60 protein-coding genes (1 of these 60 cut by a window edge) are annotated in these 56,052 nt (G+C 60.1%); 47 read left to right on the top strand and 13 right to left on the bottom strand.

Features of this window, described 5'->3' with window-relative positions; all coding sequences use genetic code 11:
- The first annotated feature begins 65 nt into the window (after positions 1-65).
- The 33 genes from rpoC (at position 66) to rplQ (ending at position 22,558) form a co-directional block, all read left to right on the top strand.
- A complete protein-coding gene (gene rpoC, locus GQB00_RS21080) occupies positions 66-4,280 on the top strand; it encodes a DNA-directed RNA polymerase subunit beta' (RefSeq protein WP_111498317.1) in 4,215 nt (1,404 codons plus the stop codon).
- Between the two features lie 140 nt (positions 4,281-4,420).
- On the top strand, positions 4,421-4,795 hold the full coding sequence (gene rpsL / locus GQB00_RS21075; protein ID WP_004580739.1) for a 30S ribosomal protein S12: 375 nt from the start codon (positions 4,421-4,423) through the stop codon (positions 4,793-4,795).
- A 110-nt stretch (positions 4,796-4,905) separates the two neighbouring features.
- The gene (gene rpsG / locus GQB00_RS21070; protein WP_111498316.1) at positions 4,906-5,376 is read left to right on the top strand and encodes a 30S ribosomal protein S7; all 471 of its coding nucleotides are present in this window, start codon (positions 4,906-4,908) and stop codon (positions 5,374-5,376) included.
- A gap of 18 nt (positions 5,377-5,394) precedes the next feature.
- On the top strand, positions 5,395-7,500 hold the full coding sequence (fusA, locus tag GQB00_RS21065) for an elongation factor G (RefSeq protein ID WP_111498315.1): 2,106 nt from the start codon (positions 5,395-5,397) through the stop codon (positions 7,498-7,500).
- Between the two features lie 33 nt (positions 7,501-7,533).
- A complete protein-coding gene (gene tuf / locus GQB00_RS21060) occupies positions 7,534-8,730 on the top strand; it encodes an elongation factor Tu (RefSeq protein ID WP_111498314.1) in 1,197 nt (398 codons plus the stop codon).
- A gap of 189 nt (positions 8,731-8,919) precedes the next feature.
- Positions 8,920-9,231, top strand: a complete 312-nt coding sequence (rpsJ, locus tag GQB00_RS21055; protein ID WP_004580743.1) for a 30S ribosomal protein S10 — start codon at positions 8,920-8,922, stop codon at positions 9,229-9,231.
- 75 nt (positions 9,232-9,306) lie between these two features.
- Complete coding sequence (gene rplC, locus GQB00_RS21050) at positions 9,307-9,945, top strand: 50S ribosomal protein L3 (RefSeq protein WP_111498313.1); 639 nt, start codon at positions 9,307-9,309, stop codon at positions 9,943-9,945.
- 11 nt (positions 9,946-9,956) lie between these two features.
- The gene (gene rplD, locus GQB00_RS21045) at positions 9,957-10,562 is read left to right on the top strand and encodes a 50S ribosomal protein L4 (protein WP_111498312.1); all 606 of its coding nucleotides are present in this window, start codon (positions 9,957-9,959) and stop codon (positions 10,560-10,562) included.
- A complete protein-coding gene (rplW, locus tag GQB00_RS21040; protein ID WP_111498311.1) occupies positions 10,559-10,852 on the top strand; it encodes a 50S ribosomal protein L23 in 294 nt (97 codons plus the stop codon). The genes rplD and rplW overlap by 4 nt, the downstream gene beginning before the upstream one ends.
- 17 nt (positions 10,853-10,869) lie before the next feature.
- Complete coding sequence (rplB, locus tag GQB00_RS21035) at positions 10,870-11,697, top strand: 50S ribosomal protein L2 (protein ID WP_111498310.1); 828 nt, start codon at positions 10,870-10,872, stop codon at positions 11,695-11,697.
- Between the two features lie 23 nt (positions 11,698-11,720).
- A complete protein-coding gene (gene rpsS, locus GQB00_RS21030) occupies positions 11,721-11,996 on the top strand; it encodes a 30S ribosomal protein S19 (protein ID WP_111498309.1) in 276 nt (91 codons plus the stop codon).
- Positions 11,997-12,012: 16 nt separating this feature from the next.
- On the top strand, positions 12,013-12,345 hold the full coding sequence (gene rplV, locus GQB00_RS21025) for a 50S ribosomal protein L22 (protein ID WP_111498308.1): 333 nt from the start codon (positions 12,013-12,015) through the stop codon (positions 12,343-12,345).
- Positions 12,346-12,356: 11 nt separating this feature from the next.
- On the top strand, positions 12,357-13,040 hold the full coding sequence (rpsC, locus tag GQB00_RS21020; protein ID WP_111498307.1) for a 30S ribosomal protein S3: 684 nt from the start codon (positions 12,357-12,359) through the stop codon (positions 13,038-13,040).
- A 12-nt stretch (positions 13,041-13,052) separates the two neighbouring features.
- The gene (gene rplP / locus GQB00_RS21015; RefSeq protein WP_004580751.1) at positions 13,053-13,466 is read left to right on the top strand and encodes a 50S ribosomal protein L16; all 414 of its coding nucleotides are present in this window, start codon (positions 13,053-13,055) and stop codon (positions 13,464-13,466) included.
- Positions 13,466-13,654, top strand: coding sequence for a 50S ribosomal protein L29 (gene rpmC / locus GQB00_RS21010; RefSeq protein WP_165857702.1), 189 nt, complete (start codon positions 13,466-13,468; stop codon positions 13,652-13,654). The genes rplP and rpmC overlap by 1 nt, the downstream gene beginning before the upstream one ends.
- Before the next feature lies 1 nt (position 13,655).
- The gene (gene rpsQ, locus GQB00_RS21005; RefSeq protein WP_111498305.1) at positions 13,656-13,922 is read left to right on the top strand and encodes a 30S ribosomal protein S17; all 267 of its coding nucleotides are present in this window, start codon (positions 13,656-13,658) and stop codon (positions 13,920-13,922) included.
- 58 nt (positions 13,923-13,980) lie between these two features.
- Complete coding sequence (rplN, locus tag GQB00_RS21000) at positions 13,981-14,349, top strand: 50S ribosomal protein L14 (protein ID WP_111498304.1); 369 nt, start codon at positions 13,981-13,983, stop codon at positions 14,347-14,349.
- A 16-nt stretch (positions 14,350-14,365) separates the two neighbouring features.
- Positions 14,366-14,686 carry a 50S ribosomal protein L24 gene (gene rplX / locus GQB00_RS20995; RefSeq protein ID WP_111498303.1) on the top strand — a complete coding sequence of 107 codons (321 nt, stop codon included), beginning with the start codon at positions 14,366-14,368 and terminating at the stop codon, positions 14,684-14,686.
- Positions 14,687-14,701: 15 nt separating this feature from the next.
- Positions 14,702-15,241, top strand: a complete 540-nt coding sequence (rplE, locus tag GQB00_RS20990; RefSeq protein WP_111498302.1) for a 50S ribosomal protein L5 — start codon at positions 14,702-14,704, stop codon at positions 15,239-15,241.
- A 12-nt stretch (positions 15,242-15,253) separates the two neighbouring features.
- Complete coding sequence (gene rpsN, locus GQB00_RS20985) at positions 15,254-15,559, top strand: 30S ribosomal protein S14 (protein ID WP_111498301.1); 306 nt, start codon at positions 15,254-15,256, stop codon at positions 15,557-15,559.
- Positions 15,560-15,636: 77 nt separating this feature from the next.
- Complete coding sequence (gene rpsH / locus GQB00_RS20980; RefSeq protein ID WP_111498300.1) at positions 15,637-16,029, top strand: 30S ribosomal protein S8; 393 nt, start codon at positions 15,637-15,639, stop codon at positions 16,027-16,029.
- Between the two features lie 9 nt (positions 16,030-16,038).
- Entirely contained in the window at positions 16,039-16,572 is a 534-nt protein-coding gene (gene rplF, locus GQB00_RS20975; protein WP_111498299.1) for a 50S ribosomal protein L6, read from the top strand.
- A gap of 9 nt (positions 16,573-16,581) precedes the next feature.
- Complete coding sequence (gene rplR, locus GQB00_RS20970) at positions 16,582-16,929, top strand: 50S ribosomal protein L18 (RefSeq protein WP_111498298.1); 348 nt, start codon at positions 16,582-16,584, stop codon at positions 16,927-16,929.
- Positions 16,930-16,941: 12 nt separating this feature from the next.
- A complete protein-coding gene (gene rpsE / locus GQB00_RS20965) occupies positions 16,942-17,442 on the top strand; it encodes a 30S ribosomal protein S5 (RefSeq protein WP_111498297.1) in 501 nt (166 codons plus the stop codon).
- Between the two features lie 4 nt (positions 17,443-17,446).
- A complete protein-coding gene (gene rpmD / locus GQB00_RS20960; RefSeq protein WP_111498296.1) occupies positions 17,447-17,632 on the top strand; it encodes a 50S ribosomal protein L30 in 186 nt (61 codons plus the stop codon).
- A gap of 1 nt (position 17,633) precedes the next feature.
- Positions 17,634-18,068, top strand: a complete 435-nt coding sequence (rplO, locus tag GQB00_RS20955; protein WP_111498295.1) for a 50S ribosomal protein L15 — start codon at positions 17,634-17,636, stop codon at positions 18,066-18,068.
- Between the two features lie 17 nt (positions 18,069-18,085).
- Positions 18,086-19,405: a preprotein translocase subunit SecY gene (secY, locus tag GQB00_RS20950; protein WP_111498294.1), complete on the top strand. Its 1,320-nt coding sequence runs from the start codon at positions 18,086-18,088 to the stop codon at positions 19,403-19,405.
- Between the two features lie 36 nt (positions 19,406-19,441).
- Positions 19,442-19,555 (top strand): 50S ribosomal protein L36, encoded by a 114-nt coding sequence (rpmJ, locus tag GQB00_RS20945; RefSeq protein ID WP_111498293.1) that lies wholly within the window; start codon positions 19,442-19,444, stop codon positions 19,553-19,555.
- Between the two features lie 136 nt (positions 19,556-19,691).
- Positions 19,692-20,048, top strand: coding sequence for a 30S ribosomal protein S13 (gene rpsM, locus GQB00_RS20940; RefSeq protein ID WP_111498292.1), 357 nt, complete (start codon positions 19,692-19,694; stop codon positions 20,046-20,048).
- Between the two features lie 13 nt (positions 20,049-20,061).
- The gene (gene rpsK / locus GQB00_RS20935; protein ID WP_111498291.1) at positions 20,062-20,451 is read left to right on the top strand and encodes a 30S ribosomal protein S11; all 390 of its coding nucleotides are present in this window, start codon (positions 20,062-20,064) and stop codon (positions 20,449-20,451) included.
- Between the two features lie 18 nt (positions 20,452-20,469).
- A complete protein-coding gene (gene rpsD / locus GQB00_RS20930; protein ID WP_111498290.1) occupies positions 20,470-21,090 on the top strand; it encodes a 30S ribosomal protein S4 in 621 nt (206 codons plus the stop codon).
- A gap of 36 nt (positions 21,091-21,126) precedes the next feature.
- Positions 21,127-22,131 (top strand): DNA-directed RNA polymerase subunit alpha, encoded by a 1,005-nt coding sequence (locus tag GQB00_RS20925; protein ID WP_111498289.1) that lies wholly within the window; start codon positions 21,127-21,129, stop codon positions 22,129-22,131.
- Between the two features lie 37 nt (positions 22,132-22,168).
- On the top strand, positions 22,169-22,558 hold the full coding sequence (rplQ, locus tag GQB00_RS20920; protein WP_111498288.1) for a 50S ribosomal protein L17: 390 nt from the start codon (positions 22,169-22,171) through the stop codon (positions 22,556-22,558).
- A 209-nt stretch (positions 22,559-22,767) separates the two neighbouring features.
- Here the strand turns inward: rplQ and uvrA are convergent, their stop codons facing one another.
- The 3 genes from uvrA to pomA all read right to left on the bottom strand — a co-directional run bounded on the left by uvrA (position 22,768) and on the right by pomA (position 27,493).
- Positions 22,768-25,635 carry an excinuclease ABC subunit UvrA gene (gene uvrA / locus GQB00_RS20915; RefSeq protein WP_165857701.1) on the bottom strand — a complete coding sequence of 956 codons (2,868 nt, stop codon included), beginning with the start codon at positions 25,633-25,635 and terminating at the stop codon, positions 22,768-22,770.
- Between the two features lie 140 nt (positions 25,636-25,775).
- Positions 25,776-26,708, bottom strand: coding sequence for a flagellar motor protein MotB (locus GQB00_RS20910; RefSeq protein ID WP_165857700.1), 933 nt, complete (start codon positions 26,706-26,708; stop codon positions 25,776-25,778).
- 11 nt (positions 26,709-26,719) lie between these two features.
- The gene (gene pomA / locus GQB00_RS20905; RefSeq protein ID WP_165857699.1) at positions 26,720-27,493 is read right to left on the bottom strand and encodes a flagellar motor protein PomA; all 774 of its coding nucleotides are present in this window, start codon (positions 27,491-27,493) and stop codon (positions 26,720-26,722) included.
- Positions 27,494-27,801: 308 nt separating this feature from the next.
- On the opposite strand from pomA, the gene GQB00_RS20900 reads away from it, so the two are divergent.
- Positions 27,802-29,160, top strand: a complete 1,359-nt coding sequence (locus GQB00_RS20900) for an MFS transporter (protein WP_165857698.1) — start codon at positions 27,802-27,804, stop codon at positions 29,158-29,160.
- A gap of 71 nt (positions 29,161-29,231) precedes the next feature.
- Positions 29,232-29,780, top strand: coding sequence for a single-stranded DNA-binding protein (gene ssb / locus GQB00_RS20895; RefSeq protein WP_165857697.1), 549 nt, complete (start codon positions 29,232-29,234; stop codon positions 29,778-29,780).
- 92 nt (positions 29,781-29,872) lie between these two features.
- Here ssb and ntrC read toward each other — a convergent pair whose 3' ends face one another.
- The 4 genes from ntrC to glnA form a co-directional block, all read right to left on the bottom strand.
- Positions 29,873-31,306, bottom strand: coding sequence for a nitrogen regulation protein NR(I) (gene ntrC / locus GQB00_RS20890; RefSeq protein WP_111498282.1), 1,434 nt, complete (start codon positions 31,304-31,306; stop codon positions 29,873-29,875).
- Positions 31,303-32,373: a nitrogen regulation protein NR(II) gene (glnL, locus tag GQB00_RS20885; RefSeq protein WP_111498281.1), complete on the bottom strand. Its 1,071-nt coding sequence runs from the start codon at positions 32,371-32,373 to the stop codon at positions 31,303-31,305. The genes ntrC and glnL overlap by 4 nt, the downstream gene beginning before the upstream one ends.
- A gap of 422 nt (positions 32,374-32,795) precedes the next feature.
- Positions 32,796-33,344 (bottom strand): DUF4124 domain-containing protein, encoded by a 549-nt coding sequence (locus GQB00_RS20880; protein ID WP_165857696.1) that lies wholly within the window; start codon positions 33,342-33,344, stop codon positions 32,796-32,798.
- 208 nt (positions 33,345-33,552) lie between these two features.
- Positions 33,553-34,956, bottom strand: coding sequence for a glutamate--ammonia ligase (glnA, locus tag GQB00_RS20875; protein ID WP_111498279.1), 1,404 nt, complete (start codon positions 34,954-34,956; stop codon positions 33,553-33,555).
- Between the two features lie 520 nt (positions 34,957-35,476).
- Between glnA and typA the strand changes: the two genes are divergently transcribed.
- The 5 genes from typA (at position 35,477) to GQB00_RS20850 (ending at position 41,769) form a co-directional block, all read left to right on the top strand.
- A complete protein-coding gene (gene typA, locus GQB00_RS20870) occupies positions 35,477-37,288 on the top strand; it encodes a translational GTPase TypA (RefSeq protein WP_165857695.1) in 1,812 nt (603 codons plus the stop codon).
- A 171-nt stretch (positions 37,289-37,459) separates the two neighbouring features.
- Entirely contained in the window at positions 37,460-38,431 is a 972-nt protein-coding gene (gene pip, locus GQB00_RS20865; protein ID WP_165857694.1) for a prolyl aminopeptidase, read from the top strand.
- A 241-nt stretch (positions 38,432-38,672) separates the two neighbouring features.
- Positions 38,673-39,116: a D-aminoacyl-tRNA deacylase gene (gene dtd / locus GQB00_RS20860; protein WP_165857693.1), complete on the top strand. Its 444-nt coding sequence runs from the start codon at positions 38,673-38,675 to the stop codon at positions 39,114-39,116.
- Between the two features lie 636 nt (positions 39,117-39,752).
- Complete coding sequence (locus GQB00_RS20855) at positions 39,753-40,772, top strand: porin (RefSeq protein ID WP_111498275.1); 1,020 nt, start codon at positions 39,753-39,755, stop codon at positions 40,770-40,772.
- A 139-nt stretch (positions 40,773-40,911) separates the two neighbouring features.
- Entirely contained in the window at positions 40,912-41,769 is an 858-nt protein-coding gene (locus tag GQB00_RS20850; protein WP_165857692.1) for a CYTH domain-containing protein, read from the top strand.
- A gap of 22 nt (positions 41,770-41,791) precedes the next feature.
- Here the strand turns inward: GQB00_RS20850 and GQB00_RS20845 are convergent, their stop codons facing one another.
- Positions 41,792-42,958, bottom strand: coding sequence for an ion channel (locus tag GQB00_RS20845; protein ID WP_111498273.1), 1,167 nt, complete (start codon positions 42,956-42,958; stop codon positions 41,792-41,794).
- A 121-nt stretch (positions 42,959-43,079) separates the two neighbouring features.
- On the opposite strand from GQB00_RS20845, the gene glnE reads away from it, so the two are divergent.
- From glnE to GQB00_RS20830, 3 genes are all read left to right on the top strand, one after another.
- Entirely contained in the window at positions 43,080-45,992 is a 2,913-nt protein-coding gene (glnE, locus tag GQB00_RS20840; protein WP_165857691.1) for a bifunctional [glutamate--ammonia ligase]-adenylyl-L-tyrosine phosphorylase/[glutamate--ammonia-ligase] adenylyltransferase, read from the top strand.
- A 112-nt stretch (positions 45,993-46,104) separates the two neighbouring features.
- Entirely contained in the window at positions 46,105-47,031 is a 927-nt protein-coding gene (locus tag GQB00_RS20835) for a branched-chain amino acid transaminase (RefSeq protein WP_111498271.1), read from the top strand.
- 66 nt (positions 47,032-47,097) lie between these two features.
- Positions 47,098-47,502 carry a DUF6165 family protein gene (locus GQB00_RS20830; protein ID WP_111498270.1) on the top strand — a complete coding sequence of 135 codons (405 nt, stop codon included), beginning with the start codon at positions 47,098-47,100 and terminating at the stop codon, positions 47,500-47,502.
- A gap of 82 nt (positions 47,503-47,584) precedes the next feature.
- Here GQB00_RS20830 and GQB00_RS20825 read toward each other — a convergent pair whose 3' ends face one another.
- Positions 47,585-48,646 carry a glycosyltransferase family 9 protein gene (locus tag GQB00_RS20825; protein ID WP_165857690.1) on the bottom strand — a complete coding sequence of 354 codons (1,062 nt, stop codon included), beginning with the start codon at positions 48,644-48,646 and terminating at the stop codon, positions 47,585-47,587.
- A gap of 171 nt (positions 48,647-48,817) precedes the next feature.
- Between GQB00_RS20825 and GQB00_RS20820 the strand changes: the two genes are divergently transcribed.
- Genes GQB00_RS20820 through GQB00_RS21970 form a run of 3 tightly spaced genes read left to right on the top strand, consistent with a single transcriptional unit; the run spans position 48,818 to position 51,688 of the window.
- Entirely contained in the window at positions 48,818-49,573 is a 756-nt protein-coding gene (locus GQB00_RS20820; RefSeq protein ID WP_165857689.1) for a 3-deoxy-D-manno-octulosonic acid kinase, read from the top strand.
- 28 nt (positions 49,574-49,601) lie between these two features.
- Positions 49,602-50,285, top strand: a complete 684-nt coding sequence (locus GQB00_RS20815; protein ID WP_162628890.1) for a hypothetical protein — start codon at positions 49,602-49,604, stop codon at positions 50,283-50,285.
- A 50-nt stretch (positions 50,286-50,335) separates the two neighbouring features.
- Positions 50,336-51,688, top strand: coding sequence for an O-antigen ligase family protein (locus GQB00_RS21970; RefSeq protein WP_228160723.1), 1,353 nt, complete (start codon positions 50,336-50,338; stop codon positions 51,686-51,688).
- Here the strand turns inward: GQB00_RS21970 and GQB00_RS20805 are convergent.
- The 4 genes from GQB00_RS20805 to GQB00_RS20790 form a co-directional block, all read right to left on the bottom strand.
- Positions 51,685-52,482 carry a glycosyltransferase family 25 protein gene (locus GQB00_RS20805; RefSeq protein WP_165857687.1) on the bottom strand — a complete coding sequence of 266 codons (798 nt, stop codon included), beginning with the start codon at positions 52,480-52,482 and terminating at the stop codon, positions 51,685-51,687. The two genes, GQB00_RS21970 and GQB00_RS20805, sit on opposite strands and share 4 nt — an antisense overlap.
- Positions 52,483-52,525: 43 nt before the next feature.
- Positions 52,526-53,209, bottom strand: a complete 684-nt coding sequence (locus GQB00_RS20800) for a sulfotransferase family 2 domain-containing protein (protein ID WP_111498264.1) — start codon at positions 53,207-53,209, stop codon at positions 52,526-52,528.
- On the bottom strand, positions 53,206-54,135 hold the full coding sequence (locus GQB00_RS20795) for a glycosyltransferase family 2 protein (protein ID WP_111498263.1): 930 nt from the start codon (positions 54,133-54,135) through the stop codon (positions 53,206-53,208). Before GQB00_RS20795 ends, GQB00_RS20800 begins: the two co-directional genes overlap by 4 nt.
- A 148-nt stretch (positions 54,136-54,283) precedes the next feature.
- Positions 54,284-54,958 carry a hypothetical protein gene (locus tag GQB00_RS20790; RefSeq protein ID WP_165857686.1) on the bottom strand — a complete coding sequence of 225 codons (675 nt, stop codon included), beginning with the start codon at positions 54,956-54,958 and terminating at the stop codon, positions 54,284-54,286.
- Positions 54,959-55,401: 443 nt separating this feature from the next.
- Here GQB00_RS20790 and GQB00_RS20785 point away from each other — a divergent pair, with 443 nt between their 5' ends.
- Positions 55,402-56,052, top strand: the 5' portion of a protein-coding gene (locus tag GQB00_RS20785) for a stealth family protein (RefSeq protein ID WP_165857709.1). 327 nt of this gene lie beyond the right edge of the window; only the first 651 of its 978 coding nucleotides appear in the window; its start codon is at positions 55,402-55,404; its stop codon lies beyond the right edge, outside the window.

The following is a 56,052-nucleotide window of genomic DNA, read 5'->3' as shown; positions in this document are numbered from 1 at the left end:
TTGGCAGCGTGAGCGGGCACGGCAACGTGCCCGCCCGAGATTAACGCCATCCGGAGCTGTTACTGATGAAAGATTTGCTGAATCTTCTCAAGAGCCAGAACCAGAAGCAGGAGTTTGACGCCATCCGTATTGGTCTGGCGTCCCCTGATATGATTCGCTCGTGGTCCTTCGGCGAGGTCAAGAAGCCGGAGACCATCAACTACCGCACGTTCAAGCCCGAGCGTGACGGTCTTTTCTGCGCCAAGATCTTTGGTCCGATCAAGGACTACGAGTGTCTGTGCGGCAAGTACAAGCGCCTCAAGCACCGCGGCGTTATCTGTGAGAAGTGCGGTGTTGAAGTCGCGCTGGCCAACGTGCGTCGCGAGCGCATGGGGCACATCGAGCTGGCCAGCCCGGTCGCTCATATCTGGTTCCTCAAGTCGCTGCCGTCCCGCATCGGCCTGATGATGGATATGACCCTGCGCGACATCGAGCGGGTTCTGTACTTCGAGTCCTTTATTGTGATCGATCCGGGCATGACCACGCTGGAGCGCGGTCAACTGCTGAACGACGAGCAGTACTACGAAGCCCTGGAAGAGTTTGGTGACGAGTTCGACGCCCGCATGGGTGCCGAAGCGGTCAAGGCGCTGCTGGAAGACATTGATCTGCAGGCCGAGGTGGACCAGCTGCGCGAGGAAATTCCGCAGACCAACTCTGAAACCAAGATCAAGAAGCTGAGCAAGCGCCTCAAGCTGCTGGAAGCGTTCCTGTTCTCCGGAAACCGTCCGGGCGACATGATCATGACCGTGCTGCCGGTTCTGCCGCCGGATCTGCGTCCGTTGGTACCGCTGGACGGCGGCCGTTTCGCAACGTCCGACCTGAACGATCTGTATCGTCGCGTGATCAACCGGAACAACCGCCTCAAGCGTCTGCTGGAGCTCAACGCGCCGGACATCATCGTGCGTAACGAGAAGCGGATGCTGCAGGAAGCTGTGGATGCGCTGCTGGACAACGGTCGTCGCGGCCGTGCCATCACCGGCACCAACAAGCGCCCGCTGAAATCCCTGGCTGACATGATCAAGGGTAAGCAGGGTCGTTTCCGTCAGAACCTGCTGGGTAAGCGGGTCGACTACTCCGGCCGTTCCGTCATCGTGGTCGGTCCGTACCTGCGCCTGCACCAGTGCGGCCTGCCCAAGAAGATGGGCCTGGAGCTGTTCAAGCCGTTCATCTTTGCCAAGCTCGAGCACCGTGGACTGGCGACCACCATCAAGGCCGCCAAGAAGATGGTCGAGCGTGAGGAAGCCGTTGTCTGGGACATCCTGGACGAGGTCATCCGCGAGCACCCGATCCTGCTGAACCGGGCGCCGACCCTGCACCGTCTGGGCATCCAGGCATTTGAGCCGGTTCTGATCGAAGGTAAGGCCATCCAGCTGCACCCGCTGGTCTGTGCCGCCTACAACGCCGACTTCGACGGTGACCAGATGGCGGTCCACGTACCGCTGACCCTGGAAGCCCAGCTTGAAGCGCGCGCGCTGATGATGTCCACCAACAACGTGCTGTCTCCGGCGAACGGTGAGCCGATCATCGTACCGTCGCAGGACGTGGTACTGGGTCTGTACTACATGACCCGTGAGCGCAAGACCGCGTTGGGCGAAGGCCGCACGTTTGCTGACACCAAGGAAGTGCATCGCGCCTACGGTGCCGGCAAGGTCGATCTGCAGGCCAAGATCAAGGTCCGGGTCAAGGAAGTGGTGCGTGACGAGGACAGCGGTGAGCTGAACGAAAGCTACAACATCGTTGATACTACCGTCGGCCGAGCGCTGCTGTTTGACATCGTTCCGGATGGCATGCCGTTCGAAATCGTCAACAAGCCGATGGTCAAGAAGGCGATCTCCAACCTGATCAACGTGTGCTACCGCACCGTGGGTCTGAAGGAGTCCGTTATCTTCGCCGACCAACTGATGTATACCGGTTTCCACTACGCGACCGTGTCCGGTACGTCCATTGGTGTGAACGACTTCGAAATTCCGCCCGAGAAGTACGAGATGATCAGTGCGGCCGAGGACGAGGTTCTGGAGATTGAATCCCAGTATGCCTCTGGTCTGCTGACTCAGGGCGAGAAGTACAACAAGGTGATCGACATCTGGTCACGGGCCAACGACAAAGTGTCCAAGGCCATGATGGAGCGCCTGTCCCAGGAAGAGGTGTTCGACGCCGACGGCAACCTGGTCAAGGACGAAGGCGGCGAGCAGGTCTATCAGGAGTCGTTCAACTCCGTCTATATGATGGCGGACTCCGGTGCCCGGGGTTCCGCAGCCCAGATTCGTCAGCTGGCGGGTATGCGGGGTCTGATGGCCAAGCCGGATGGCTCGATCATCGAGACGCCGATCACGGCGAACTTCCGTGAGGGTCTGAACGTACTTCAGTACTTCATCTCGACCCACGGTGCTCGTAAAGGTCTGGCGGATACCGCCCTGAAGACGGCCAACTCCGGTTACCTGACCCGTCGTCTGGTCGACGTATCGCAGGATCTGGTTGTGACCGAGAACGACTGTGGTACGGCCGAAGGCCTGCTGATGACGCCGCACATCGAAGGTGGCGACGTTGTTGTCCCGCTGGGCGACCGTGTCCTGGGTCGAGTGACTGCGCGTGACGTGTTCACGCCGACCGACAAGGAAAACGCGGTAGTGTCCGCAGGCACCCTGCTGGACGAGAAGACCATCGAGATGGTCGAGAAGGCCGGTGTGGATGAGATCTGGGTGCGTTCCGCCATCACCTGTGACACCAAGCACGGCGTCTGCTCCATGTGCTACGGCCGTGATCTGGCCCGTGGTCACCAGGTGAACGTCGGTGAGGCTGTGGGTGTTATCGCGGCCCAGTCCATCGGTGAGCCGGGTACCCAGCTGACCATGCGGACCTTCCACATCGGGGGCGCGGCCAGCCGGGCGTCTGCCGTGGACAACATCCAGGTCAAGCACGGCGGCACGGTTCGTCTGCACAACCTGAAGTCCATCGAGAAGGCCGACGGCACCCTGGTGGTGGTTTCCCGTTCCTCCGCTCTGGCGATCGCCGACGAGCAGGGTCGTGAGCGTGAGTGGTACAAGCTGCCGTACGGCGCGATGCTGTCCGTCAAGCAGGGCGACTCGGTTGACGCCGGTGCGGTGGTTGCCAAGTGGGATCCGCACACCCACCCGATCATCGCCGAAGGCGATGGCACGGCGAAGTTCGTAGGTATGGACCAGGGCATCACCGTCCGCACCCAGACCGACGAAATGACCGGTCTGTCCACGGTTCAGGTGATCGACCCGAAAGAGCGTCCGGCAGCGGGTAAGGACATCCGTCCGATGATCCAACTGGTGGACGACAAGGGCGAGGAAATCGTGCTGCCCGGCGGTAGTCCGGCCCAGTACTTCCTGCCGGCCAACGCGCTGGTCACCCTGAGCAACGGCGGTAAGGTCGAGATCGGTGATGTGGTCGCGCGTATTCCGCAGGAAAGCTCCAAGACCCGGGATATCACCGGTGGTCTGCCGCGGGTTGCCGACCTGTTCGAGGCGCGTCGTCCGAAAGAGCCGTCCATTCTGGCGGAAATCTCCGGTACCGTCTCTTTCGGTAAAGAGACCAAAGGTAAGAAGCGCCTGGTGATCACGCCGAAAGACGGCGATCCGTATGAGGTGCTGATTCCCAAGTATCGCCAGCTCAACGTGTTCGAAGGCGAAACGGTTGAGAAGGGTGAGGTGATTGCCGACGGTCCGTCCAACCCGCACGACATTCTGCGTCTGCTGGGCGTGGTCGAGCTGGCCAAGTACATCACCAACGAGATTCAGGACGTCTATCGTCTGCAGGGCGTTGTGATCAACGACAAGCACATCGAGGTGATCGTTCGCCAGATGCTGCGCAAGGTCGAAATCACGGACCCGGGCGATACCACCTTTATCTCCGGCGATACCGTCGAGTACCACCAGGTGGTCGAGGAAAATGCCCGGGTCGATGCAGAGGACAAGGAACCGGCGCGGTTCGAACGTCTGCTGCTGGGTATTACCAAAGCCTCGCTGGCAACGGACTCCTTCATCTCGGCGGCGTCGTTCCAGGAAACAACGCGTGTTCTGACCGAAGGCGCGGTGACAGGCAAGCGCGATTACCTGCGCGGCCTGAAGGAAAACGTTGTTGTAGGTCGCCTGATCCCGGCGGGTACCGGGTTGGCCTATCACAACGAACGCCGCCGCAAGCGTGACGCGACCGAAGGCCAGGGTGTTACGGCTGAAGATGTCGTCGAAGCGCTGAGCGCGGAGCTCAACCGCTAGGCCCGGTAAATACGGACTGGCAGTTGGTTAAAAAGGAAGCAGTCTTCTTGACTGCCCGGGGGCGCAGGCTTACACTTGCGTCCCTTAAATTTGCCCCTCGAGGGCAATGTCAATGATCCAGTATTTTGGAGTTTGCTTACATGGCAACGATTAATCAGTTGGTACGTAAGCCTCGTAAACGCAAAGTGGCGAAAAGCGACGTGCCGGCGCTTCAGAGCTGCCCGCAGCGTCGGGGTGTATGTACTCGTGTATACACCACCACGCCGAAGAAGCCGAACTCAGCACTGCGTAAAGTGTGCCGTGTTCGTCTGACCAACGGTTACGAGGTGTCTTCCTACATCGGTGGTGAAGGCCACAACCTGCAGGAGCACAGTGTTGTGCTGATCCGCGGCGGTCGTGTAAAGGACTTGCCGGGTGTTCGCTACCACACTGTTCGCGGTACTTTGGACACCCAGGGTGTTCAGAACCGTAAGCAGGGCCGTTCCAAGTACGGTACAAAACGACCCAAGTCCTGATTTCCCTAGCGGGTCTTTTATCGTTGCCTATCGACGATAAGAGTAAGGCTGAGTAGCCGGTCGGCTATCTCAGGGGTTCCTGAAGACCTTTTTTCACAGAGGGCTTATCGATGCCTAGAAGAAGAGTTGCAGCAAAACGGGAAATCATTCCTGATCCTAAATTTGGCAGCCAGCGTCTGGCCAAATTCATCAACCACGTTATGGAAAGCGGCAAGAAAGCCGTAGCCGAGCGCATTGTTTATGGCGCGCTCGATATCGTGGCTGACAAGTCCAAAGAAGAGCCGATCGAGATGTTCGAAAAAGCTCTGGAAAACATCCAGCCGATGGTCGAGGTTAAATCTCGCCGGGTTGGGGGTGCGACCTACCAGGTACCGGTAGAGGTTCGTCCTTCCCGTCAGAATGCTCTGGCAATGCGGTGGCTGGTTGAGTTCTCGCGCAAGCGTGGCGAAAAATCCATGGCCCAACGTCTGGCCGGCGAAATTCTGGATGCTGCCGACAGCAAAGGTGCGGCAGTTAAGAAGCGCGAAGACGTTCATCGCATGGCAGAAGCCAACAAGGCGTTCTCTCACTTCCGTTTCTAATAAGCCGAGGTTTTTACTGTGGCACGCAAGACCCCAATTAAGCGCTATCGTAATATCGGGATTTGTGCGCACGTTGATGCGGGCAAAACCACGACCACCGAGCGCGTTCTGTTCTACACCGGTATCTCCCATAAAATCGGTGAGGTGCATGACGGTGCGGCAACCATGGACTGGATGGAGCAGGAGCAGGAGCGTGGTATCACCATCACCTCTGCTGCCACCACCTGTTTCTGGCGCGGTATGGACCAGCAGTACGATGAGCATCGCATCAACATCATCGATACCCCGGGACACGTTGACTTTACCATCGAGGTAGAGCGTTCCCTGCGGGTTCTGGATGGCGCTGTTGTCGTATTCTGCGGCTCTTCCGGTGTTGAGCCCCAGTCCGAAACCGTTTGGCGTCAGGCCAACAAGTACGAAGTTCCGCGCATGGTGTTCGTCAACAAGATGGACCGTGCCGGCGCGAACTTCCTGCGCGTTGTTGACCAGATCAAGAACCGTCTCGGAGCGAATGCGGTTCCCATTCAGCTGCCGATTGGCGCTGAAGACCAGTTCGAAGGCCTGGTTGACCTGATCCGTAACAAGGCCATCTACTGGAACGAAGCCGACGCCGGCGCGACCTATGAAGAGAAGGACGTGCCCGCGGAAATGGCGGACGAAGTCGCCATGTACCGCGAGCAGATGGTTGAAGCGGCTGCTGAGGCCAACGAAGAGTTGATGGAGAAGTACCTGGAAGAGGGTGAGCTGTCCATCGACGATATCAAGAAGGGTCTGCGTCTGCGTACGATTGCCAACGAAATCGTTGTGGCAACCTGTGGTTCTGCATTCAAGAACAAGGGTGTTCAGGCTGTTCTGGATTCTGTCATCGAATTCCTGCCGGCGCCGGACGAAGTCAAGGCGATCCGCGGTGAAATCGACGATGAGGGTACCGAAGACACGCGTCCGGCTAACGACGACGCGCCGTTCTCCGCTCTGGCCTTCAAGATCGCGACGGACCCGTTCGTGGGCACTCTGACGTTCTTCCGGGTTTACTCCGGTAAGCTGGAAAGCGGTAACGCGGTCTACAACTCGGTCAAGCAGAAGAAAGAGCGTGTTGGCCGTATGGTGCAGATGCACTCTAAAGAGCGTAAGGAAATCAAAGAAGTTCTCGCGGGCGATATTGCTGCGGCTATCGGCCTGAAGAGTGTGACCACGGGTGACACTCTGTGCGACGAGAACTCCAAGATTGTTCTGGAGCGCATGGAGTTCCCGGAGCCGGTTATCTCCGTGGCCGTTGAGCCCAAGTCCAAGGCGGATCAGGAAAAGATGAGTGTTGCGCTGGGCAAGCTGGCCCAGGAAGACCCCTCTTTCCGTGTTCGCACAGACGAGGAATCCGGTCAGACCATCATCTCCGGCATGGGTGAGCTGCACCTGGACATCATCGTCGACCGCATGCGTCGCGAGTTCAAGGTGGAAGCGAATATCGGTAAGCCTCAGGTGGCGTACCGTGAGTGCATCCGTAAGGCTGTTGACGTCGAAGGCAAGTTCGTACGTCAGTCCGGTGGTCGTGGTCAGTACGGGCACGTCCATGTGAAGTTTGAGCCGATGCCGTTGGACGAAGAAGACGGGGATAACTTCGTTTTCGTCAACGAAATCGTTGGGGGTGTGGTTCCCAAGGAATACATTCCGGCGGTTTCCCAGGGCATTGAAGAGCAGATGCAGAACGGTATTATCGCTGGCTATCCGCTGCTGCGGATCAAGGCGACTCTGCATGACGGCTCTTACCACGATGTCGACTCGAACGAGATGGCGTTCAAGATCGCCGGTTCCATGGCGCTGAAAAAGGCCGCGGAACAGGCTAGTCCGGCGCTGCTCGAGCCGATGATGAAGGTTGAAGTCGTTACCCCGGAAGACTACATGGGTGATGTCGTTGGTGACCTGAACCGTCGTCGTGGTCTCGTTCAGGGTATGGAAGACGGCCCGTCGGGCAAGGTCATCCGTGCCGAGGTTCCGTTGTCGGAGATGTTCGGTTACGCCACCGATCTGCGTTCTGCCACGCAGGGTCGTGCGTCCTACGCGATGGAGTTCTCGCGCTACGCAGAAGCTCCTTCGAACATTGCCGAAGCGATCATCAACAAGGGTTGATACCCGGATTAAGAAACAGGAAGAGGTGTAACCGTGTCTAAAGAAAAATTTGAGCGTAGTAAACCGCACGTGAACGTGGGCACCATTGGTCACGTTGACCATGGTAAGACCACGCTGACAGCCGCTCTGACTCGTGTGTGTCACGAAGTATGGGGTACCGGTTCTGCAAGTGCTTTCGACCAGATCGATAACGCACCGGAAGAGAAGGCGCGTGGTATCACCATCGCGACCTCTCACGTTGAGTACGATTCCCCGACGCGTCACTACGCACACGTTGACTGCCCGGGCCACGCCGACTACGTGAAGAACATGATCACCGGTGCGGCGCAGATGGACGGCGCGATCCTGGTTTGCTCCGCAGCTGACGGCCCGATGCCGCAGACTCGCGAGCACATCCTGCTGTCTCGTCAGGTGGGCGTTCCGTTCATCGTTGTGTTCCTGAACAAGGCGGACATGGTCGATGACGAAGAGCTGCTGGAGCTGGTCGAGATGGAAGTTCGCGACCTGCTGAGCCAGTACGACTTCCCGGGCGACGACACTCCGATCGTCACCGGTTCCGCGCTGATGGCGCTGGAAGGCAAGGATGACAACGAAATGGGTACTACCGCTGTTAAGAAGCTGGTAGAAGCCCTGGACGAGTACATCCCTGAGCCGGAGCGTGCGATCGATCAGCCGTTCCTGATGCCGATCGAGGACGTCTTCTCCATCTCCGGTCGTGGTACCGTTGTGACCGGTCGTGTTGAGCGCGGCGTGATCAAGGTCGGTGACGAAGTGGAAATCGTGGGTATTCGCGACACCACCAAGACCACCTGTACCGGCGTTGAGATGTTCCGCAAGCTGCTCGACGAAGGTCGTGCCGGCGAGAACGTGGGTGTTCTGCTGCGTGGTACCAAGCGTGACGACGTTGAGCGTGGTCAGGTTCTGGCGGTGCCGGGTTCCATTACCCCGCACACCAAGTTCGAGTCAGAAGTTTACGTTCTGAGCAAGGAAGAGGGTGGTCGTCACACCCCGTTCTTCAAAGGTTACCGTCCGCAGTTCTACTTCCGTACGACTGACGTGACCGGTTCCTGCGAACTGCCGGAAGGTGTAGAGATGGTTATGCCGGGTGATAACGTCAAGCTGGTTGCCACTCTGATTGCTCCGATCGCCATGGAAGAAGGTCTGCGCTTCGCGATTCGTGAAGGCGGCCGTACCGTTGGCGCCGGTGTTGTAGCCAAGATCATCGAGTGATCGATTGATCTGAGCGGAAAAGGGGCTGCCTCGTGCAGCCCCTTTTTCTATGAGGGTAGGTAATTATCCGACTGCCGGGGTAGCAAGGTGCGTGTGCCTGCTTGACAGAGTTGGGCGTTCTGCATACAATGCGGCTCCTTTTTTTAAGGTCGGCTAACAGTAGCTGCTACGAGTGGAGTTTGGTGCAACATGCAAAGCCAAAAAATCAGAATCCGGTTGAAGGCGTTTGATTATCGCCTGATCGACCAGTCCACGCAGGAGATCGTCGATACCGCCAAGCGGACCGGCGCCCAGGTGCGTGGCCCAATTCCTCTGCCGACGCGCAAGGAAAAGTACACCGTATTGATCTCTCCGCACGTCAATAAAGACGCGCGCGATCAGTATGAAATTCGCACGCATAAACGTCTGCTCGACATCGTTGAGCCGACGGAGAAGACAGTCGATGCATTGATGAAGCTTGATCTGGCAGCAGGTGTAGACGTTCAGATCAGCCTCGGCTAACGCGCAACGCGTTGGTCTGTGTAACTGTCCTAAGGCCATAGAGGGTGAGAGCCCCGTACACTTAAGAGGTGAAACATGGCAATTGGTGTGGTCGGCCGCAAGGCCGGTATGACCCGTATTTTTGCGGATGACGGGCGCGCAACGCCCGTAACAGTGATCGAGGTTGAACCCAACCGCATCACTCAACTCAAGACACTCGAATCTGACGGCTATCGCGCAGTCCAGGTGACTGTTGGCGAGCGTCGCGCTTCCCGTGTAACCAAGAGCGAATCCGGTCACTTTGCCAAGGCGGGTGTTGAAGCCGGTCGCGGGCTGTGGGAATTCCGTCTCGCCGATGGCGAAGGCGAAGATCTGCAGGCTGGTGGCGAGCTCGTGGTTTCCGCGTTTGAAGCCGGTCAGATGGTCGACGCTACTGCGACTTCCAAGGGTAAAGGCTTTGCCGGTACCGTTAAGCGCTGGAACTTCTCCACGCAAGACGCGACTCACGGTAACTCCCTGTCGCATCGCGCCCCTGGTTCGATCGGTCAGAACCAGTCTCCGGGTAAAGTTTTCAAAGGCAAGAAGATGGCTGGCCAGATGGGTAATGAGCGGGTGACCACTCAGAACCTGGAAGTGGTCCGCGTCGATGCTGAGCGCAACCTGCTGCTCGTCAAGGGCGCCGTTCCGGGCGCGACTGGCAGCGACGTTGTCATCAAGCCTGCAGTTAAAGCCTGAGGAGCGATGCGATGGAACTGAAAATTACTGGTAGCAGCGAAGGCGTTTCCGTTTCTGACGCTGCTTTCGCAAAAGATTTCAACGAGTCGCTGGTGCATCAGGTTGTTACAGCTTACCTGGCTGGCGGTCGTCAGGGCACTCGTGCCCAGAAGACGCGCTCGGAAGTGAGTGGTGGCGGCAAGAAGCCCTGGCGTCAAAAGGGTACCGGTCGTGCCCGTGCGGGTACTATCCGTAGTCCTATCTGGCGTACCGGTGGCGTGACTTTCGCAGCCAAGCCGCAGGATCACGCACAGAAGGTCAACCGCAAGATGTACCGTGCCGCGCTGCGCTCTATCTTTTCAGAGCTGGTGCGTCAGGAGCGTCTGGTTATCGTTGACGACGTCACCGTAGAGTCCCCCAAGACCAAGGCGTTCAGCGCCAAGCTGAAGGACCTGGGCGTCTCCAATGCGCTGATCCTGGCTGAGACCGTCGAGCAGAACCTGCACCTGGCCTCTCGCAACATTCCGCACGTTGATGTGCGCGACGTTGCTGGCCTGGATCCGGTGAGCCTGGTCGCTCATGAGAACGTTGTGGTTACCGTGCCGGCTCTGAAGAAGATTGAGGAGATGCTGGGATGAATCAGGAACGTATTTATAAGGTCCTGCTGGGACCGCATGTTTCCGAGAAGGCCTCCTTGGTCGCCGAAAACAACCAGGTTGTATTTCGAGTCGCGGCTGACGCTACCAAGCCGGAGGTTAAACGCGCTGTTGAGCAACTGTTCAACGTCAAAGTCGAAGGTGTTCAGATCCTGAACCGCAAAGGCAAGTTGAAGCGCACTGTGCGTGGTTTCGGTAAGCGCGATGATCTTCGCAAAGCTTACGTTCGTCTTGCGGAAGGTCAGGAAATCGACTTTGTGGATGTGGAATAAGGTAAAGGGGTCGTAAAATGCCGATCGTCAAAACCAAGCCAACATCGCCCGGCCGCCGTCACGTTGTAAAGACTTACAACCCTGACCTGCACAAAGGCAAGCCTTTCGAGCCGTTGGTTGAATCTCTGAGCCGTACCGGTGGTCGTAACCACTTCGGTCGGATCACTACTCGTCACGTTGGTGGTGGCCACAAGCGTCATTACCGTGTGATCGATTTCAAGCGGACCAAAGATGGTATCCCGGCCGTAGTTGAGCGCCTGGAATACGATCCGAACCGCTCTGCGCACATTGCGCTGCTGAAGTACGCCGATGGCGAGCGACGTTACATCATCGCTCCCAAGGGCATCGTTGCAGGGCAGGAAGTGCGCTCCGGTATCGACGCGCCGATCAAGTTGGGTAGCACGCTGCCGCTCCGGAACATTCCGGTCGGCTCCGTCATCCACTGCGTCGAACTCAAGCCTGGAAAGGGTGCTCAGCTGGCTCGCAGTGCGGGCGCATCCGTACAGCTGGTTGCTCGTGAAGGTGCGTATGCAACGCTGCGCCTTCGTTCAGGTGAAATGCGTAAGGTGCTTGTTGAGTGCCGTGCCACGCTGGGTGAAGTATCCAACAGCGAGCACACTCTCAAGCAGCTTGGTAAAGCGGGTGCATCACGTTGGCGCGGCAAACGCCCAACAGTGCGTGGTGTTGCTATGAACCCAGTTGACCACCCGCATGGTGGTGGTGAAGGGCGTACCTCTGGCGGGCGTCACCCGGTTACTCCGTGGGGTGTTCCGACCAAAGGGCATAAGACTCGTAAGAACAAGCGTACTGACCGAATGATAGTACGTCGTCGTTCAGCCAAGTAAACGACTACATAGAGGTATTTGCTGTGCCACGTTCTTTGAAGAAAGGTCCTTTTATTGACCTGCATCTGTTGAAGAAGGTTGAGGCAGCTCTGGAAGCCAACGACAAGCGGCCGATCAAGACCTGGTCGCGTCGTTCGACGGTTTTCCCGGAGATGGTAGGCCTGACCATTGCCATTCATAACGGCAAGCAACACGTGCCGGTCCATGTCACCGAAGACATGGTTGGCCACAAGCTGGGTGAGTTCGCTGCCACGCGTACTTACCGCGGTCATGCTGCCGACAAGAAAGCAAAACGCTGATTGAGGGTATAGAGAAATGGAAGTAGCGGCTAAGTACAAGGGCGCTCGCCTCTCTGCTCAGAAAGCGCGTCTTGTCGCAGATCAGGTCCGCGGCAAGGCGGTAGAGGACGCCCTGAACATTCTGACTTTCAGCCCGAAAAAGGCGGCGGTGGTTATCAAGAAAGCCTTGGAATCCGCCATTGCCAATGCTGAGCATAACGAAGGTCTGGACATTGACGAGTTGCGGGTCGCCACCATCATGGTGGACGAAGGTCCGACGCTCAAGCGTATCAAGGCTCGAGCCAAGGGGCGCGCTGATCGTATTTTCAAGCGCACCTGTCATATCACCGTCAAGGTCGCCGACAAGTAGGAGATGCTCAGATGGGTCATAAAGTAAATCCAACCGGTATTCGGCTGGGTGTGATTAAAGAGCACAACTCAGTCTGGTATGCCGAAAAAGGGGAATACGCCAAGAACCTGCTTAACGATATCCAGGTTCGTGAGTTCCTCGAAAAGCGTCTGGTGAAGGCGTCTGTAAGCAAGATTGTGATCGAGCGCCCTGCTCAGAACGCCCGTATCACGATCCATACCGCCCGCCCGGGTATTGTTATCGGGAAGAAGGGTGAAGATGTTGACCGTCTGCGTCGCGAAGTCAGCGAGATGATGGGCGTGCCTGTGCACATCAACATCGAAGAGGTCCGTAAGCCGGATCTGGATGCCAAACTGGTTGCCCAGAACGTGGCTGGCCAGCTGGAGCGTCGTGTGATGTTCCGTCGCGCCATGAAGCGTGCGGTTCAGAACGCCATGCGCCAGGGCGCAAAAGGTATCAAGATCCAGGTCGGCGGCCGTCTGGGTGGTGCGGAAATCGCACGCTCCGAATGGTATCGCGAAGGCCGAGTTCCGCTGCACACCCTGCGTGCGGACATCGACTACGCAACCTACGAAGCGCAGACCACCTACGGCATCATCGGCGTCAAGGTATGGATCTTCAAGGGCGAGATTCTTGGCGGCATGGAGCAGGTCCGTGCTGAGAAGGATGCCTCTCGCAAGAAAGGTTCTAAGTAAAGGGGCACTCGTATGCTGCAGCCAAAACGCACGAAGTTTCGCAAGGTAATGAAAGGCCGTAACACCGGTCTTGCTCACCGCGGTAACAAGGTGAGCTTCGGTGAGTACGGATTGAAAGCGACAAGCCGCGGGCGTATAACAGCTCGCCAGATTGAGGCGGCTCGTCGGACAATGACCCGGCGCATCAAGCGGGGCGGTAAGATCTGGATCCGGGTGTTCCCGGACAAGCCGATCACCGGTAAGCCGCTGGAAGTTCGTATGGGTAAAGGTAAGGGTTCTGTCGAGTACTGGGTGGCTGAAATTCAGCCCGGTAAGATGCTGTACGAGATGGAAGGCGTTCCTGAGGAAGTCGCGCGTGAAGCGTTCACACTGGCGGCTGCCAAGCTGCCCGTGGCGACAACCTTTGTTACGAGGACGGTGATGTGATGAAAGCAACAGAGCTGCGTGAAAAGTCAGTCGAGGAGCTGAACAAAGAGCTGATCGACCTCCTGAAGGAGCAGTTCAACCTGCGCATGCGTAAGGCGACAGGTCAGCTGAATCAGTCTCACCTCCTCAGCAAGGTTAAGCGCGACATCGCTCGTGTGAAAACAGTATTGAACGAAAAGGCAGAGTGACATGACTGAAGCTACCAAGACTGCCAGAACCCTGAGCGGCAAGGTCGTGAGCAACAAGATGGAGAAGTCCATCGTGGTGCTGGTTGAGCGCCAGGTTAAGCATCCGCTGTACGGCAAGTACATCAAGCGCTCAACCAAGATTCAGGCTCACGACGAGAACAATCAGTGCAACATCGGCGATACCGTTCGGATCGAGGAAACTCGTCCGATCTCCAAGTCCAAAAGCTGGGCTCTGGTGGATATCGTCGAACGCGCATCGAAGGTGTAACTCGCCCGGACGGTGAGTCTTGTCGTAACGGCAAAGTGGTTTCTGCTGGAGAACAACCATGATTCAGACTCAAACAATGCTTGAGGTCGCGGACAACAGTGGTGCCCGTCGGGTGATGTGCATCAAGGTCCTGGGCGGTTCACACCGGCGTTACGCCAGCGTGGGAGACATTATTAAGGTGACCGTAAAGGAAGCCATCCCCCGCGGGAAAGTGCGCAAAGGCCAGGTCCTCAAGGCTGTTGTAGTGCGTACCAGCAAGGGCGTTCGTCGCCCGGACGGTTCGCTTATTCGTTTTGACGGTAACGCGGCCGTACTTCTGAACAACCAGGACGCGCCCATCGGTACCCGGATCTTCGGACCGGTAACCCGTGAGCTGCGTAGCGAAAAGTTCATGAAGATTATTTCACTGGCACCCGAAGTACTGTAAGGACTAGAGGCCGGTTATGAAGAAACTCAAACGAGATGACGAAGTCATCGTTACTACGGGTAAAGACAAGGGTAAGCGCGGCAAGGTCCTCAAGGTCCAGGCCGACGGTAAGGTGCTTGTTTCCGGGATCAACATGATCAAGAAGCACACCAAGCCCAACCCGATGGTCGGCACCCCGGGTGGCATCGTCGAGAAAGAAGCACCTATCCAGGCTTCCAACGTGGCTATTTTTAATCCGCAGACCGGCAAGGCCGATCGCGTCGGCTTCCAGAACAAGGAAGACGGCAGTAAGATGCGGATTTTTAAGTCCACGAAAGAAGCAGTCGATAACCAGTAAGTGGTGGTGGTTACGATGCTTAACATGAAAGAGATGTACAAGCAGGACGTGGCGCCCGCGCTGCAAAAGGAGTTTTCCTACGAGAACCCGATGCAGGTGCCGCGTATTGAAAAAATCACCCTGAATATGGGTGTGGGCGAAGCCGTTGGTGACAAGAAGCTGATCGAGAACGCCGTGGCGGATCTCGAGCGTCTGTCCGGCCAAAAGCCGGTCGTTACCAAAGCGCGCAAGTCTGTTGCGGGTTTCAAGATCCGTGAAGGTTGGCCGATTGGCTGCAAGGTAACGCTGCGTGGCGAGCGCATGTGGGATTTCTTTGATCGCCTGGTGCACATTGCGATTCCCCGTGTTCGCGACTTCCGTGGCCTGAACCCGAAGTCATTCGACGGTCGTGGCAACTACAGCATGGGTGTGCGTGAGCAGATCATCTTTCCGGAAATCGACTATGACAAAGTCGACAAAATCCGGGGTCTGGATATCACCATCACCACCAGTGCCGGCACCGACGACGAAGGCCGTGAACTGCTGAAAGCCTTTGGCTTTCCGTTCAAGAAATAAGGAACGAGCGTAATGGCTAAGGTATCGATGAAGAATCGTGAGCTGAAGCGCCAGAAGACTGTTGAGAAATACGCAGTCAAGCGTGCAGAGCTCAAAGCGATTATCAAGAACCCGAACACCAGCGACGAAGAACGTTGGGATGCGCAGATGAAACTGCAGCAGCTTCCCCGTAATGCCAGCCCGGCACGTCTTCGTAACCGCTGCCAGGTGACCGGTCGCCCTCACGGCGTCCTGCGGAAGTTCCAGCTCTCACGCATCAAGCTGCGTGAAGCGGGCATGCGTGGCGACGTTCCGGGTCTGACCAAGTCCAGCTGGTAAGGTAGGCACTTCGGTGCCTGTTGGTAAGCGGTGCGGCAAGCCGCTGCACAACTGAAAAGATCAGGAGCCTCATACCAATGAGTATGCAAGACACGCTTGCGGATATGATTACTCGCATCCGCAATGCACAGATGGCATCAAAAGCTGATGTGACGATGCCGTCTTCCAAGATGAAGGTCTCCGTAGCCCAGGTCCTGAAGGACGAAGGCTACGTCGAAGATTTCTCCGTCTCAGCTGACGCCAAGCCGGAACTCACGGTCAACCTCAAGTATTTCGAGGGCAAGCCGGTTATCGAGTCCATCAAGCGCGTTAGTCGTCCGAGTCTGCGCCAGTACAACGGCGCTGGGGAACTGCCGAAGGTAGCCGGTGGTTTGGGTATCGCCATCGTGTCAACGTCCAAGGGCGTTATGACCGATCGCGCCGCGCGTCAAGCGGGCGTGGGTGGCGAAGTCATCTGCACCGTATTTTAGGAGTTACACATGTCCAGGGTTGCCAATAATCCTGTCGTGCTGCCTTCCGGTGTTGAGGTGAAGCTGAGCGGACAGGATATCAACGTGAAGGGCTCCAAGGGAGCGCTTCAATTCACCATCCACGATGCAGTTGAAGTGAAGCAAGAAGAAAATGTTCTGCGTTTCGCTGCACGTGATGGCGCCAAACAGTCTCGTGCACTTGCCGGTACAACCCGTGCACTGGTGAACAACATGGTCACCGGCGTCAGCAACGGCTTTGAGCGCAAGCTCCAGCTGGTCGGCGTCGGCTACCGTGCCCAGGCACAGGGCAAGAAGCTCAATCTGACACTGGGTTTTTCACACCCGGTTGAGTACGAGCTGCCCGAAGGCGTCACGGCCGAAACACCGTCACCGACGGAAGTCGTGATTCGGGGTATCGATAAGCAACAGGTTGGCCAGGTCGCAGCTGAAATTCGCGGCTATCGTCCGCCCGAGCCGTATAAGGGCAAGGGTGTTCGTTACGCGGATGAGCTGGTCAGACGTAAAGAAGCCAAGAAGAAATAGGGCGAGACTATGAGCGCGAATAACCAAAGATTGCGTCGCGCACGCAAAGTGCGCATGAAGATTCGTGAGCTGGGCGCCAATCGTCTCTGCGTACATCGTACGCCGCGGCATATGTACGCCCAGGTCACCACTGCCGACGGCAGTAAAGTTCTGGCTTCTGCCTCCACGCTGGACAAAGAATTGCGCCAGGGTGCGACCGGCAACGTGGAAGCTGCCAAACAGGTTGGCAAGCTCATCGCAGAGCGTGCCAAGGCAGCCGGCATCGAAGAGGTTGCATTCGACCGTTCCGGCTATCGCTATCACGGACGCATCCAGGCTCTGGCCGATGCGGCGCGTGAAGCTGGCCTGCAATTCTAAGAGGTGGAGAAGATGAGCGTTAACGAACAGAAGGCGCCTGAGCTCCAGGAAAAGCTGGTTCAGGTCAACCGCGTCGCGAAGGTTGTGAAGGGCGGTCGTATTTTCGCTTTCACAGCGCTGACCGTCGTTGGTGATGGTAAAGGTCGTGTTGGTTTCGGTCGCGGCAAGGCGCGTGAAGTGCCGGTCGCTATCCAGAAAGCGATGGAAGCAGCACGTAAGAACATGGTCGATGTGCCGCTGAAGGGCAACACCCTGCAGTACCCGGTTCAGGCCACTCATGGCGGTTCCAAGGTGTACATGCAGCCGGCCTCTGAAGGTACTGGTATCATCGCCGGTGGTGCGATGCGTGCGGTGCTCGAAGTTGCGGGTGTTCAGAACGTCCTGTCCAAGTGTTACGGCTCGACCAATCCGGTCAACGTGGTCCGTTCCACTATCAAGGGTCTGCAGGCCATGAAAGCGCCTGAAGACGTTGCAGCCAAGCGCGGCAAGACCGTGGAAGATATTCTGGGTTGAAGTCATGGCGAACAAGACAATGAAAGTCACACTGACCCGCAGCCCGATCGGCTGCCAGCCCAAGCACAAAGAGTGCGTCAAGGGCCTGGGTCTGCGTAAGATCGGTCACACCGTCGAGGTGGAAGATACAGCTTCCACCCGTGGTATGGTGAACCGCATTAATTACCTGGTACGGGTGGAGGATAACTAAGATGCGTCTTAACGAACTTAGTCCGGAACCCGGTTCACGCCCGGCAGCCAAGCGCGTCGGTCGCGGTATCGGTAGCGGTCTCGGTAAAACCGGCGGCCGTGGTCACAAAGGTCTGAAGTCCCGCTCCGGTGGTTCCGTAGCGCCGGGCTTCGAGGGTGGTCAGCAGCCGCTGGCCCGCCGTCTGCCGAAGTACGGCTTCACTTCGCGTCAGCAGCGGTTCGAGGCGGAAATCCGCCTGAACGAGCTGGCCAAGGTTGAAGGCGACGTTGCAGATCTGGCAGCCCTGAAAAAAGCAGACATCATCCGCGAAGAAATTCGCGCCGCCAAGGTGATCCTGTCCGGCGAGCTGACCCGTGCGGTCACCGTCAAGGGACTGAAAGTCACCAAAGGTGCGCGTGAAGCCATTACGGCTGCAGGCGGTAAAATCGAAGAATAAGGCGAGTCGGGGACATAATGGCCAAGACAGCATCAATGCCGGCAGGAGCCGGGAAGGGATTAGCAGAGCTGCGTTCGCGGCTCTGGTTCGTATTCCTGGCGCTACTGGTGTACCGCATCGGTGCCCACATTCCGGTACCGGGTATTAATCCTGATCGCTTGGCAGCACTGTTTGATCAGAACCAGGGCACGATCCTGGGTCTGTTCAATATGTTCTCCGGTGGTGCCCTGGAGCGGATGAGTATCTTCGCCCTGGGCATCATGCCTTACATCTCGGCCTCGATCATCATGCAGCTGATGACTGCTGTCAGTCCGCAGCTGGAGCAGTTGAAGAAAGAGGGCGAAGCCGGACGTCGCAAGATCAGTCAGTACACGCGTTACGGTACGGTTCTGCTGGCCCTGGTTCAGGGTCTTGGTATTTCCGTAGGGTTGGCATCCCAGGGTGTCACCTTCAACGATAGCTTCAGTTTCCACTTTGTGGCCGTCGTGTCCTTCGTGTGTGGCGCCGTCTTCATGATGTGGCTGGGTGAGCAGATCACTGAGCGCGGCATCGGCAACGGCATCTCGCTGCTTATCTTCGCCGGTATCGTGGCCGGTCTGCCCGGCGCGATCGGTCAGACCCTGGAACAGGCCCGCAGCGGCGAAATGAGTCTGCTGGTGGTTCTGGGTATCGCGATCCTCGCGGTGGCCGTGATTGGCTTCGTGGTCTTCATGGAGCGTGGTCAACGCCGGTTGACGATCAATTACGCCAAGCGTCAGCAGGGCCGCCGGGTGTTTGCCCAGCAGTCCAGCCATCTGCCGCTGAAGGTCAATATGGCCGGTGTGATTCCGCCGATTTTCGCGTCGTCCATTCTGCTGTTCCCGGCATCCCTGGGGCAGTGGTTCGGGCAGGGTGAAGGCATGGAGTGGCTGAGCAGTGTTTCCCAGGCGCTCGCGCCGAGCCAGCCGCTGTACATCATTCTGTTCGCGGCAGCCGTGATTTTCTTCTGCTTCTTCTACACCGCGCTGATGTATAACCCGCGGGAAGTGGCAGACAACCTCAAGCGTTCCGGTGCATTTATCCCCGGTATCCGTCCGGGGGAGCAGACTGCCAAGTACATCGATGGTGTGCTGACGCGTCTGACCCTGTTCGGTGCGCTTTACATCACAGCGGTATCCCTCTTCCCTCAGTTCCTGATGGTTGCGGGTAACGTGCCCTTCTACCTGGGCGGTACGTCGCTGCTGATCGTGGTTGTCGTCGTGATGGATTTCATGGCACAGGTTCAGTCTCATCTGATGTCGCATCAGTATGAGTCGCTGATGAAAAAGTCCAATCTCAAGGGCTATGGTCGGGGCTGATCCTGGATCGGTCCCCCGGTAACACTGGAGTCGACAATGAAAGTACGCGCTTCGGTAAAGAAAATTTGCCGTAACTGCAAAGTCATTCGTCGCAATGGCTCGATTCGAGTCATCTGCACGGAGCCTCGTCACAAGCAGCGTCAAGGCTGATATCCCAAGCGATATCACCAGAAACGCAGGGGCGAAATGGTAGTGCTTGATCTTTTTGTGATCAGGGGCTATCATTTCGCGCCGTTTTTGTGGCGGAAAATTCACACAGCAAAGCTTTGAACGCGGAGTAATTTGGATGGCACGTATAGCCGGTGTCAATATACCCGACAACAAACATGCTGTTATCTCACTGACTTACATTTTTGGAGTCGGTAAGACAACAGCTCAGAAGCTTTGCGATGCAGCTGGTGTCCAGCAGGACATCAAGATCAAAGACCTCAGCGATGAGCAGGTTGAGTCACTTCGTACCGAAGTGGGCAAGCTGTCTGTCGAAGGTGATCTGCGTCGTGAAGTTCAGATGAACATTAAGCGTTTGAAGGATCTGGGCTGCTTCCGTGGTCTGCGTCATCGTCATGGGCTTCCGCTCCGTGGCCAGCGCACCAAGACCAACGCTCGCACCCGCAAAGGTCCTCGCAAACCGATTCGCAAGTAACAGGTAGGCAAACATGGCAAAGCCAGGTACACGTACCCGTAAAAAGGTGAAAAAGACGGTTGTTGATGGCGTCGCGCACATCCACGCGTCCTTCAACAACACGATCGTGACCATTTCCGACCGCCAGGGCAATGTCCTGTCATGGGCTACTGCCGGTGGTTCTGGTTTCCGTGGGTCACGCAAGAGCACACCTTTTGCTGCGCAGGTAGCAGCTGAAAGAGCCGGTAACGCGGCTGCTGAATACGGCCTTAAAAACCTGGATGTAGAGGTTAAGGGTCCTGGGCCCGGACGTGAATCCGCTGTACGCGCGCTGAATGGTTGCGGGTACAAGATCACTAACATCACTGATGTGACGCCGATTCCGCATAACGGCTGTCGTCCGCCCAAGAAGCGCCGCGTGTAAGACAGGAGACAGTGAAGTATGGCACGTTACATAGGTCCAAAATGTAAGCTGTCTCGTCGTGAAGGGACAGATCTTTTTCTGAAGAGCGGCGTCCGCGCACTCGACTCCAAGTGCAACATCGAAACCCCTCCGGGGATGCACGGTGCGCGCCGCGGTCGTTTGTCTGAATACGGCGTACAGCTCCGTGAAAAGCAAAAAGTTCGTCGTATCTACGGCGTACTCGAGAAACAGTTCCGGAACTACTACAAGGAAGCTGCGCGCATCAAGGGCGCAACAGGTGAGAACCTGCTCCAGCTTCTGGAAGGTCGTCTGGACAATGTCGTATACCGCATGGGTTTTGGTTCGACCCGTGCAGAAGCCCGTCAGCTTGTGTCTCACAAGGCCATTCTGGTGAATGATAGCGTCGTGAACATTCCGTCCTATCAGGTCAAGCCGGGTGACGTGGTGAGCATTCGCGAGAAAGCGAAAAACCAGCTGCGTGTTAAAGGCGCCCTGGATCTCGCGGGCAATCGCGCCCCTGTGAACTGGGTAGAGGTCGACGCCAACAAGATGTCCGGCGTTTACAAGTCAATCCCTGAGCGGACTGAACTGCCGGCCGACATCAACGAGAACCTCATCGTCGAGCTTTACTCCAAGTAAGGCCTGAGTTAGCAACGAGAGCAGATAGGGGCGTCTATGCAGCGTTCAGTACATGAGTTATTGACACCTCGTACCATCGACGTAAAAGAATTGGGCAAGACGCACGCCAAGGTTACCCTGGAGCCGCTTGAACGCGGCTTCGGTCACACCCTGGGAAGTGCACTTCGCCGCATACTCTTGTCGTCCATGCCGGGCTGCGCCATCACTGAGGCGCAGATCGACGGTGTGCTGCACGAGTACAGCGCGATTGAAGGTGTCCAGGAAGACGTCATCGAGATTCTGCTGAATCTCAAGGGCGTCGCCGTCAAGATGGGCAGCCGTGACGAAGCGGAACTGACCGTCACCAAGAAAGGTCCAGGTGTTGTAACCGCCGCTGACATCCAGCTGGATCACGACATCGAGATCGCCAACCCGGAGCATGTGATCTGTCACCTGAGCGAAAAGGGTGAACTGAACATGCGTCTGAAGGTGGCTCGCGGTCGTGGCTACGAAGCTGCTGACCAGCGTGGTCTGGATGACGACGAGACGCGTGCGATTGGCCGCCTTCAGCTGGACGCTACATACAGCCCCGTGCGTCGTGTTTCCTACGCCGTAGAAAACGCGCGTGTAGAGCAGCGTACGGATCTGGACAAGCTGGTTATTGACCTGGAAACCAACGGTACGATCGATCCCGAAGAAGCGATTCGTCGGGCGGCGACCATTCTCCAGCAGCAACTGGCTGTGTTCGTCGACTTTGATCATGAGAAAGAGCCTGAGCGTGTAGAGGAAGAGGAAGAAGTTGATCCGATCCTGCTGCGCCCGGTAGATGATCTCGAGTTGACTGTGCGTTCAGCAAACTGCCTGAAAGCTGAAAACATTTACTACATCGGCGATCTCATTCAGCGCACCGAAGTTGAGCTGCTGAAGACGCCTAACCTGGGTAAGAAGTCGCTTACCGAGATCAAGGACGTACTGGCCTCTCGCGGTCTGTCCCTGGGTATGCGACTCGACAACTGGCCGCCGGCTAGCCTTCGTGGCGATGACCGGGTTCTGGGCGGTTGATCGCCGTATTGGTAGTTTAAGGTAAGGAATCAGAGCAATGCGTCATCGTAAGAGTGGTCGTAAGTTCAGCCGGACCAGCGCGCATCGCAAGGCCATGTTCCGTAACATGACCGCGTCGCTGGTCGAGCACGAATTGATCAAAACCACTCTGCCCAAAGCGAAGGAACTTCGTCGCGTGGCAGAGCCTTTGATCACACTGTCGAAAACCGATTCAGTCGCTAACCGTCGTCTGGCGTTCGCACGCCTGCGCGACGACGCGGCTGTCGCCAAGCTCTTCAACGAGCTGGGCCCGCGTTACGCCGAGCGTCCGGGCGGCTATCTCCGCATCCTCAAGTGCGGATTCCGGGCCGGTGACAACGCGCCTATGGCTTTCGTGGAACTGGTTGACCGTCCGGTCGATCTGGAAGCGGAAGAGCTGGACGATTAATCGGTCGTTCGGTCAGTAAAAGAACCGGAGCCATAGGCTCCGGTTTTTTTATGTCTGAAGGAAAGTGGCGTGACAGTAGTGAGCAGGCTGCAGGAAGCGACCGGACATCGGGGCATGCCGTCGCAATGCCGGCGGGTAAGACTCCCAGCCTCTCCAGAGGTGCGCGCCTGGCGCGCACCTCTGGAGAGGCTGGTTGGTTGTGTTGAGCGTCAGTCGGCGGTCGCGGTTTCGGCCGCCGATGACGAACTCTGTCGTCGCTTGCCAAGCAGCGGCTTGAGGTAGCGACCGGTGTGGGAACGTTTGTTGTCCGCAACTTGCTCCGGGGTGCCCTCGGCGATGATCTCGCCGCCTCCGACACCGCCTTCAGGGCCCAGGTCGACGATCCAGTCGGCGGTCTTGATCACATCCAGGTTGTGTTCGATGACGACGATCGTGTTGCCGTGGGAGCGCAGCCGCTCCAGGACATTCAACAGCTGCTGGATGTCGTAGAAGTGCAGGCCGGTGGTCGGCTCGTCGAGAATGTAGAGCGTCTTGCCGGTGTCTCGCTTGGAGAGCTCCCGCGCCAGCTTGACCCGCTGCGCCTCGCCTCCGGAGAGGGTCACCGCCGACTGCCCGAGGCGGATGTAAGACAGCCCCACATCGATCAGCGTTTGCAGCTTGCGGGCCAGGAAAGGCACCGAGTCGAAGAACTCGCGAGCTTCCTCGACGGTCATCTCCAGCACTTCGTGGATATTCTTGCCCTTGTACTGGATCTCCAGGGTTTCCCGGTTGTAGCGCTTGCCCTTGCACACGTCACAGGGCACGTAGATGTCCGGCAGGAAGTGCATTTCCACCTTGATCACGCCATCGCCCTGGCAGGCTTCGCAGCGCCCGCCCTTGACGTTGAACGAGAAGCGGCCGGGCTTGTAGCCCCTCGAGCGCGCTTCCTGGGTGCCGGCGAAGAGCTCGCGGATCGGTGTGAACAGCCCGGTATAGGTGGCCGGGTTGGAGCGCGGTGTGCGGCCGATCGGACTCTGGTCGATGTCGATGACCTTGTCCAGCTGGTCGAGGCCCTCCAGTTTCTTGTAGGGCCCGTGGGACAGGGTGGTGGCCTTGTTCAGGCGGCTGGCCGCAACCGGATAGAGTGTACCGTTGATCAGCGTCGACTTGCCCGAGCCGGACACGCCGGTGATGCAGGTCATCACGCCCAGCGGCAGATTGAGGTCGGCCGATTTGAGGTTGTTGCCGGTGGCCCCGGTCAGGCGCAGGGTTTTGCCTGAGCCCGTGGCCCGTTGCTCGGGCACGGCAATCTCGCGAGAGCCGCTGAGGTATTGCCCGGTCAGCGATTCTGGCGTGTCGATGATGTCCTGTGGCGTGCCGGCGGCGATAACCTGGCCGCCATGCACGCCGGCGCCGGGGCCGATGTCGATCAGGTGGTCCGCGGCGCGAATGGCATCCTCGTCGTGCTCCACCACGATGACCGTGTTGCCCAGGTTGCGCAGGTGGGTGAGGGTGGCCAGCAGGCGATCGTTGTCGCGCTGGTGCAGGCCGATGGACGGCTCGTCGAGGATGTACATCACGCCCACCAGCCCGGCGCCGATCTGGCTGGCCAGGCGGATGCGCTGTGCCTCGCCGCCGGACAGGGTGTCCGCGCTGCGCTCCAGGGTGAGGTACTCCAGCCCGACGTTAACCAGGAATTCCAGGCGCTGACGGATTTCCTTGAGGATCTTCTCGGCGATTTCCCCGCGACGGCCCGGCAGTGCCAGGTGACCGAAATAGTCGCAGGCTTCCCCCACCGGCAGGGTCGTCACCTCGGGCAGGGTGCGCTCCTCGATGAAAACGTGGCGAGCGCTGCGGCGCAGGCGTGACCCGCCACAGGCCTTGCAGGGCTGCTGACTCAGATGCTTGGCAAGCTCCTCGCGCATGCTCTGGGATTCGGTTTCCCGATAGCGGCGCTCCAGGTTGGGCAGGACGCCCTCGAACGGATGCGCCTTCTCCATGATATGACCGCGGGAGTTGACGTATTTGAAACTGATCTCTTCCTTGCCGGAACCGTTCAGGACGACGTCCTGGAATGCCTGGGGCAGATCGACGAAAGGCGTGTCCATGTCAACGCCATAGTGTTCCGCGACGCTGTTGAGCAACTGGAAGTAGTAGACCGCGCGGCGGTCCCAGCCGCGGATGGCGCCTTCGGCGAGGGTTGCCTCCGGGTGCTGGACGATTTTGTCCGGATCGAAGAACTGCCGCACGCCCAGACCGTCGCAGGTGGGGCAGGCGCCGGCCGGGTTGTTGAACGAGAATAGGCGCGGCTCCAGCTCGCTCAGCGAATAGCCGCACTGGGTACAGGCGTAGAGCGCGGAAAAGGTGTGCTCTTCGCCATCGCCGTCCAGGGGCGCCACCAGGGCGATACCGCTGGCCAGTTCGAGGGCGGTCTCGAAACTTTCCGCAAGGCGCTGTTCCAGGCCGGGTTTGACCTTGAACCGGTCCACCACGACCTCGATGGTGTGCTTTCGCTTCTTGTCCAGCTCCGGCAGATCGTCGATGTCGTAGACGCGGCCGTCCACACGCAGACGAATGAAGCCCTGGGCCCGCATGTTGTCAAAGATCTGCAGGTGCTCGCCCTTACGGTCACGGATGACGGGAGCCAGGATCATCAGCCGGCTGCCTTCTTCCATCGCCAGCACCTGGTCGACCATCTCGCTGACGGTCTGTGCTTCCAGCGGCTGGCCGTGATCCGGGCAGCGGGGCTCGCCGGCGCGGGCGAACAGGAGGCGCAGGTAGTCGTAGATCTCGGTGATGGTACCCACCGTCGAACGCGGGTTGTGCGACGTCGATTTCTGTTCGATGGAGATGGCCGGGGACAGGCCTTCAATATGGTCCACGTCCGGCTTTTCCATCATCGACAGGAACTGTCGGGCGTAAGTGGAGAGCGATTCCACGTAGCGCCGTTGCCCCTCGGCGTATAGCGTATCGAAGGCCAGCGAGGACTTGCCCGACCCCGACAGGCCTGTGATGACGATGAGTTGGTCCCTGGGGATATCGAGATCGATATTCTTCAGGTTGTGGGTGCGAGCCCCTTTGATCTGGATGGAATCCATGACACTCCTCGAACGGGAATTGGCGAGTCGAGACGGGCCGGGCGGCCCGGAAATTCACCAGTATACCGCGTTGGCTGCCGTGCAACGAAGCCCGACAAACCAACGAGATCATTGGAATGGACTATCGTCCGGAGGGATCACTACCACTCAAGCTGGCCGCCGGCACCGTTCTCCTGTCCGGCTTCGGTAGGCTCAGGTTCGGCGAAGTCCCCCGTATCGGTATCGTCCATCAGGTCCTGCAAACGCATGCGGGTTTCCTCATGGGATTCCGACAGGTCGATGCTGATTTCTACGCGCCGGTTAAGCGCGCGGTTTTCCGGGCTGGCGTTGGGGACGCGGGGATGGGTATCGGCAAAGCCCTGGACCGTCACGCGACCGGAGTCGATGCCGCCGCCCTGGATCAGTACGTTGGCCACAGCGGCGGCCCGATCGGCGGACAGGTTCCAGTTCGAGTTGTAGCGGGAACTGCTGATGGGGACATCGTCGGTATGGCCTTCGATGGTCAGGTCACCCGGGATACCCTTGAGGACATCCGCCATGCGATACAGCATGTCCTCGAAGCTGTAGGTCAGCTGCGCGGAACCGGAGGGGAAGGAGCCCTTTTCCTCAATCCGGATGACGATGCGGTCGCTGTCCTTGCGCAAGTCCAGCTGGCCGTTGTCCAGCTCGTCCCGAAGTACTTGTTGGAGTTCCTGTAGGTGGCTTTCCACCACTTCCTGCTGGGCCTGCTGGATGCGCGCTTCGGCTTCCGACTGGCTGGTGTTGGTCTCCAGTTCCGGCTCTTCGCGGGTGGTTTGCTGGCGCACCTGGTCCAGCACTGTGGGCTCCGGCTTGCCGGCCGAGAAATGGTCGAAGATCGGGGTGGTGCCCTTGGGGATCTCCAGGGCCGCGACGTCGCGCTGGACTCCGAAGGCCTTGGACAGTTCTTCGGCGATCTGTTTGAACTTGTTGGCGTCGATCTCCGAGAACGACAGCAGCAACACGAAGAAACACATCAGCAGGGACATCAGGTCGGCAAAGGTGACGACCCAGGCCGGTACCCCGGGCTGATCCTCTTCTGGCAGCTCATCCATCGCAGGAACTCCTAGGACGCGGTTTCCGCTTCGCCGTTCTGCTCACGCTTCGAGGGTGGCAGGTAGCTCGACAGCATCTGTTCGATGACGCGCGGGTTGCGGCCTTCCTGGATAGCGATGACGGCATCAATGATCAGCGCCTGCATGCGCGCTTCCTCGGTCATGCGCAGTTCCAGCTTGTCGGCGATGGGGCTGGCGAACATGGTGGCGAGGATGGCGCCGTAGAGCGTCGTGAGCAGGGCCACCGCCATGGCCGGGCCGATGGATTTCGGGTCTTCCATATTGGAGAGCATCTGCACCAGGCCCACAATCGTGCCAATCATGCCCATGGCCGGGCCCACGTCGGCCAGTGCCCGGAACACCTTGGCGCCCATCCGGTTGCGGTCCAGCGTGAGCAGTCGTTCCTTCTGCATGAGTTTTTCGATGGTTTCCGCCGGCTGGCTTTCCAGCAGGAACTGGATGCCCTGTCTGAGGAACGTGGCGCTGACTTCTTTTTCCTCCAGGGCCAGCACGCCCTGCTTGCGGGCAACGTTCGCGATGTCGACGACTTCGTTGATCAGGGCCTCTGTGTCCGGCAGCTTGAAGGAAAAGGCCCTGGAGGCCGCCTTGAACGCGCCCAGAAACTGGCCGAAGCTGAACTTGGCCATGACCACGCAGAAGCTGCCCACCAGAACGATGAGGACGGACGGCATGTTGAGGAAGACCTGGCTCGATGCGCCCAGCACGATCGCTGAGCCAATGACCAGCGTGGCGCCGACGAGACCAAAAAGCGTTGCGAAATCCACGGTAAGCCCCTAATTCTGCGTATTTTCGGGTGATGACTCGACCGCTTCGGAAAGCGGCGCTGTATATGGAAGCAGCGTAGTGCACGCCGGGCTATAGTACGTCGAGAAGCGAACAGACTGAATGCTGTTATGCTTTCCGGACGATCTATTTTGTCAGTAAGCGTAGCTTAACGTAATGGCTCGTTGCGTTTTTCCTGAGCGGTTGACTGAATGACCTGGGCCGTTTGATTTCACCTGCCGGCGGACGGGTTTTTGGTACAATTTCGCGACGTTTCCAAGTCCGATGATTCCAGGTTGATCCTTTCTTTATGAATTCACTCGAAAAACGCTCTATTGCAGCCCTCGCGTCCGTGTATGCCATGCGCATGCTGGGGCTGTTTATGGTGCTGCCGGTCTTCATGCTGCTCGGGGACAAGCTCGAGGCGGCAACGCCGGCTCTGCTGGGGCTGGCCATCGGGGCCTATGGCCTGAGCCAGGCGCTGCTGCAGATTCCCTTCGGCATGCTGTCCGACCGGCTGGGGCGTAAGCGCCTGATCTATATCGGTCTGCTCCTGTTTGCCGCCGGCAGTTTCATCGCCGGTGCGGCGGACAGCGTCTACGGCGTCATCATCGGCCGCGCCCTGCAGGGTGGCGGAGCCATTGCGAGTGTCCTGATGGCGCTGCTCAGTGACCTGACCCGGGAGGAGCACCGCACCAAGGCCATGGCGCTGGTCGGCCTGTCCATCGGTATGGCGTTTTCCGCCTCGCTGTTCCTGGGGCCGTTGCTGGGTTCGGTTATCGGGCTGTCGGGCATCTTTTTCGTGACCGGGGTGCTGGCCCTGGTCGGTATGGTGCTGGTGTTTGGTGTGGTACCCAACCCGGCTGGCCATGCGACTCACCTGGACGCCCAGCCGGCGCGCGAGAAGCTGCGTCAGGTCCTGACCGACGGACGACTATTGCGCCTGGATTTCGGTATCGCCGCGCTGCATCTGGTTCTCACGGCCGCGTTCCTGGTCATTCCGGTACTGCTGCGTGACAAGGTGGGACTGCCGGCCGAGCATCACTGGTGGGTGTATCTGTCGGTGATGGCGGTGGCTTTCTTCTCGATGGTGCCGTTCATCATCATTGGCGAGAAACGGCGCATGATGAAACCGGTGCTGTGTGGCGCCATTGCGATTCTGGCGTTAGCCACCATGGCGCTGGCAGAGTTTCCGCACACCCTGGCGGTGATGTGGATCTGTCTGTTCTTCTTTTTCATGGCGTTCAATCTGCTGGAGGCCTGTCTGCCTTCGCTGATCAGCAAGGAAAGCCCGGCGGCCGCCAAGGGCACGGCTATGGGCGTCTATTCCACGTCCCAGTTCTTCGGTGCCTTCCTCGGCGGCACCATTGGCGGAAGCCTGCTGGAGAGCGTTGGCCCCAACGGCGTTTTCGGAATGATGGTGGCCGTTCTGGTCGTCTGGCTGGGGCTGGCGATCACCATGAAGAGGCCGAGCCATACTTCCAGTTTCGTGGTACAGTTGGTCGATGTTCAGGGGCGTGGTATTGCGGCCGTGGATCAGGCTTTGCGGGGGGTGCCCGGTGTTGAGGATGTGGTCATCCTGACCGATGCCGAGACCGCCTACCTGAAGGTCGATCACAAGCGTTTCGACGCGGCCAACCTGGGGCAGTTTGCCTTTATCAGGCCCTGATAATCACCGTTGAATTCCTAAAGTTGGCCAGGGACGGCTGGCGACGACAGAGACAGAGTTGGGAGTGGAGCATGGCAAGAGGCGTAAACAAGGTCATCCTGATTGGCAACCTGGGCAACGACCCGGAAACCCGCTACACACCGAACGGTAACGCGGTCACCAATCTGAACCTGGCCACGGACGAGAGTTACAAGGATCGCCAGACCGGCCAGATGGTGCCCAAGACCGAATGGCACCGGGTGGTGATGTTCGGCAAGATCGCCGAGGTGGCCGGCCAGTACCTGCGTAAAGGCTCCAAGGTCTACATCGAAGGCAAACTGCAGACCCGTAAGTGGCAGGGGCAGGATGGCCAGGACCGTTACACCACGGAAGTGGTGGTCGACATCAACGGCCAGATGCAGATGCTGGACAGCCGCGGTGGTGGCGACAACCAGGGCATGAATCAGGGCGCGCCGTCGCGTCCCCAGCAGCAGCCCCAGTCGCAGTCGCAGCCGCAGCCCAACTACGGTAACCAGGGGCAGGCGTCCGGCGGCTACAGCCAGCCGCCTCAGAACCAGGGCAACCAGGGTGGCGGTATGCCGGAGCCTGTGGACGATTTTGACGACGATATCCCGTTCTGAAACGGAGCGCGCCTCGTCGCAGCAAAAAGGGCCCGCCAGTCAATGGCGGGCCCTTTTTTGTGGGCAATGGTTAGCGTCCGAAGCGGACGGGTTTAATCCTCGTCGTCATCCGACGGGCCGTCGGCCATGCCCAGTTCCTTGATCTTGCGGGTCAGGGTGTTGCGGCCCCAGCCCAGCAGTACGGCGGCGTCCCGGCGGCGTCCGCCGGTGTGCTTGAGGGCGGTCTCGATCATCACCTGCTCGAACTCCGGCACGGCCACGTCGAGAATACCCTGCTTGCCGCGCTTGAGCTCCTGCTCCGCCCAGGCGCGCAGGCCTTCCTGCCAGGTCTGGCCGGTCGGTGGGGTGTCCGCCTGGTCGAGCAGTTCCGGCGGCAGGTCGCTGACGTGGATTTCGCGCCCGCTGGCCATGACCGTCAGCCAGCGGCAGGTGTTCTCCAGCTGGCGGACGTTGCCCGGCCAGGGCAGTGTGGTCAGGTATTCCTCCGCCTCGGGGCGCAGCAGCTTGGGTTCGACGGAGAGTTCCCGGGCCGCGCGCTTGAGAAAATGCCCCATCAGGCGCGGAATGTCTTCGCGTCGCTCGGCCAGCTTGGGCAGGTGCACGCGAATGACGTTGAGGCGGTGGAACAGGTCTTCCCGGAAGGTGCCGGCCTGCACCAGTTTCTCCAGGTTCTGGTGGGTGGCGGCGATGATGCGCACGTCCACCTTGATCGGCGTGGTACCACCGACCCGGTAGAATTCACCGTCGGCCAGTACCCGCAGCAGGCGGGTCTGGGTGTCCGCCGGCATGTCGCCGATCTCGTCCAGGAACAGGGTGCCGCCGTTGGACTGTTCGAAGCGCCCCTGACGGGCCGCGCCGGCGCCGGTGAAGGCGCCTTTTTCATGGCCGAACAGTTCGGACTCGATCAGGTCCTTGGGGATGGCTGCCATGTTCAGGGCGATGAACGGATGGCTGGCGCGCGGACTGTGATTGTGCAGCGCCTGCGCCACGAGCTCTTTACCCGTCCCGCTTTCGCCGTTGATCAGCACGGTGATGTTGGAGTGGGACAGCCGTCCGATGGCCCGGAAAACCTCCTGCATGGCCGGCGCTTCGCCGATGATCTCGGTGTGGCGGGTGGCGGCGTCGCTTTGCGGCTCGCTGCTGGCCCGGCGTTCGCGGCTGTGGTCCACCGCCCGTTTGACCAGTTCCACCGCGTCGTCCACGTCGAACGGCTTGGGCAGGTACTCGAAGGCCCCGGTCTGATAGCTGGCGACCGCGCTTTCCAGGTCCGAGTGCGCCGTCATGATGATCACCGGGATGTCCGGGTGATCCTGCACGATCTGTGAGAGCAGGGCGATGCCGTCGATGCCCGGCATGCGGATGTCGCTGATGATGGCGTCGGGCTGTTCCCGGTCGAGACGCATCATGATGCCCTCGCCATTCTCGAACACACGCGTCTGCATGTTGGCCTGCGACAGGGCCCGTTCCAGGACCCAGCGAATACTCCGATCATCGTCGATTATCCAGACGTTGGCCGATTGGCTCATGCTTTCAGCTCCAGAGGCAGGAAAATGATGAAATCGGTCCAGCCAGGGGAGCTCTCGCATTCGACGAGGCCCTGGTGTTGGCCGATGATGCTTTGTGTGATCGACAGCCCCAGGCCCGTTCCGTTGGCCCGGCCGCTGATCATGGGATAGAAGATGTTCTGCAACAGGTCCTGGGGAATGCCCGGGCCGTTATCGATGATGTCGACGCGGCACACCAGCCGGTAGCGGCGGTGGCCGATGGTGAACTGCCGCAGCGCCCGGGTGCGGAAGGTGATGCACGGGGTTTCGTCGTTGCTGTGGTCGGCGGCGGCTTCCATGGCGTTGCGGGCGACGTTGAGGAAAGCCTGGATGAGCTGTTCCTTGTCGCCGGGGAATTCCGGCAGGCTGGGGTCGTAGTCCCGCTCCAGCTTCACGCGGCCCTTGCTTTCGGCTTCCAGCAGAGTGCGCACCCGCTCCAGCACTTCATGGATGTTGGTCGAGCTGAACTGCGGCGCCTTGTTGGGGCCGAGCATCCGGTCCACCAGGCTACGCAGCCGGTCCGCCTCGTCGATGATGACCTGGGTGTATTCCTTCTGGCCCTCATCGGACAGTTCCCGGTCCAGCAGCTGGGCCGCACCGCGGATACCGCCCAGCGGGTTCTTGATCTCGTGGGCCATGCCGCGCACCAGGATCCGCGTGGTTTCCTGCTGGGTAAGCATGTCCTCTTCCCGGGTGATGCGCAGCAGGCGATCACGCGGCTGGAGTTCCAGTAGCAGGGTGGCGTCGTCGGCCCCGATCTGCGAGACCGAGTAGTCGACCGTGAATCGCGAACCGGAGAGCAGGGTGAACTCGGCTTCCCGCTTGGTGAAGGGCTGGCCGGTGCGGCAGGCTTCATCCAGGGTTTCGAAGGCTTCCGCCGAGCCGATGAACCATTCGGTCAGGCGCGTGCCGACCATGCGCGGTCCGCTGGCTTCGAGCAGGTATTCGGCCGCGGCGTTGATGTACTGGATGCGCAGTTCCGCATCCAGCACGAGCGTGGCCGTGGTGAGATGATCCAGTATCTGCCGGTAGACGAGTTCGTTTGACATGATGCCCCTCTTGTTCGGTGCATTAACTGCAAAAAGCGAACCAGTTACGAACGCGGGAGAAGGCGCTGCGCCTTTTTGGTTAGCTCCGGCGCGTCGGCTTGTCGCATGAATGCCGTGTTTCGGTGCCTGGCGGTGGCGGCAATCGGCGTTATCGGTGCAGGCTGATGAGTCGGGAGGCCGTTTCGGCCGTCCAGGCGCGATCCAGCGGCCTGAATCCACGGCAAATCAGGTGCTGGACGCGCTTTTGGCGCATGGGCGCAGCCGGGTGCTCAGATTGGTTCCCTTATCGGCTGAGGCACCGGGTCAGCTGCTCAGGCATCGACGTCTGAGACCAGGAGCGCCCTGCTTTAGTACGGATGGTAGGATCTTTTTGGTGCCAGCGCACCAAAATAGTGCCCGGCAGTGGCCGGGCACGGGGCGTGTCAGTTGTTGCGGTTGCGGTTAAGAACGGAGGGGCGATGAATGGTGAACGTGATGCTCTGGCCGGACTGGACGATGCGCCCGTCCCGGTCGATCACCTTGACCGAGGCATTGTGGGTTCCGCGGAAGACATTCTGCAGGGCAAATTGTCCGGAGGCATTCTGGCCAATGGGCTGGCCGTCCAGGGATACCTCGAACAGGTGCCCGTTGCGCAGTGCCGGCTGGCTGGAGACCGCGAAGGTCATATCGCCGTTGCCGCTGTGGAAGGCGGTGTCATCTTCTGGTGCATCGAAACCGACACGGCTGTAGGGCTTGGCCGGCGTCTGGTCGTCGACGGACGGCTTTTCCTGCTGTGCTTCGAGCTGGCGCACGTCCTCGGCGTTGGGCAGCGTGACCGTGGTGACCGGCTTGACGTTCACTTCCTCGCCGCCCGACGACGCCTGGTCGGTAAACGTCACGTTGCCCTGTTCGTCCACGCTCCGGTAAACCTGCGCCTGCACGCTGGAGGCGGCCAGGGCCAGCAGACTCAGTAATACAATGCCTCTGTTCACGGGATTCTCCCTGTTCTCGTATTTTTCCCGATTATTGGTCGTTGTTCACCGGCAATGCAACTTCCTAATGTATCTGTGATATGACGAAGATTTCAGAATGTGCGCCGGTCTGCGGACACGGTCTTCCCGGCCGCGCGCTGGCCGGATAAACGGACAGACACAAAAAAGCCCCGCCGGGGCGGGGCTTCTTCTGCAGGCGCGGGAGCGCTTAGCAGGAGTAGTACAGGTCGAACTCGACCGGGTGAGTCGTCATGTTCAGACGCTCGACCTCGGCACGCTTCAGCTCGACGTAGCCGGAGATCATGTCTTCGGTGAAGACGCCACCGCGGGTCAGGAACTCGTGGTCCTTCTCCAGGGTGTCCAGGGCTTCCTGGAAGGTCTCGGCAACGGTCGGGATTTCCAGCGCTTCTTCCTTCGGCAGGTCGTACAGATCCTTGTCCATGGCATCGCCCGGGTGGATCTTGTTCTGGATGCCGTCAAGGCCGGCCATCAGCATGGCGGCAAACGCCAGGTACGGGTTGGCGGACGGATCCGGGAAACGGACCTCGATACGACGCGCTTTCGGGCTGTTCACGTACGGGATCCGGATGGAAGCGGAGCGGTTACGGGCGGAGTAGGCCAGCATAACCGGAGCTTCAAAGCCCGGAACCAGACGCTTGTAGCTGTTGGTGGACGCGTTGGTGAACGCGTTGATGGTCTTGGCATGCTTGATGATACCGCCGATGTAGTACAGGGCGGTTTCGCTCAGGCCGGCGTAGCCGTCGCCGGCGAAGGCGTTCTTGCCGTCCTTGCTCAGGGACATGTGGACGTGCATGCCGGAACCGTTATCACCGACCACCGGCTTGGGCATGAAGGTGGCGGTCTTGCCGTAGGCGTGGGCCACGTTGTGGACGCAGTACTTCAGGATCTGTACTTCGTCGGCTTTCTTGGTCAGGGTGTTGGCGCCAACGCCGATTTCACACTGGCCGGCGGTACCCACTTCGTGGTGGTGAACCTCGATTTCCAGACCCATGGATTCCATGGCCGCGCACATGGCGCCACGCAGGTCGTGCAGGCTGTCTACCGGCGGAACCGGGAAGTAGCCGCCTTTAACGCCCGGACGGTGACCGATGTTGTTGCGGTCGAAATCCTCGCCGGAAACCCAGGCGGCTTCTTCGGAGTAGATTTCGTACATGGAACCCTGCATGTCGGTGTTCCACTTAACGGAGTCGAATACGAAGAATTCCGGCTCCGGGCCGAACAGGGCGCCGTCGGCGATGCCGGTGGACTTCAGGTATTCCTCGGCGCGACGCGCAACGGAGCGTGGATCACGCTCGTAGCCCTGCATGGTGGAGGGCTCGACGATGTCGCAGGTCAGGTTCAGCGTGGTTTCTTCGGTGAACGGGTCTATGACGCCGGTTTCGTCGTCCGGCATCAGGATCATGTCGGACTCGTTGATGCCTTTCCAGCCGGCGATGGAAGAGCCGTCAAACATCTTACCGTCACTGAAAAAGTCTTCATCAACCTCGGAAGCGGGCAGGGTCACGTGCTGCTCTTTGCCGCGGCTGTCGGTAAACCGCAGGTCAATCCACTTCACTTCGTGTTCTTTGATCAGGTCAAGCGTCTTGGACATTACGCATACTCCGTCAGTTTATGTCTTATTTGGAGCCGGTTCGGCTGGTCGACCTCACTCAGCGTCCGATTCATTCGACAGGCGCAGGCAGCTTAGCAAAAACAGCTGCGGCCGTGCCCGAAATTTCGGCTGCAACAGGTTAAGCAAAGCGCTTGCCAATCGCGGCGAATTCGGTCGATGCTGGTGCAGTGTGGGCATTTAGAGGGCGATTTCAGGGAGCGGTTCCGCGACTCTGGCAGGGTGTCTGGTGCTTTTTGTGTTCTTAAATGGTGCGCAAGCAGGTGTTGTTGCACCAAATGTGTGCGGTAAATCTGGGGGCCAGGGATCCGGCGAGAGCGTTGCTCACAATTTGAACGTAGTTACGGTCACCGGTTTTCGATATACTGCGCGCGCCTGACGTCCGGCTGCCGTATCATGGTGGCCTGGACCCCTACATTTCCCGATTTGAGATGGCATGCCGGGCGGCTCGACCGCCTTTTATGATCCTTCTCAGGTCATACGCATGTCTCAGGATTGTTTTGTGATCGAAAAACGTCGAAATATTGCCATCATTGCCCACGTCGACCACGGTAAGACGACGCTGGTCGATAAGCTGCTGGACCAGTCCGGCACACTGGACCGCAAGGAAACCGGTTCCGAGCGGATCATGGATTCCAACGACCAGGAAAAAGAGCGGGGCATCACCATCCTCGCCAAGAACACCGCCATCCGTTGGAATGAATACCAGATCAACATCGTGGACACCCCGGGCCACGCCGACTTCGGCGGCGAGGTTGAGCGGGTCATGTCCATGGTCGATTCCGTGCTGCTGCTGGTGGATGCCGTCGACGGTCCCATGCCGCAGACCCGCTTCGTCACCCAGAAAGCCTTCGACCAGGGCCTGCGTCCGATTGTCGTGGTGAACAAGGTGGATCGTCCCGGCGCGCGTCCGGACTGGGTCATCAACGAAGTGTTCGACCTTTTCGACCGCCTCGGCGCAACCGACGAACAGCTGGATTTCCCGATCATCTATGCCTCCGCCATTAACGGCATCGCCGGCCCGGAAGCCGACGAGCTGGCGGACGACATGACACCGCTGTTCGAGGCGATCGCCGCAAACGTGCCGGCGCCGGATGTCGATGTCGAAGCGCCGTTCCAGATGCAGATCTCCCAGCTGGACTACGACAGCTACGTGGGCGTTATTGGTATCGGTCGCATCACCCGCGGTACGCTGCGCCCGGGCCAGCAGGTGGCGGTTGTGGACCGCAATGGCGACAAGCGCAACGCCAAGGTTCTGGAAGTGAAAGGCTTCCACGGCCTGCAGCGTATTCCGGTCGAACAGGCCAGTGCTGGCGACATCGTCTGCATCAGCGGCATCAGTGAACTGTTCATCTCGGACACCCTGTGCGATCCGCAGAATCCGGAAGCCCTGCCGGCCCTGACCGTCGACGAGCCCACCGTGAGCATGACCTTCCAGGTGAACGACTCTCCGTTCGCCGGCAAGGAAGGCAAGTTCGTCACCAGCCGCAACATCAAAGAGCGCCTGGACAAAGAGCTGCTGCACAACGTGGCGCTGCGCGTGGAACCGGGTGACACGGCCGAGAAATTCAAGGTCAGCGGCCGCGGCGAGCTGCACCTGTCGGTGCTGATCGAGAACATGCGCCGGGAAGGTTTCGAGCTGGGTGTGTCCCGGCCGGAAGTGGTCCAGCGCGAAATCGACGGTGAGTTGCAGGAGCCGTACGAGTTCGTCGTGATCGATGTCCAGGATGAGCACCAGGGCTCGATCATGGAAGTTATGGGCCTGCGCCGCGCCGAGCTGAAGAACATGGTGCCGGACGGTCGTGGTCGTACCCGCCTTGAGTTCATCATGCCGGCCCGTGGTCTGATCGGTTTCCGTAACCAGTTCCTGACCATGACGTCGGGCTCCGGCATCCTGACCAACGTCTTCGACCACTACGGTCCGGTCAAGGGCGGTGACATCGAACACCGCAACAACGGCGTGCTGGTGTCCATGGTCGACGGCAAGGTCCTGGGCTACGCCCTGATGACCCTGCAGGAGCGCGGTCGCCTGTTCGTTGAGCCGGGTACCGAAGTCTACGAAGGTATGATCATCGGCATCCATAACCGGGACAACGACCTGGTGGTGAATCCGACCAAGGCCAAACAGCTGACCAACGTCCGTGCCTCCGGTACCGATGAAAACGTCATGCTGACGCCGCCGGTCCGTCAGACGCTGGAACAGGCGCTGGAGTTCATCGACGACGATGAGCTGGTGGAAGTGACGCCGGAATCCCTGCGCATCCGCAAGAAGCTGCTCAAGGAAAACGAGCGCCGTCGCGCCCACAAGAAGTAAGTCCGGCCCGATGGGCTGAGCATCATGCCCGTCGAATGCGGAGCCGGCATCGACCGGCTTTGCTGACCACCCTCCCGCGCTCGCGGTGAGGGTGGCATTTCCCGCCTGTATCCCCTAAATTCAGACCATTCGTAGCATCCCTTTTGTTAGCCCGTCACGAGCAGGTGCGCCATGCTGTCGCTGTATCCCGAGATCAAGCCCTACGCCGAACACCGACTCAAGGTCGATCCGCCTCACGAACTCTATATAGAGGAAAGCGGCAATCCCGATGGCATTCCGGTGGTGGTGGTCCACGGCGGGCCAGGTGGTGGCTGCGAGGATTACTATCGGCGTTTCTTCGATGCCGAGCGCTTCCGCATCATTCTGTTCGACCAGCGCGGCGCCGGTCGCTCGACGCCGCTGGCTGAGCTGGAGGGCAATGACACCCAGGCGCTGGTAGCCGACATGGAGTGCATTCGCCAGTTCCTGGGGATCGAGCAATGGGCGCTGTTCGGTGGCAGTTGGGGATCGACGCTCAGTCTGGCGTACGCGCAAACCCATCCGGAATGCGTGCTTGGGCTGATTCTGCGCGGCATTTTCCTGTGCCGTCCGCAGGACATCCGCTGGTTCTACCAGGAAGGGGCCGGGCGCATCTTTCCGGATTACTGGGAGGACTACGTTTCGCTTATTCCTGAGGCTGAGCGCGGTGATCTGGTGGGCGCCTACTATCGCCGGCTGACCAGCGTCAACGAGCTCGAGCAGATGCAGGCGGCCAAGGCCTGGTCCGTGTGGGAAGGTCGTTGCGCGACGCTGCACCCCAATCCGCGAGTGGTGGAGCATTTCGGACACCCGCACGTTGCCATCGCCCTGGCCCGGATCGAGTGTCATTACTTCATGAACAATGCTTTCCTGGAGCCGGATCAACTGGTGCGCGATGCCGGTCGGCTGTCGGGTATTCCCGGCTACATTGTCCACGGACGCTACGACATGGTGTGCCCGTTGGACAACGCCCACGCCCTGCAGCAGGCATGGCCGGACGCCGAGTACTCGATTATCCGCGATGCCGGGCACTCGGCTTCGGAACCGGCCATCGTCGATGCCCTGATGCGGGCCTGCGAGAAGTTGGCCGAACGTTATGCGGAACGGCACGAGCGGCCCGTCTGACAGTCCGGCGCGGATTCCCCTGGCGGACGACTTCCGGGCCCCGGCGCCGGGGCCTGGAAGGTGGCTGGTTGGTCTTTGTGCAGTGCGGCTCTTTTGTCTAAATATGTAAACGCAGCTTGCCCACCCGAATCCCGGTAATTAGAATCCACAGCTGTTTGATGTCGTTTCTGTCACGGGTCTGTCACAATAAATCCCCGGACGGGAATGTTACCGGCCGAAGGCAAAGGGAACAGGCGTCGCTTTGAAAGCTCTTATCCAGCGGGTCAATCACGCCAACGTGGATGTGGACGGTTGCTCCGTCGGCCGCATTGGTAGCGGCATCCTCGTTTTCCTGGGCGTCGAGCACGACGACACCGACCAGACGGCCGAGCGACTCGGCCAGCGCATCCTCAACTACCGCATATTTGCCGACGCCTCCGGGCGTATGAATCTCAGCCTGTTGGACGCCGGCGGCAGTCTCCTCGTAGTTCCCCAGTTCACATTGGCCGCCGATACCCGGAAGGGCCAGCGCCCCAGCTTTTCCTCCGCGGCGGTGCCAGAGCAGGGGCGGGCGCTTTTCCGCCAGTTTGTCGACTGCGCGCGGAGAATCCTGGGCGACGAGCGCGTGGCAACGGGCGAATTCGGTGCGGACATGGCGGTGAACCTGGAGAACGACGGGCCGGTCACCTTCATGCTTGAGGCCTGAGAGCGTGCTGGCGCGAGCTGAAGCAAGTGGTGGTGGCGCTGTCACGCGAATGTCACGATCGACGTGATTCAATGCGGCGCAGCCGAGTGTGGTTAGTCGGATGGTAGTACTTGAATGACTCAACAATTGTGCTACTTTTCGGGACTTTCGGGTGATGAGCTTAAACGGTGCGCACAAAATGGTAATGCTTCACGGTGAAGCAGCCTGAAAAGCGCCGGGATTCAGGTCTTTTGGTTAAGTTTATGAAAATAATTCGGTTTTTCGAGTTGGCCTGAAACTTGTTGGCGAGCGTTAAAAATGGGCTCGGCGGGATGCCTAAAAAATCGCCAAGAAAAATTTGCAAAATAAGATTGAGTGTATTAAAACCTTGTCATCATGCGACGCTTTAACTAAGCGGCGTAAGTGACTGACCTTGAAGGTGTAGCGTGTATCTGACTTCGGCAGGAGCTGATGCGATGCAAGGCCGCCGTCAGGGAGCGAAATCAACACATGTCCAACGCTTTGATTCTGAAGTCATTCGGGATTAACAGAACTGACATGTTTGATTCACATAATGGGTCCGTCCAAGGGTCCAACACTAAAAACGGGTCAAACCCGCGGCTAAAACCTGAGTTAACTCAAGAAGGAAGACGCAACATGAAAAAGACTCTGATCGCATCTGCTGTAGCGGCGGCTACGTTCACCTCCGGTGCAGCGATGGCACAGGAATCCAACCTGCCGACCGTTTACGGTAACATCCAGCTGGTTGAACGCTACGTTGACTCCGACGTAAGCGGCCACAACCACTACGGCATCGACGACAACGGTTCCACCATCGGTGTGAAGCACAGCGCCGAAATCGTACCGGGCATCGAAGCCTTCGGTAAGATCGAACTGGAAGGCATCGACGCGGACAACAAAGACACTGGCGGCGACAACGCTGGCGCTACCGAGCTGGACGAAGCCTACATCGGTATCCGTGGCGACAGCTTCGGTCAGGTCTGGGTCGGCTCTGACGACTCCCAGTACGAAGCCCTGATCGGCGACTACAGCAACTGGATCTACGAAGTAGGCGCCAACAACCTGGCCGCTGACTTCACCACTGGCGAAGGCGACCTGATCCAGTACGTGACCCCGAGCTTCGGCGGCTTCACCTTCCACTCTGCCGTTCAGGTTCGCGCTGACTCTGACGACGTAACCGGCAACGGTGAAAACGAATACCCGTACCAGCTGGCCGTCCAGTACGCCATGGACAACCTGACCGTTGCCGTTGCGATGGACTCCAACGACAGCTCCGCTGACGAAAGCAACGAAAACACCTACGGTGTTAGCGCGACTTACGTCATCGACAACCTGGCCCTGAACGCGTTCTACAGCTCTCGTAAGGGTGTAGACCTGGGTGACGACGCTACTAGCGACTTCGGTGCCGAAGGTCAGGACCTGCTGGGTGTAATGGGTACCTACACTCTGGGCGCCAACAGCTTCCGTGCTTCCTACGAGTACGGTGAAGAAGACGAAGGCAGCCTGGAAAGCGACGTTATCACTCTGCAAGCTATCCACAACCTGAACGACAACATGTACGTTTACGTTGAAGCCCTGCAGCGCAACAACGAAGCTGACTACCAGGACGACGAAGAAATCAACGAACTGAACGTTGGTGCTGTTTACTACTTCTAATATCGCTTAGAAGCAGTACTTCGTACGAAAACCGGCAACCTTCGGGTTGCCGGTTTTTTTGTGCCCGGAGAAAACCGGCGATATCCTGATAACCACCCTTGTCGAACACCTTCTGATTGAGCAAACGCAGTGGAGCCCTATGGCCGAAGAGCTGGAAATCAAACTGACCCTCGGTAACGGGGGCGAGCAGGCCGTCCTGGATTGGCTTGCCGGGCAGGGCGGCGCCGAGCCTGGCCGCAAGCACCTGGTCAACCGTTATTACGACACGCCGGACCTGGCCCTGAACGGTGAGCGGGCGGCCTTGCGGGTGCGCCAGGCCGACACCCATTACATCCAGACCCTGAAAACCCAGGGCCACTTTGTCGACGGCGCCCATCGCCGGGAAGAGTGGGAGTGGCCGCTGCCGGGCCCCGATCTGAATCTTGGTCTGCTGGCGGACACGCCGGTGGCGGAGCGGGTGAATCTGGCGGCGCTGGCGGTGGTGTTCGAGACCAATTTCGATCGCCGCATCCAGATGCTGGATTCGGAACAGGCATCGGTGGAGTGCGCCCTGGATATCGGCCGTATCCTGGCCGGAGACCGGCATCGACCGCTGGCGGAAGTGGAGTTTGAACTGAAGTCAGGCTCAAGCAGCGCTCTGCTGGCCTGGGCTGAGCGCCTGGCGCAACGGGCGCCGCTGTTCCTGAACCTGGTCAGCAAGGCGGAGCAGGGCTACTGGTTGGCGGGGCTGGGCACACCGAATGCCGAGGCGGTGGGGGACGATGCCCTGACCGCGTTCCTGCGGGCGCTGAGTGTGCACTGGCTGACCGGCGAGGCCGGGGATGCTCTGACCCGATCGCTGGCGGGCATCAGGCAGGATGCCGCAGAGGAGGGGCTGGAGGTCGAATGGCGCTGGCTGGAGGGCGCCTTGAAGCAGCCGGCCCGTGAATGGTTGTTCGAGCCCGGTTTGATCCGGCTCCAGTTGGGCCTGCTGGCGAGGCAGGTGGCGGTCGGCTGACCGCCAATGCCGGCAGCGCGCTTTATTCCACCTTCGACGTATCGGCGCTTTCGGGGTCGGACTGCAGCTTGTGCCAGCGTTCCAGGAAGCTGCGGTACCGGCCCAGGGCGTCGATCAGCTCTTCCACCGGCGGCGTATGGCTGGATTTCACCAGCACGATCAAACCTCGCCCTTCCACTTCCTCTTCCGGTTCCGGGTGGCACACGGTCTGGTCCTCGTTATCGATGTAGGCCAGTGCGGTGCCGATGCCGTGGCGGATCAGGGCGCTGACGATGTCCGCCCAGGTCAGGTCGTCGAGATCCAGCTCGTAACGGTGCGGGTGGTCGTGCTGATAGTTGAACAGATCCTCCAGCACCTTCTCCGATCCCGGCGAGATGACCGCCCGCACCATGATTTCCGGATAGGTGCGCACCGGCCGGATCACGGTGCGAATCCCCAGCTCGGTGTAACGGGAGCGGTCCTCGTCGCGTACGCATTCCAGAGTGACCCGGTGCCCCAACTGCAGGTCGCTGAGCCGGTGGGCGATGTTGAACGTCACGCTGTCTGAATCCGGGTCCGCCTCGTCCGGTGCCAGCACGATGATATAGCGCGCGTCGATTACATTGACCGCCCGCAGGGCCTGGGGATCGTTGCCGGAGCCGTGGTAGTGCACCAGCCCCGCGTCGCGCAGCTCCGGCGGCAGGCCTTCGGGGAATTTCTGGGTGAGGATCTGGATCGGAATGCTCTCGTAGCCGGGCACCGCTCGGATCTGGCTCGACAGCCGCATGAAGTACTGGTGCCCGCCGTGCATCGGGGTGTTGATGATGACGATGTGGTTCTTCATTTTGTACCTCCAGCGGCCGGTCAGGATGCGTTCGCGGCGATAGAACCGGTATTCGATGTAGTCGCTGACGATCAGTGTCAGCACCGTGATGGCCATGATGTACATCACGGCGATGGTGATCAGGCGGCCGGCGGGTGTGGCCGGTGAGATGTCGCCGTAGCCCACCGTCGCCAGGGTGGTGAAGGACAGCCAGACCGCGTCGATCAGGGGCAGGCCCTCGGCAAGCATCATCGACAGGATATGGATCACTACCAGCGCGAGGAGCAGGGAGACCAGCCGCTTGAGCCGTTGGCGGATCACGCCCGACATGGGAAGATGGGTGAAATGGTGCTCAGCGGTAATGGCTCGTCTGTCTTTATTGAGCATTGTGGGAGGATCCGGTTCGTTGGTCGGGCCTGTTCAGTCTAAACGCTATCCCGGACACCCCCAAGGATAAGTCCACGAATTTCCTGACAAAGACAAGATCTGGCGATTTGGAAGTATGGTAATGACAAACGTTCAGCGCGAAGGATTGCCCATCCCCGACACCCTGGCGCGGGATGCGGACGACGTCGACCGGCTGTTGGCCGACAGCGGCATCAGTGATGGCACCCCGGGTATCTCGCCCTCGGCCTGGCGCCAGGCGCTGGTGTGCAGCCCTTTCCTGCGAGAGCGGGTGCAACTGGATGGTGACCGACTGCGCAGCTGGCTGGCGCAGTGCGCCCTGGACAAGCCCGTGACCCGTGAGCTGCTGGAGGCCCGCTGGGCCGCCCACGCCGCCGAGGTCAGCGACGAGAACTCGCTGCACCGGGCGTTGCGACTGTTCCGCCGGGAAAGCATGTTTCGCATCCTGTTCCGCGATTTCGTGCGCCTGGGTGACCTGCACGAAACCATGACGGCCGCCAGCGCCCTGGCCGACGTGGCCATCGATGCCGCCCTGGACTGGCTCCACGCCGATGCCTGTCAGCAGTGGGGCACCCCCTATGGTGCTGACCCCTTCGGCGACGGGGAAGTGCCCCAGCACCTGGTGGTGCTGGGCATGGGCAAGCTGGGAGGGCGCGAGCTGAACGTGTCGTCCGACATCGACCTGATCTTCGGCTTTCCCAGCAACGGCGAGACCCGTGGCGGTCGTCGCCCCATCGACAACCAGCAGTTTTTTACCCGCCTGGGCCAGCGCCTGATCCAGGCCCTCGACCAGATGACCGCGGATGGCTTCGTGTTCCGCGTCGACATGCGCCTGCGCCCCTACGGCCAGAGCGGCGCCCTGGCACTCAGCTTCGGCGCCCTGGAAGCCTACTACCAGGATCAGGGGCGGGAGTGGGAACGCTACGCCATGGTCAAGGCGCGGGTGGTGGCCGGCGATCAGCGGGCCGGAACCGTGTTGATGGATGCGCTGCGCCCGTTCGTCTACCGCAAGTACATCGATTTCAGCGCGTTCGAGTCCCTGCGCAGCATGAAGTCCATGATCAACCGCGAAGTGCGCCGCAAGGGCATGGAGAACAACATCAAGCTGGGCAGCGGTGGCATCCGCGAGGTGGAGTTCATCGTCCAGGCGTTCCAGCTGATCCGCGGTGGCCGCGACCGCGAGCTGCAGCAGCGCGAACTGCTGACCATTCTGCCGGAGCTGGTGCAACTGGAGCTGCTGCCCCCGCCGGTTGCCGGCGAGCTGTCCGAGGCCTATGTGTTTCTGCGCAATATCGAGCACGCCCTGCAGGGCATGGCCGACCAGCAGACCCAGGAGCTGCCGGACACCGCCGAGGCCCAGGCCCGTGTGGCGCTGGTGATGGGGTTCGACGACTGGGCCGGCTGCAAGCAAGCGCTGGATAGTCACCGGGAGCGCGTAGCCCATCACTTCGCCGACATCATTGCCTCGGAAGACGACGAAGCCGAGGAGCAGGAAGCCAGCGCGCGCTGGCAGGAAATCTGGCTGGCGGAGCTGGAGCCCGAGGTGGCGCAGAAACGCCTGGCCCGTGCCGGCTTTGAGCAGGCGGAGGCGTCCCTGGAGCTGCTCGCGACCCTGCGCCGGAGTCGCTCTGCCCAGATGATGCAGACCGAAGGTCGACGCCGGCTCAACCGGTTTATGCCCGTGCTGCTGGAAGCGCTGAGCCAGGTGGAGGCACCGTCCCAGACCCTGGAGCGCGTTTTGCAACTGGTCGAGGCCGTGCTGCGCCGCACCGCCTACCTGTTGCTGTTGCTGGAAAATCCGGCGGCCCTGCGCGAGCTGGTACGGCTGTGTAGCGAAAGCCCTTGGATCGCTTCCCAGTTGGCGGAAACGCCGTTGCTGCTGGACGAGCTGCTCAACGCGGCGAGTCTCTATCACCCGCCCACCAAGCAGGAACTGGAAGATGACCTGCGCCAGCAACTGCTGCGCATCCCGCTGGAAGATCTGGAAGAGCAGATGGAGGTGCTGCGCCATTTCAAGAAGGCGCACATCCTGCGGGTCGCCGCTTCCGAGCTGCGCGGCACCCTGCCGTTGATGAAAGTCAGCGATTACCTCACCTGGATTGCCGAGGTGGTGCTGGACCATGTGGTGGAGGTAGCTTTCTCCAACCTGGTCAGCCGTCACGGCTATCCGCGCGAAGAGGACGGCAGCGCCTGTGACTCGGATTTCGCCATCATCGGTTATGGCAAGCTCGGGGGCATCGAGCTGGGCTACACCTCCGACCTGGATCTGGTGTTCATCCATACCGCCGATCCCAACGGCGCCACCAACGGCGACAAGCCCATCGACAACGCGGTGTTTTTCACCCGGCTGGGGCAGCGCATTGTACACATTCTCAGCACCCAGACGCCGTCGGGTCAGCTCTACGAGGTGGACATGCGGCTGCGGCCGTCCGGCAACTCCGGCCTGCTGGTGAGCAGTCTGGCGGCGTTCGAGAAATACCAGCGCGAGGATGCCTGGACCTGGGAGCATCAGGCGCTGGTGCGGGCCCGCGGTGTGGCCGGCAGTCGCCCGGCATTGGCGGCGTTCGAGCGCCTGCGCCATGACCTGCTCTGCCAGGCGCGGGACCGCGAGGCGCTGCGGCAGTCGGTGGTGGACATGCGCGAGAAGATGCGCGCTAACCTGGGCACGCCCGACGCCAACGGGTCACCGGCGGTGTTCCACATCAAGCAGGACCGGGGCGGCATCGTCGACATGGAGTTCATGGTGCAGTACCTGATGCTGGCCTATTGCGCGGATCATCCGGAGCTGACCCGCTGGTCCGACAACATCCGGCAGATGGAAGCGCTGGGCGAGGCGGGCGTGCTGCCGCCGGAGGAAGCCGAACAGCTGCGGGAGGTGTTCATCACGCTGCGCTCGACGATTCACCGGCGCGCGCTGCAGACGTTGAACAGCCGGGTGGAGGCGGACGCGTTCCCGGACGAGCGGGCCTATATCGAGACGGTGTGGAACCGCGTCATGGCTGCGCCTGACGCCTGAAGCGGTGCTTCGCGGACTTCGACCGTGCCGCAATTCCTGCTAGAATGCCGGCTTTTCCAAGGTGTCCCAAGGCCCGGGTAGTCGGCCTTTCTCTGTTTCTAGGAGCAAAACGATGTCGATGGCGGATCGTGACGGCCTGATCTGGCTGGATGGTGAAATGGTACCCTGGCGCGAGTCCAAGGTGCATGTGCTGACCCACACCCTGCACTATGGCCTGGGCTGTTTCGAAGGCGTGCGAGCCTACAGCACCGACCAGGGACCGGCGATTTTCCGTTTGCAGGAGCATACCGACCGTCTGTTTCGCTCCGCTCACATCCTCAACATGAAGCTGCCGTTCACCAAAGAACAGGTGAATGAGGCCCAGCGTCAGGCGGTGCGGGAAAACGGCCTGGACGAAGCCTACATCCGTCCCATGGTGTTTCTGGGGTCCGAGGGCATGGGACTGCGCGCTGACAACCTCAAGGTGCACCTGATGGTCGCCGCCTGGAGTTGGCCGTCCTATATGGCGCCGGAAGCCCGCGAGCTGGGTATCAAGGTGCGCACCTCGTCCTACACCCGTCACCATGTGAACATCACCATGTGCAAGGCGAAGGCCAACGGCAACTACATCAACTCCATGCTGGCGTTGAATGAAGCTGTGGCCAGTGGCTGTGAGGAAGCGCTGCTGCTCGACAACGAGGGCTATGTGGCGGAAGGCTCCGGTGAGAACATCTTCATCCTGCGTGACGGCGTGCTGCACACGCCGGAACTGACCTCCTGCCTGGAAGGGATCACCCGTCAGACGATCCTCGATTTCTGTCAGGAACTCGACGTACCGGTGCGTGAGCGCCGTATCACCCGGGACGAGGTTTACATCGCCGACGAGGCCTTCTTCACCGGTACCGCCGCCGAAGTCCTGCCCATTCGCGAGCTGGATGGCCGTACCATCGGTGCCGGCAAGCGTGGCCCGCTGACCGAGAAACTGCAGTCGATGTATTTCGATGCGGTCAAGGGCAAGCGCCCGGAAAACGCCAGCTGGCTGACCGCCGTCAAGGACTGAAACCGGCCCGGCCGTCGCCGGGCACCCGATCCAACCTGTTATCCATACCAAAGCCGGGATCACATTATGGCCGACGTTATCAAAGTACCTGTCTCCTTCGGCGAGGTACTCGACAAGATCACCATCCTCGAGATCAAATCCGAGCGCATTCAAGACGAAGACAAGGTGCGCAACGTGCGTCTGGAGCTCAACGAGCTCAGCGAGACCTGGAATGAGGCGGTGGACGATGTGTCCAAGGTCGCCGACCTGCGCCAGCAGCTCAAGGCCGTCAACGAACAGCTGTGGGAAATCGAGGACGACATCCGCGACCAGGAAGCGGCCCAGGATTTCGGTCCGCGTTTCATCGAGCTGGCCCGCGCCGTCTATGTCACCAACGACAAGCGTGCCGCGATCAAGAAAGAGGTCAATCTGGCCCTGGGGTCGCGCTTCGTCGAAGAGAAGTCCTACCAGGACTACACCGCCAGGACGTAAGCGCTTGCGCCGTCTGTTGCGATGTCTGATACGGCATCGTGTGGCAAAAAGGCTGGCCCTTCGGGAGCCAGCCTTTTTTGTGTCAGGCGGTTTCTTCCGGGGCCGGCTGTTGGCGGCGTGAGTGGGCGAACCAGCGGTCCAGTGCCGCGCAGGCCTCTTCCACGCTGATCAGCTCCATCGCGCCCGGGTACTCGGCCTTGGCGCCCCAGCGGGCGGTCTTCACGTCCTTGCTGCCGAACACGTCCAGCGCTTCGGGATAGCGGTTCACGCACCATTCCAGCGAATTATACGGGCCGGAGCGATCCGGGTTGCTGGCCGCATACAGGCCCAGCACATCGGTGCCCATGGCGTTGGCGATGTGGGTGGGGCCGGTATCCGGTGCCACCACCAGATCTGCCGCGCCGAGCAGGGCAGTCAGTTGTTTCAGGGTGTCCTGGCCGCAGAGGTTGAGGGCGGACTCTTTCATCGCTTGTTCGATGCTGGCGCAGTATGCCTGCTCGAATGGCGCCGGGCTGCCGACGAGAATCACCTGCGCGCCGTGCTGGCGGACCGCGTGATCGGCGAGCAGGGCGTAGCGCTCCGCCGGCCAGTTGCGCAGCTTATGGCTGGCGCAGGGACTGATAACGACGTTGGGGCGATCCGGCGCCAGGTGCTGGCGGGCGAAGTCGTGATCGGCGTCGGTCAGCGGGATGCTCCAGCGGGCCGGAGCGGCCTCCAGGCCCAGGGGTTCGAGGAAGCTGGCCAGGCAGTCGCGCACGTGCTGGCGTGGCGTGGCGGCGATGCGCCGGTTTATGAACAGGCTGTGGAGGTCTTTGCTGCGCGCGCGATCGTAGCCGACCCGAACCCTCGCCGGAATCAGCGCCGCTGCCAGGTTGGCGCGGAACGCCACCTGCATGTGCAGGAGCGCGTCGAAGCGGCGCCCCTGCATCTTCCGACGCAGCTCTCGGTAGCCATCGAGACCGGCTTTCTTGTCGAAGACGATGAATTCCACGCCGGGCAGATCACCGATCAGCTTGGCTTCGATCTTGCCGATCACCCAGGTGATCTTTACCCCGGGGAGCTGCTCCTGGAGGCTCAGGACCACCGGGACGACGTGGGTAATGTCGCCAATCGCGGAAAGGCGCAGAATGCAAATGGACTTCATGAAACGTTCCGTAAACTAAACCCGCGGACGGCCAGTGGAGCTCATCCGCATTTCATTGATAAACTTGTGTTAAGGAACACGAGCATTATTCTATCGTAACGCGTCCAATCCGTCGTTGGTCTCCTCCGACGCTGCACGCCTTTGTCACAGCAGGCAGGTTTTAAGCCATCCATGGCTGAGTCCAAATCCCCGAATGCCACAAGCTCAATTGCCACAGACCAGAGTGCCGACCAGAGCGCCGTGAGAATCCACCCCGATTTTGGTGACGATGTCACTGCACAATGGTTTGATCCCGCATTCTGGTCCGACCGGGCCGTGCCTGTTGGCAGCGGCGGGCGAGGCAGCGCCTGGTTTGTTGAGTCGCCGGTAGGCCCGCTGGTCCTGCGTTTCTATCGTCGGGGCGGCATGGTGGCGGCGGTATCCGATTCCAGCTACCTGTTTACCGGTGAGCAGCGGGTGCGTTCATTCGCCGAGTTCGAGTTGCTCAAGACCCTGTCGGAAGATGGGCTGCCGGTTCCCAAACCCGTGGCGGCGACCTATCGCCGGCGCAATCACCTCTGGTATCAGGCATCGATCCTGATTGAACGCATCGTCGACGCAGTTCCCATGCCTGATGCCGATGCTCTGGACTCAACCGAGCTGTGGACCGCCGTCGGCCAGACCATTCGCCGCTTCCACGATCACGGCGTCGATCATGTCGACCTGAACTGCGACAACATCCTGATCCGCGGTGATTCGGTGACCCTGATCGATTTCGACCGTTGTCGTCTGCGTAACACGGCGGGGGGCAGCGACTGGCGGCAGGGCAACCTGGACCGCCTGCGGCGTTCAGTCGACAAGCGCTGTGGACGTTTCAGCGACGCCCGCCGTGATGCGCTCTGGTCGGCGCTGGTGGATGGATACCGCAACGGTACCCCGGCGTCGTGAGCGGCTGCGTTCCAGGGATGAGGAACTGATGGCGTTGATCGAGCTGTTGACCGAGATCCATTCCAACACCCGTCGTACCCGGATAACCTATCTCGCCCGGATTGATGAGGCCCTCGCTGCGATCAAATGTTACCGGCGCCCGCTGTTTGGCCTGGTGCACTGGCTGCGGGCAGAGCGCCGCGGGCGCCGGCTGCGCAAGGTGGGAGCACCTGTCCCGCCAGTTGCCTATTCGGGTTGGGTGCCCGGGAAGCGCTGCTTTGGTTTTGCCACCGAGTTCCTGGACGGTTACCGTCCCATGCGTCAGGTGTTGCGCGAGGCGGAATCGCCCGAGGTGCTGCAGCATCTGATTGGCGTGCTGGGGCGGACCGTCGCCGATCTCCACCAGCGTGGTGTCGAGCAGCCCGACGGCAATCTGACCAATTTCCTGGTCGACGAACGCGACCGGGTTGCTATGGTGGATGAAGACGATATCAGGGTTTTCCGCGGCGGCTTGCCCATCGGCGTGGAAATATCCAACCTGGCGAACATTGCGTCGCGGCTGCCGGACGAGCGGGCCGTGGAAGTGCTGCTGAACGCCTATATGGATGCCCGGGCTCCGACCGACGAAAACGTTTGGGATCAGGCGGCGTTCTGGGCGCAAGTGAACGGCTGGCGTGAGCTGTTCCGTGCCAAGCGGGCCAAGCGCAATATTGCCGATCGACGGTTTGACTGAAGGTCACGGGGAAGACGTTACTGTATGGAGAGGAAGCGAATTTGAGCGACATGACATCCCGTTGGCCCAGCCTGTTCAACAACCCCCTGACACCCCGGTGTCCGCCGGCAATCAATGGATTGCTGCTCGTCCTGTCGGTTCTGTTCGTTGCCCAGATGCTTCTGCCGTTCGGCAAGGTCAAGGCCATCGACATCGCCTTCTACCTGTTCGGCCTCATCGTCTTCTTCGGTTACGCGGGATCACTGCGGCGATCCCTTCCGGCCTGGGCCATGCTGGCGGCAATCGTGCAGTTGACGGTGACCTGGCTGTTCCTGCTCAAGGATTTTCCGGATATCGCGCGCAGCGGGCCATCCCTGGAGGATTACCTCGACAAGTTCGGCTTCATTTTTATCGCGGTGGTGCTTGCCGGGCGTGATCGTTGGGCGATGACGTACCTGGGCGTGCTGGGTGGCCTGGTCATCGCGATGCCGTGGATTCTGGGCGGCGGTTTGACGGACTTTACCCGGGGGCTGGAATCGGCTATCCGGGTGGGTTTCGGCGTGAACCCGATCCGGGCGGCCATGTACTATTCCCTGGCCTTGCTCGGCCTGCTGGCGTTTGCGCCGCGGATTTTCCTGCGTCCCCGGTTCCGCTGGGGACGCTTTGTCCTGTGGGGCCTGGTGGTGGCCTACTGCCTGCTGTGCATCGTCACCACGCAGACGCGGGGCGTGTTCCTGGCCTTGTCCGTAGTGCTGGTGTTGGGCTTTATCCTGCTGATCACCCTGGGGCGGGCGAGCCGGGGCACCAAGGCGGTCATCGTCGGCCTGTTTGCCGGCGTGGTACTGGTGCCAACGCTCGTGGCCACGAGCACCGGTGTCCTCGACAAGACCATGAACCGGGTCGCCAGCGAGATGGTGGTCTTCGACAAGATGGAAGCGGGGAACTTCGAGGCCATGCCGGATTCCAGCTGGGGGCTGCGCGCCCAGTTCCTGAATATCGGCCTGGAGCGCATCGCCGAACGACCCCTGGTGGGCTGGGGCTACCGCGCCGGGCGCATGGTTCTTTCGGAAGCGGGGGAAGATGAAGCTGTGCTGGGGCATTACCGGCAGCTCCACAATTCCTACCTGGAGACCACGCTGCAGTACGGTCTCGGTGGCCTGCTGATCATTCTCGCCCTGTTCGCATGGGCCGTGCGGGGCGGTTACCGGGCCTGGCGCGCCGGGGTCATGGCCGGCGATATCTTCGCGTTTGCCGTCAGCTCGATCACCTTCTTCATGATCTGCGCGTTGTTCTACGGCCTTTTCTTCGACGACGACCCCGGTTTGATGATGATCTCCGTCCTGCTGGGCGTGCCGGCGTCGTTTATCTTCAGCCACACCCATGGCCGCAAGGTCATGCAGGCCCAGGCCGCGACGGGGCGCTAGCGCCGCCGCGGCAGGACCCGCCGGTACCCGGCCGTCAGGCACATCAGCGCTCCGAGCTTTCTATGGATGCGCTGGATGCGCCGTGTCAGGCGATCCCAAAGGGTCTTCCGGAAAGCGTCCGAGTTGTGCCCGAACAATGCACGTTCCTGCTGCAGGTGGCTGCTGTCCAGTTCCTCCGGATGCTGCAGGAGGTTGGCGAAGTAGATCGATACCGGCGACGACTGGAAAAAACGGCCCCAGGCATCCGCCAGTTGCAGCGCCTTGTCGTGCCCGGCCAGGATGTCGGCGGCACTCCGGCGGGTGACGACGTAGCAGCAGGTGCGGAACACGTGCCGGCTGGAAAAGTCGGCCAGCCGGAACAGCCCTTCGCGCCCCGTCGGCTTGCCGAACAGGAACTTGCGGGCCGGCATGCCTTCCTGTCCTCCGCAGATCAGCAGGGCTGCTTCGGGCAGCGCGGGAATCAGCGACATGATCCTCGCCACAGCCTCGTCGTCGCCGATCACGTCATCCTCCAGAATCAGAGCCGCCGGCGCTTCGCTGTCCAGGAACTGCCGGAGCGCCTTGATATGGCTCAGGCTGCAGCCAACCTCGCCCGGCAGCATCAAACGGTGGCCGTTCATACACGCTGGCAGGATGTGGCCGAAGAAATCCTTGGCCGTCAGTTCCCGGCCGTCGACCGCTTCGACATGGGTCATGCGGGCTGCGAATTCGGGAAAGCGCCGTTTCAGGGCGTCCCGGCGAGTGCTGTCTTTCGGCAGGGAGACGAGATAGATCGGATACGGGCTGTGACTCATTTCAGGGCCTGGTCGGGAGCGGTGATGCTACTGGGCGCGCGGTTCAGATGGACTCGGGGTAGTCCAGCGTCTCGAAATCGTCGCGGTAGTAGTCGTGGACGATCCGGCGAACCTGCTCGTTGTCGTAGAACGATTGGTAGGGCTGGCGATTGGCGGTACGGTTGCTCTCGCGCAGGTCCTTGCCCTCGCCGATAAAACTGGCGATGTACTTGAAGTCCTTCTCCAGGTTCTCGTAACGGCCGACAAAGTCGACGCAGAGTTGGCCGCCCACCGTGATGAAATCCACCTGCTTGCGGAAATGGAAGAATTTGCGGATCTCCGGATCCTTGTCGAAGCCGTTGATGACGAAGTCCTCGAAATCGTTGAAGCCGGCCATCTTCCGTTCGCTGAACGAGCGGTCATAGGAATTGTTGCCGCCGGCGGCCAGGTACTGGTAGGCGGAGACAAAGCGGTCGTAGGGATTGCGCACGAAGGTGAACTTGAACTTGGCGTTGTACGCGGCGAGCCCGTATATCTTCATGTATTTTTCGGCGGAGGCGTGGCCCAGACCCGATACGCGACCAAACAGGGACTCATGGATGGCCGTTCCCGCCGCCTTGGGAATATGCACAAAAATGGTGTCGTATTCCTCGAACTTGCGGTTGCGGTAGGAACAGCGGATCTCACGGTGGTAGCGACGTTTTGCCAGGTGCTTGTACTGGATCTTGATTTTCTGCGTCAGATTCATTGGGCGACGGCGGTCCTTATTTGAAGCTTCCTGCCGGAACGGAACAGGGCGGCAACATGCCAGAGTACGTTGCGCTTGATGGTACGCGAGGACCAGGGTTGAAGTCGCCAATGCATTCGGGAAACCCGCAGCGCCTCGGCGCAGTAGCCGGAAGACCACAGGCGTTTGGCAACGCGCCCCAGGAACTTGTCGGCGATGGCCGGGTGGTTCTTCAGGAAAGCGCGGTGGGTATCGATGACGCTCAGGTCGTCCCGGGCCTGTACGGCTTTCTTGTCCGAATTGGACAGCCGGGGGCCATCGTGTATCCGGAAGAACAGGTCGGCATCGGGCACGTTCCGGGCGCTGACCCCCTGCTGCAGCAGACGGAAAACCAGGTCGCGGTCCTCGGAAACGCACAGCGATTCGTTGAAGCCTCCGCAGCGGACAAAGCGTTCGGCGTTGAACAGCATGCCACTGCAGGACACCTGCATCAGCTGCTCAAGCGCCTGATCGTTGCTGTTCGAGTGGTCGAGCGAGGCGGGGCCCAGGTTCTTCGATGCCTGCCTGTCGCTGTAGACATCGACCCGGTTACTCCAGAGAAACGCGGGCATCCCGGCGGCGGAATCCAGCGCCTGCGTCATGTTCTCCAGGAAGGCCGTTCCCAGCCAGTCATCGTCGTCCAGAAACAGCACCCACTCAGCGATGGCGGCCTCCGCGCCCTGGTTGCGGGCCGCCGAGACTCCCTTGCTGACGTCGTTTCGGACAAAACGGATCGGGATCGTGGCGGTGGCCATGTCGACCGCTGATTCGGCCGGCATGCGACTGCCGTCATCGACCACGATGATTTCGGTGGCTTTTCGGCTCTGGGAATCGATGGATTCCAGGGCATGCCGGAGAAAGTGGGGGCGATCCTTGGTCGTGACGATGACGGATACTGCGGCAGTCATGGGTGATCTGGGCCTCAATGGTCTGAAGGCAACGGTCGGTCTCCGTCCCGAAAGTGGAGTGGGGCGGACGCGTCACCGGTGTAAAACACAACCAGGCGCCTGGAAGTGCACTCTTGGACAGGATGATCCATATAAGTTGCAATTGAATTTAAGCCGGTTGGCGTTGATCGATTCCTGGCCCGCATGACCGCAACCGCATCAGTCCGGACAATCCATCGACATGCACCACGCCCAGTTGCGCGGGCAGGTAATCCAGGTTGCCAGCCAGGGCGATGGCCAGCCGATGATGCCCCTTGCGGCCGAAGTAGGGGGCGCCGTCCGGGCCGATGTGGACCAGGGGGCCGCCTTCTTCGCGGACGTTGCCGGCGATCAGCGCCTGGCGTGGGGACAACTGGCCGGCCCGGGTGACCGCCTCGAACAGTCGGTCCAACTCGTCATAGCGCGCCTCGACCTGGGCCAGTGTGCTGAGCCGGTCGACTTTTCCGTGCTCGCGGATGTGGCGCATCATGCGCTCGATAATGCCGGTGTCCTCCCAACTGACGCCGTCGCGCCAGTGCTGCAGGCAGGCCCGTATGGTGTCGATGTCGATGACCCGGATAACGCGGTTGGCAGGCCACTGATCGATCACTCTGGCGGAGTCTTTGGCGCTGCCGGCCTTGACCGCGTACTGGAGTTCGGCGGTCGGCACCCACAGGCGCTCGGCAAACTGGGGGGCGTGCGGACCATAGAGGGTCTGGTTGCGGGCATCGATCCGGCGGGCGCGGATGCGACTGTTGAGGTTTCTTCGCCACTGCTGGAAGCCGTTTTTCTCGGTAATGCTCATGCCGACGGCGGTCTCTTATTTTTAATGCGAACCGGCAGCCCTGGCTCCTGTTGCAGGTGGTTGCATGCCGGAATGGGTCGGGGCGCAACATAACACGGTTGAAGCGGCCAAAGTTTGACGTATTTCTAATAATGATAATTGTTATTGATTATGGGGTGCCATGAAAGGCGTCGGGAATCGGGCGGTTGGGTCGGCTCGACCGCCGTTGGGCTTTGGTCTGGCGCATTGGCAGGCTATCATAGCCTCCGTGAATGCTTCCGGGGATCCTGGAGCGTTGTCGGTCTGCCCATCGATTACAAGGATGAAACAATGGCACCGCATAGACGTCAGCATTTCCTTGTATAATACCGCCGCCTGTTTTCGCGAGGCACACGGGTGTCGTCGGTGAGCGGGGCGTTTCCGTTATTGGCAACACATGAAACGATGAGGCCCGATTCCGCCGCATGTCTGCACGAACAACCGATGCGCCGATCGATGCTGTGATCACCTGGGTGGACGGTGATGACCCGGCCCACCGACAGAAACTGGAGCAGTGTCTGGGCTGGCGCGCCCGCTGGAAGCCCAAGGCCGCAGCCCGGACGCGCTATGCCGATAGCGGGGAGCTGGAATACTGCGTGTCTTCCCTGCTGCGTTTTGCCCCCTGGTTGCGGCGTATTTTTATCGTCACCGATGCACAGACCCCGGCTTTTCTGAATAATCTGCCGCGCGATCTGGCGGATCGGGTGAGGGTCGTGGATCACACGGCGATTTTTGCCGGTTACGAGGATCTGCTTCCCACGTTCAACAGTTTGTCGATTGAGACGATGCTTTGGCGGGTGCCGGGGTTGGCGGATCGTTTCATCTATTTCAACGACGACTGTTTTCTCGTCAAGCCGGTGGCGCCGTCGGACTTTTTCGATGACGATCATCCCGTGCTCCGCGGTGATATCCGGCCTTTGGCCAAGGATGCTGCGGACAAGCGGCTCAAGCGCCTTTTCGGGATAGGGCGTCCGAGCCTGCGCACCCTGCAGTGCGAGGCCGCACGGCTGGCGGGAGGCGCGTCGCGTTTCCTGGTTGTGGGGCACGTGCCGCACCCGATGCGGGTCAGCACACTG

The sequence above is a fragment of the Marinobacter sp. JSM 1782161 genome, assembly GCF_011421605.1.
GTDB lineage: Bacteria > Pseudomonadota > Gammaproteobacteria > Pseudomonadales > Oleiphilaceae > Marinobacter_A > Marinobacter_A bohaiensis.
This window is presented reverse-complemented; position numbering and strand designations above follow the sequence as displayed.

Coding starts and splice junctions, on each gene's coding strand:
- GQB00_RS20815 (WP_162628890.1), top strand. CDS start 49,602: ATGGCGTTGATCGAGCTGTTGACCGAGATCCATTCCAACACCCGTCGT.
- GQB00_RS20805 (WP_165857687.1), bottom strand. CDS start 52,482: ATGAGTCACAGCCCGTATCCGATCTATCTCGTCTCCCTGCCGAAAGAC.
- rpsM (WP_111498292.1), top strand. CDS start 19,692: ATGGCACGTATAGCCGGTGTCAATATACCCGACAACAAACATGCTGTT.
- GQB00_RS20845 (WP_111498273.1), bottom strand. CDS start 42,958: ATGCTCAATAAAGACAGACGAGCCATTACCGCTGAGCACCATTTCACC.
- GQB00_RS20925 (WP_111498289.1), top strand. CDS start 21,127: ATGCAGCGTTCAGTACATGAGTTATTGACACCTCGTACCATCGACGTA.
- rpsK (WP_111498291.1), top strand. CDS start 20,062: ATGGCAAAGCCAGGTACACGTACCCGTAAAAAGGTGAAAAAGACGGTT.
- rpsQ (WP_111498305.1), top strand. CDS start 13,656: ATGACTGAAGCTACCAAGACTGCCAGAACCCTGAGCGGCAAGGTCGTG.
- rplD (WP_111498312.1), top strand. CDS start 9,957: ATGGAACTGAAAATTACTGGTAGCAGCGAAGGCGTTTCCGTTTCTGAC.
- GQB00_RS20790 (WP_165857686.1), bottom strand. CDS start 54,958: ATGAGCATTACCGAGAAAAACGGCTTCCAGCAGTGGCGAAGAAACCTC.
- secY (WP_111498294.1), top strand. CDS start 18,086: ATGGCCAAGACAGCATCAATGCCGGCAGGAGCCGGGAAGGGATTAGCA.
- ntrC (WP_111498282.1), bottom strand. CDS start 31,306: ATGAGCCAATCGGCCAACGTCTGGATAATCGACGATGATCGGAGTATT.
- rpsC (WP_111498307.1), top strand. CDS start 12,357: ATGGGTCATAAAGTAAATCCAACCGGTATTCGGCTGGGTGTGATTAAA.
- rpmD (WP_111498296.1), top strand. CDS start 17,447: ATGGCGAACAAGACAATGAAAGTCACACTGACCCGCAGCCCGATCGGC.
- rplN (WP_111498304.1), top strand. CDS start 13,981: ATGATTCAGACTCAAACAATGCTTGAGGTCGCGGACAACAGTGGTGCC.
- glnA (WP_111498279.1), bottom strand. CDS start 34,956: ATGTCCAAGACGCTTGACCTGATCAAAGAACACGAAGTGAAGTGGATT.
- rpsH (WP_111498300.1), top strand. CDS start 15,637: ATGAGTATGCAAGACACGCTTGCGGATATGATTACTCGCATCCGCAAT.
- GQB00_RS20795 (WP_111498263.1), bottom strand. CDS start 54,135: ATGACTGCCGCAGTATCCGTCATCGTCACGACCAAGGATCGCCCCCAC.
- uvrA (WP_165857701.1), bottom strand. CDS start 25,635: ATGGATTCCATCCAGATCAAAGGGGCTCGCACCCACAACCTGAAGAAT.
- rplE (WP_111498302.1), top strand. CDS start 14,702: ATGCTTAACATGAAAGAGATGTACAAGCAGGACGTGGCGCCCGCGCTG.
- GQB00_RS20825 (WP_165857690.1), bottom strand. CDS start 48,646: ATGAAGTCCATTTGCATTCTGCGCCTTTCCGCGATTGGCGACATTACC.
- rplX (WP_111498303.1), top strand. CDS start 14,366: ATGAAGAAACTCAAACGAGATGACGAAGTCATCGTTACTACGGGTAAA.
- rplC (WP_111498313.1), top strand. CDS start 9,307: ATGGCAATTGGTGTGGTCGGCCGCAAGGCCGGTATGACCCGTATTTTT.
- rpsJ (WP_004580743.1), top strand. CDS start 8,920: ATGCAAAGCCAAAAAATCAGAATCCGGTTGAAGGCGTTTGATTATCGC.
- GQB00_RS20830 (WP_111498270.1), top strand. CDS start 47,098: ATGGCCGACGTTATCAAAGTACCTGTCTCCTTCGGCGAGGTACTCGAC.
- rplQ (WP_111498288.1), top strand. CDS start 22,169: ATGCGTCATCGTAAGAGTGGTCGTAAGTTCAGCCGGACCAGCGCGCAT.
- rplP (WP_004580751.1), top strand. CDS start 13,053: ATGCTGCAGCCAAAACGCACGAAGTTTCGCAAGGTAATGAAAGGCCGT.
- GQB00_RS20835 (WP_111498271.1), top strand. CDS start 46,105: ATGTCGATGGCGGATCGTGACGGCCTGATCTGGCTGGATGGTGAAATG.
- glnL (WP_111498281.1), bottom strand. CDS start 32,373: ATGTCAAACGAACTCGTCTACCGGCAGATACTGGATCATCTCACCACG.
- rplW (WP_111498311.1), top strand. CDS start 10,559: ATGAATCAGGAACGTATTTATAAGGTCCTGCTGGGACCGCATGTTTCC.
- glnE (WP_165857691.1), top strand. CDS start 43,080: ATGACAAACGTTCAGCGCGAAGGATTGCCCATCCCCGACACCCTGGCG.
- ssb (WP_165857697.1), top strand. CDS start 29,232: ATGGCAAGAGGCGTAAACAAGGTCATCCTGATTGGCAACCTGGGCAAC.
- rpsE (WP_111498297.1), top strand. CDS start 16,942: ATGAGCGTTAACGAACAGAAGGCGCCTGAGCTCCAGGAAAAGCTGGTT.
- rpsL (WP_004580739.1), top strand. CDS start 4,421: ATGGCAACGATTAATCAGTTGGTACGTAAGCCTCGTAAACGCAAAGTG.
- rplB (WP_111498310.1), top strand. CDS start 10,870: ATGCCGATCGTCAAAACCAAGCCAACATCGCCCGGCCGCCGTCACGTT.
- rpsN (WP_111498301.1), top strand. CDS start 15,254: ATGGCTAAGGTATCGATGAAGAATCGTGAGCTGAAGCGCCAGAAGACT.
- rpsG (WP_111498316.1), top strand. CDS start 4,906: ATGCCTAGAAGAAGAGTTGCAGCAAAACGGGAAATCATTCCTGATCCT.
- rpmC (WP_165857702.1), top strand. CDS start 13,466: ATGAAAGCAACAGAGCTGCGTGAAAAGTCAGTCGAGGAGCTGAACAAA.
- GQB00_RS20855 (WP_111498275.1), top strand. CDS start 39,753: ATGAAAAAGACTCTGATCGCATCTGCTGTAGCGGCGGCTACGTTCACC.
- rpoC (WP_111498317.1), top strand. CDS start 66: ATGAAAGATTTGCTGAATCTTCTCAAGAGCCAGAACCAGAAGCAGGAG.
- rplO (WP_111498295.1), top strand. CDS start 17,634: ATGCGTCTTAACGAACTTAGTCCGGAACCCGGTTCACGCCCGGCAGCC.
- rpsD (WP_111498290.1), top strand. CDS start 20,470: ATGGCACGTTACATAGGTCCAAAATGTAAGCTGTCTCGTCGTGAAGGG.
- GQB00_RS21970 (WP_228160723.1), top strand. CDS start 50,336: ATGACATCCCGTTGGCCCAGCCTGTTCAACAACCCCCTGACACCCCGG.
- pip (WP_165857694.1), top strand. CDS start 37,460: ATGCTGTCGCTGTATCCCGAGATCAAGCCCTACGCCGAACACCGACTC.
- GQB00_RS20800 (WP_111498264.1), bottom strand. CDS start 53,209: ATGAATCTGACGCAGAAAATCAAGATCCAGTACAAGCACCTGGCAAAA.
- GQB00_RS20850 (WP_165857692.1), top strand. CDS start 40,912: ATGGCCGAAGAGCTGGAAATCAAACTGACCCTCGGTAACGGGGGCGAG.
- GQB00_RS20910 (WP_165857700.1), bottom strand. CDS start 26,708: ATGGATGAGCTGCCAGAAGAGGATCAGCCCGGGGTACCGGCCTGGGTC.
- rplF (WP_111498299.1), top strand. CDS start 16,039: ATGTCCAGGGTTGCCAATAATCCTGTCGTGCTGCCTTCCGGTGTTGAG.
- GQB00_RS20900 (WP_165857698.1), top strand. CDS start 27,802: ATGAATTCACTCGAAAAACGCTCTATTGCAGCCCTCGCGTCCGTGTAT.
- rplR (WP_111498298.1), top strand. CDS start 16,582: ATGAGCGCGAATAACCAAAGATTGCGTCGCGCACGCAAAGTGCGCATG.
- rplV (WP_111498308.1), top strand. CDS start 12,013: ATGGAAGTAGCGGCTAAGTACAAGGGCGCTCGCCTCTCTGCTCAGAAA.
- GQB00_RS20820 (WP_165857689.1), top strand. CDS start 48,818: ATGGCTGAGTCCAAATCCCCGAATGCCACAAGCTCAATTGCCACAGAC.
- rpmJ (WP_111498293.1), top strand. CDS start 19,442: ATGAAAGTACGCGCTTCGGTAAAGAAAATTTGCCGTAACTGCAAAGTC.